Annotated in this window: 39 protein-coding genes, 4 tRNA genes and 1 riboswitch (1 of these 44 running past the window's edge); of the genes, 19 read left to right on the forward strand and 24 right to left on the reverse strand. The window is 37.3% G+C overall.

The window, feature by feature from the left end; genetic code table 11:
* The 5 genes from Q0940_RS04485 to Q0940_RS04505 form a co-directional block, all read right to left on the reverse strand.
* On the reverse strand, positions 1–559 hold the 5' end (the start) of the coding sequence (locus Q0940_RS04485; protein ID WP_299264603.1) for a magnesium transporter. 776 nt of this gene lie to the left of the window's left edge; the window shows 559 of its 1,335 coding nt (coding positions 1–559); the start codon lies at positions 557–559; its stop codon lies beyond the left edge, outside the window.
* Positions 560–576: 17 nt separating this feature from the next.
* Complete coding sequence (locus Q0940_RS04490; RefSeq protein ID WP_299264605.1) at positions 577–1,605, reverse strand: mechanosensitive ion channel domain-containing protein; 1,029 nt, start codon at positions 1,603–1,605, stop codon at positions 577–579.
* A gap of 12 nt (positions 1,606–1,617) precedes the next feature.
* The gene (locus tag Q0940_RS04495; protein WP_299264606.1) at positions 1,618–2,220 is read right to left on the reverse strand and encodes an ABC transporter substrate-binding protein; all 603 of its coding nucleotides are present in this window, start codon (positions 2,218–2,220) and stop codon (positions 1,618–1,620) included.
* Between the two features lie 225 nt (positions 2,221–2,445).
* A complete protein-coding gene (locus Q0940_RS04500; protein ID WP_299264608.1) occupies positions 2,446–2,718 on the reverse strand; it encodes a hypothetical protein in 273 nt (90 codons plus the stop codon).
* Between the two features lie 123 nt (positions 2,719–2,841).
* Positions 2,842–3,729, reverse strand: a complete 888-nt coding sequence (locus tag Q0940_RS04505) for a LysR family transcriptional regulator (RefSeq protein WP_105051815.1) — start codon at positions 3,727–3,729, stop codon at positions 2,842–2,844.
* A gap of 121 nt (positions 3,730–3,850) precedes the next feature.
* Between Q0940_RS04505 and maoP the strand changes: the two genes are divergently transcribed.
* The 5 genes from maoP (at position 3,851) to Q0940_RS04530 (ending at position 8,346) form a co-directional block, all read left to right on the forward strand.
* Positions 3,851–4,192: a DUF413 domain-containing protein gene (maoP, locus tag Q0940_RS04510; RefSeq protein ID WP_105051814.1), complete on the forward strand. Its 342-nt coding sequence runs from the start codon at positions 3,851–3,853 to the stop codon at positions 4,190–4,192.
* Between the two features lie 26 nt (positions 4,193–4,218).
* On the forward strand, positions 4,219–4,374 hold the full coding sequence (locus Q0940_RS04515) for a PA3496 family putative envelope integrity protein (RefSeq protein ID WP_299264622.1): 156 nt from the start codon (positions 4,219–4,221) through the stop codon (positions 4,372–4,374).
* Between the two features lie 319 nt (positions 4,375–4,693).
* Positions 4,694–6,709: a TonB-dependent receptor gene (locus Q0940_RS04520; RefSeq protein WP_299264625.1), complete on the forward strand. Its 2,016-nt coding sequence runs from the start codon at positions 4,694–4,696 to the stop codon at positions 6,707–6,709.
* A 208-nt stretch (positions 6,710–6,917) separates the two neighbouring features.
* Positions 6,918–7,448, forward strand: a complete 531-nt coding sequence (locus tag Q0940_RS04525) for an MgtC/SapB family protein (protein WP_299264628.1) — start codon at positions 6,918–6,920, stop codon at positions 7,446–7,448.
* A 109-nt stretch (positions 7,449–7,557) separates the two neighbouring features.
* Complete coding sequence (locus Q0940_RS04530) at positions 7,558–8,346, forward strand: hypothetical protein (protein ID WP_299264631.1); 789 nt, start codon at positions 7,558–7,560, stop codon at positions 8,344–8,346.
* A gap of 11 nt (positions 8,347–8,357) precedes the next feature.
* Here Q0940_RS04530 and Q0940_RS04535 read toward each other — a convergent pair whose 3' ends face one another.
* Positions 8,358–9,299, reverse strand: a complete 942-nt coding sequence (locus Q0940_RS04535) for a LysR family transcriptional regulator (RefSeq protein WP_299264634.1) — start codon at positions 9,297–9,299, stop codon at positions 8,358–8,360.
* Positions 9,300–9,430: 131 nt separating this feature from the next.
* On the opposite strand from Q0940_RS04535, the gene ppc reads away from it, so the two are divergent.
* Positions 9,431–11,998, forward strand: coding sequence for a phosphoenolpyruvate carboxylase (gene ppc, locus Q0940_RS04540; protein WP_299264636.1), 2,568 nt, complete (start codon positions 9,431–9,433; stop codon positions 11,996–11,998).
* Between the two features lie 135 nt (positions 11,999–12,133).
* Here ppc and Q0940_RS04545 read toward each other — a convergent pair whose 3' ends face one another.
* Complete coding sequence (locus Q0940_RS04545; protein ID WP_299264639.1) at positions 12,134–12,604, reverse strand: hypothetical protein; 471 nt, start codon at positions 12,602–12,604, stop codon at positions 12,134–12,136.
* Positions 12,604–13,770 carry a PepSY-associated TM helix domain-containing protein gene (locus Q0940_RS04550; protein WP_299264643.1) on the reverse strand — a complete coding sequence of 389 codons (1,167 nt, stop codon included), beginning with the start codon at positions 13,768–13,770 and terminating at the stop codon, positions 12,604–12,606. Before Q0940_RS04550 ends, Q0940_RS04545 begins: the two co-directional genes overlap by 1 nt.
* 227 nt (positions 13,771–13,997) lie before the next feature.
* Here Q0940_RS04550 and Q0940_RS04555 point away from each other — a divergent pair, with 227 nt between their 5' ends.
* Entirely contained in the window at positions 13,998–16,106 is a 2,109-nt protein-coding gene (locus Q0940_RS04555; protein ID WP_299264646.1) for a TonB-dependent siderophore receptor, read from the forward strand.
* Positions 16,107–16,242: 136 nt separating this feature from the next.
* Here the strand turns inward: Q0940_RS04555 and Q0940_RS04560 are convergent, their stop codons facing one another.
* Positions 16,243–17,199, reverse strand: a complete 957-nt coding sequence (locus Q0940_RS04560) for a PDC sensor domain-containing protein (RefSeq protein ID WP_299264649.1) — start codon at positions 17,197–17,199, stop codon at positions 16,243–16,245.
* A gap of 437 nt (positions 17,200–17,636) precedes the next feature.
* Here Q0940_RS04560 and Q0940_RS04565 point away from each other — a divergent pair, with 437 nt between their 5' ends.
* A complete protein-coding gene (locus tag Q0940_RS04565; protein WP_299264652.1) occupies positions 17,637–19,481 on the forward strand; it encodes a DUF885 domain-containing protein in 1,845 nt (614 codons plus the stop codon).
* 244 nt (positions 19,482–19,725) lie between these two features.
* Here Q0940_RS04565 and Q0940_RS04570 read toward each other — a convergent pair whose 3' ends face one another.
* The 6 genes from Q0940_RS04570 to Q0940_RS04595 all read right to left on the reverse strand — a co-directional run bounded on the left by Q0940_RS04570 (position 19,726) and on the right by Q0940_RS04595 (position 25,386).
* Entirely contained in the window at positions 19,726–20,331 is a 606-nt protein-coding gene (locus Q0940_RS04570) for a type II CAAX endopeptidase family protein (protein WP_299264656.1), read from the reverse strand.
* A gap of 71 nt (positions 20,332–20,402) precedes the next feature.
* Positions 20,403–21,215 (reverse strand): hypothetical protein, encoded by an 813-nt coding sequence (locus tag Q0940_RS04575; protein WP_299264659.1) that lies wholly within the window; start codon positions 21,213–21,215, stop codon positions 20,403–20,405.
* Position 21,216: 1 nt separating this feature from the next.
* Positions 21,217–21,447: a DUF350 domain-containing protein gene (locus Q0940_RS04580; RefSeq protein ID WP_299264662.1), complete on the reverse strand. Its 231-nt coding sequence runs from the start codon at positions 21,445–21,447 to the stop codon at positions 21,217–21,219.
* Between the two features lie 157 nt (positions 21,448–21,604).
* Positions 21,605–22,219, reverse strand: a complete 615-nt coding sequence (locus tag Q0940_RS04585) for a 1-acyl-sn-glycerol-3-phosphate acyltransferase (protein ID WP_299264665.1) — start codon at positions 22,217–22,219, stop codon at positions 21,605–21,607.
* A gap of 443 nt (positions 22,220–22,662) precedes the next feature.
* The gene (locus Q0940_RS04590) at positions 22,663–24,789 is read right to left on the reverse strand and encodes a peptidase domain-containing ABC transporter (protein WP_299264668.1); all 2,127 of its coding nucleotides are present in this window, start codon (positions 24,787–24,789) and stop codon (positions 22,663–22,665) included.
* A gap of 450 nt (positions 24,790–25,239) precedes the next feature.
* The gene (locus Q0940_RS04595; RefSeq protein ID WP_299264670.1) at positions 25,240–25,386 is read right to left on the reverse strand and encodes a hypothetical protein; all 147 of its coding nucleotides are present in this window, start codon (positions 25,384–25,386) and stop codon (positions 25,240–25,242) included.
* A 190-nt stretch (positions 25,387–25,576) separates the two neighbouring features.
* Here Q0940_RS04595 and Q0940_RS04600 point away from each other — a divergent pair, with 190 nt between their 5' ends.
* A complete protein-coding gene (locus Q0940_RS04600) occupies positions 25,577–25,771 on the forward strand; it encodes a hypothetical protein (RefSeq protein WP_299264672.1) in 195 nt (64 codons plus the stop codon).
* 100 nt (positions 25,772–25,871) lie between these two features.
* Here the strand turns inward: Q0940_RS04600 and Q0940_RS04605 are convergent, their stop codons facing one another.
* From Q0940_RS04605 to Q0940_RS04630, 6 genes are all read right to left on the reverse strand, one after another.
* Positions 25,872–26,117 (reverse strand): hypothetical protein, encoded by a 246-nt coding sequence (locus tag Q0940_RS04605; protein ID WP_299264674.1) that lies wholly within the window; start codon positions 26,115–26,117, stop codon positions 25,872–25,874.
* A gap of 117 nt (positions 26,118–26,234) precedes the next feature.
* On the reverse strand, positions 26,235–26,468 hold the full coding sequence (locus Q0940_RS04610; protein WP_299264676.1) for a Blp family class II bacteriocin: 234 nt from the start codon (positions 26,466–26,468) through the stop codon (positions 26,235–26,237).
* Between the two features lie 280 nt (positions 26,469–26,748).
* A complete protein-coding gene (locus Q0940_RS04615; protein ID WP_299264679.1) occupies positions 26,749–27,993 on the reverse strand; it encodes an HlyD family efflux transporter periplasmic adaptor subunit in 1,245 nt (414 codons plus the stop codon).
* Between the two features lie 1,016 nt (positions 27,994–29,009).
* A tRNA-Phe gene (locus Q0940_RS04620) sits at positions 29,010–29,085 on the reverse strand.
* 28 nt (positions 29,086–29,113) lie between these two features.
* Positions 29,114–29,189 (reverse strand) — tRNA-Thr (locus Q0940_RS04625).
* A 59-nt stretch (positions 29,190–29,248) separates the two neighbouring features.
* Positions 29,249–29,324 (reverse strand) — tRNA-Phe (locus Q0940_RS04630).
* Between the two features lie 204 nt (positions 29,325–29,528).
* Positions 29,529–29,641, forward strand: a riboswitch (TPP riboswitch).
* 121 nt (positions 29,642–29,762) lie between these two features.
* Here Q0940_RS04630 and thiC point away from each other — a divergent pair.
* From thiC to Q0940_RS04670, 8 genes are all read left to right on the forward strand, one after another.
* A complete protein-coding gene (gene thiC / locus Q0940_RS04635) occupies positions 29,763–31,763 on the forward strand; it encodes a phosphomethylpyrimidine synthase ThiC (RefSeq protein ID WP_299264681.1) in 2,001 nt (666 codons plus the stop codon).
* Positions 31,764–31,863: 100 nt separating this feature from the next.
* Positions 31,864–33,006, forward strand: a complete 1,143-nt coding sequence (locus Q0940_RS04640) for an FAD-dependent oxidoreductase (protein ID WP_299264683.1) — start codon at positions 31,864–31,866, stop codon at positions 33,004–33,006.
* A gap of 1 nt (position 33,007) precedes the next feature.
* Positions 33,008–33,250, forward strand: a complete 243-nt coding sequence (gene thiS / locus Q0940_RS04645) for a sulfur carrier protein ThiS (protein ID WP_299264686.1) — start codon at positions 33,008–33,010, stop codon at positions 33,248–33,250.
* 2 nt (positions 33,251–33,252) lie between these two features.
* Positions 33,253–34,047, forward strand: coding sequence for a thiazole synthase (locus Q0940_RS04650; protein WP_299264689.1), 795 nt, complete (start codon positions 33,253–33,255; stop codon positions 34,045–34,047).
* Positions 34,048–34,059: 12 nt separating this feature from the next.
* Positions 34,060–35,781 (forward strand): thiamine phosphate synthase, encoded by a 1,722-nt coding sequence (gene thiE / locus Q0940_RS04655; RefSeq protein ID WP_299264691.1) that lies wholly within the window; start codon positions 34,060–34,062, stop codon positions 35,779–35,781.
* A 1-nt stretch (position 35,782) separates the two neighbouring features.
* Positions 35,783–36,607, forward strand: a complete 825-nt coding sequence (locus Q0940_RS04660; protein WP_299264693.1) for a HesA/MoeB/ThiF family protein — start codon at positions 35,783–35,785, stop codon at positions 36,605–36,607.
* Positions 36,608–36,704: 97 nt separating this feature from the next.
* On the forward strand, positions 36,705–37,289 hold the full coding sequence (locus Q0940_RS04665; RefSeq protein ID WP_299264696.1) for a thioredoxin domain-containing protein: 585 nt from the start codon (positions 36,705–36,707) through the stop codon (positions 37,287–37,289).
* Positions 37,290–37,305: 16 nt separating this feature from the next.
* Positions 37,306–38,511: a bifunctional alpha/beta hydrolase/OsmC family protein gene (locus Q0940_RS04670; protein ID WP_299264701.1), complete on the forward strand. Its 1,206-nt coding sequence runs from the start codon at positions 37,306–37,308 to the stop codon at positions 38,509–38,511.
* Between the two features lie 140 nt (positions 38,512–38,651).
* Here Q0940_RS04670 and Q0940_RS04675 read toward each other — a convergent pair whose 3' ends face one another.
* Positions 38,652–39,899: a NupC/NupG family nucleoside CNT transporter gene (locus tag Q0940_RS04675; RefSeq protein WP_299264706.1), complete on the reverse strand. Its 1,248-nt coding sequence runs from the start codon at positions 39,897–39,899 to the stop codon at positions 38,652–38,654.
* Positions 39,900–40,189: 290 nt separating this feature from the next.
* Between Q0940_RS04675 and Q0940_RS04680 the strand changes: the two genes are divergently transcribed.
* A complete protein-coding gene (locus Q0940_RS04680; protein WP_299264710.1) occupies positions 40,190–41,110 on the forward strand; it encodes a LysR family transcriptional regulator in 921 nt (306 codons plus the stop codon).
* On the opposite strand, the gene Q0940_RS04685 is transcribed toward Q0940_RS04680, so the two are convergent.
* Positions 41,100–41,939 carry a phytanoyl-CoA dioxygenase family protein gene (locus Q0940_RS04685; RefSeq protein WP_299264713.1) on the reverse strand — a complete coding sequence of 280 codons (840 nt, stop codon included), beginning with the start codon at positions 41,937–41,939 and terminating at the stop codon, positions 41,100–41,102. The genes Q0940_RS04680 and Q0940_RS04685 overlap by 11 nt on opposite strands.
* A 191-nt stretch (positions 41,940–42,130) precedes the next feature.
* On the opposite strand from Q0940_RS04685, the gene Q0940_RS04690 reads away from it, so the two are divergent.
* Complete coding sequence (locus Q0940_RS04690; RefSeq protein ID WP_299264716.1) at positions 42,131–42,958, forward strand: TIM barrel protein; 828 nt, start codon at positions 42,131–42,133, stop codon at positions 42,956–42,958.
* Between the two features lie 250 nt (positions 42,959–43,208).
* On the opposite strand, the gene Q0940_RS04695 is transcribed toward Q0940_RS04690, so the two are convergent.
* Positions 43,209–43,284, reverse strand: a tRNA-Thr gene (locus Q0940_RS04695).
* Between the last annotated feature and the right edge of the window lie 2 nt (positions 43,285–43,286).

Below are 43,286 nucleotides of genomic sequence, written 5' to 3' on the forward strand. Positions count from 1 at the left end.
ACAAATCGTTTATTGAGACCTCACCTACGTAATGAAATTCGTCATCTAACACTATGTAGTTACCAGAATAATCTGTTAAATCACTTTGGCGTATTTCGTCTAATACATCTTCAATTGAGGTGTTATGTTTAACGGTATAAACGTCTGAATCAGCATAGCGACCAACTTGTTCCTCGTCATAACTTAGCGAAGATTCAACATTTGATTGCGATTGAGGTGATAGCTTGTTGATTAACTTGGCAACCAACTTTTGCGGTAACGCAGTTAAAATCTCCACCACTTCGTTGTCAGAGCTCGACTTAACGGCGTCTTCTAATTCTTCTGAGGTTAATACTGAAAGTAACTGTTGACGAGCGTCGTCACGCATTTCATATAAAATAGCGCCCTCTAACGACTGATCAATTAACGGCCACAATTTTAAACGCTGAGCATTGGTTAACCCTTCTAAGATCAATGCCCATTTATTAGGTGTGTAACTTTCAGTTTCAGCCGGTAGCACAACCAAATCGTCAGCTAAGATACTGACAAAGTCTAGTGATGGTATTGTTTGATGTTCCATGTGACTACCTTAAAAAATTACGTTTTGTTTTGCTCACTTTTAACTGCTGCCTTTGTTTTTACAACGGCTTTAGTTGTTGTTTTCGTACCGGTTGAGTCTGCCTTTGCGCTTGGCTTTGTACTTGGCTTAGCGCGTGGTTTCGCTCTCGGTTTCGCCGTTGCAGTACTGGCTGCTGTCTTATTCTCTAACGATTTACTTTCTGAACTCGTACCAGCTAACTGTTTTTTATCTAATTGTTTCTTTTCTTCAAGTAAAAAGAGCCTTATGCACTCTTCCAGCATTTGCTGCTCAATTAAAGTTGCTTGCTCTGTTGGACAAAAAATACTAAATACCACCTTAGTTTTACCTAACTCAGTGGACTCAAAAGAGACGGTTGGTTCAGGTCCGGTAATTTTTATGTCGAGTCTATTTTCAATCATAGAGCTATAACGTTCAGCAACGTCTTTAAATTCAGCGCAATACTTTTGGGCTTGTTTCATCAAAGTGCTTTTTAGCGCATACGGATTAATGGTCAAACTTTCTCTAATATAAAAGAAAGAGTGATTCACATAGCGTTTCATGTAATTTAAGTTAGTAATTGGTAAGTTAATTAATTGTAAATTGGGAATAAACACACTTTTCCCAGTATAAGAATAAGTAACTAAATCAACTTCCAACAAGGTGGTTTTCGCCATGTCTGTCGCAGTAACTTCACCGGCATGGTGTCCAACTTGGATCCAGTCACCAATTCTAAATGGTCTAGAACTAGAGATATAAACAAAGCCAATGAAACATTGAATTATTTCACGAGTTACTAAAATAATTGCCACTACAAAAGCCGCAATGGAAAATGCAAAACCTTGAATTTCTTCATGCCAAATGGCAAACAGTAAAACAACCACTAAAACGTTAATTAAGTTTTTTAAGTGATTGATCAAATAACGTTTATCGTCGCCTTTTTCTATGGCTCTTTTTTTGATCAGTTGAAAAATAAAGTATTTTAAAAACCACGACGTTAGGATCAACATTATGGTGATAGCTAAATGGCTTTGCATAAATGTAATCAATTGACTGCCTTATTATTTTTTAATTTTACTTTTAAGTAATTCAAGCGTGGCTTCAGGACCCGATGTGGCTAATACCTTAGCAAGTTCTTTTTGTTTTGACTGCAACAAACTAATACCCTCAATAACAAAATCGTACATTAACCACTTATCTTCCACATCAGAAAAGCGCCACTTGGTTGTCAGCTGGGTTGTTTTATTCTCCCCTACCAACTTCATAGTAATACTGGCACCTTTATTCGAATTGGTCATTATCGATGACGCTAAAACAATTTTTTCATTATTATAATTTACTAAACTACTGGCGTAATTGGCTACCAAAGTATCTTTTAATACACTGACAAATTCGGTTTTTTGCTCTGGCGTCAACTTAACCAAATGTTTACCTAACACTTTGTAAGCAAAAAACTTTTCGTCAATATTTACCAACAACTCTTTTTCAACAAGTTGTTTAGTAGATTGAACCGTTAAATTGTTTTGTTGTTTTAAACTAGTGAGTTCAACCTCAACGGTTTTAAACAACTGACCCGCTACTTTATCAACGGTTTCTGCCATAGCAGTTCCGGTTAATAACGCAGTTAAAGAGATAAAACAAATAACTGATTTAATAAATTTCATTGTTAATAATGCCTGTAATTTTCTTACTTGTGGGCTGACGATAAACATTTATCACTTTTGCCCAAGTACAAACTTCACGTTTGCGTTTGTTAACTTAACATTAGTAGCTAATGTATGTCGTTAACCTATTATTTTTTTTCTCAAAATAAAAAACCAATAACAAATGTTATTGGTTTTTTTGTTGCAAACCTAATGGTATTTTACCTTAGGTTTTAATACGTTCGATTACATTTCTTCTTCATCAACTACCGATGCAATGTACTCAATTATTTTCTCTACACTGGTAAATTTAGCGTATTCGTAATAATCCATTTCACTGTTTACACAAGCTAACAAGGTTTTTTTATCTATTGCTTCAGGATCTTGAATGTTGAGACAATATTCGTAAGTATCTCTAACGAACTCAGGATCCGGACTTTCAACTTCGTCGTTAGCAAAAACCAGATTGCTAAACACTAAGTTGCTAACTAACAAAGCTAAACCAATTACTTTTTTCATTATTTAATTCTCCAAAAAAGTTTGTTCTTAAAAACATTTTATTCACTAAAAGAAGTGCCGCTAAATTAGTGTTGTTTTTACGATTTGGAAAACTAATATTTTTTATCGAATTGACAATATTTTTTAGTCGTTGTTAGAAGCCATCTCAATAACTGCTGAACGTTCAGGTGAAGATTGATCAATTACTGTGACCACATTCTCTATTGTGTCGACCAATCTATTGTGTTTTTGATACACGGCATAGATAGAACGAGTTAACGAATGTTTACCTTTGACCTTAAATAATTCGCCACTTTCAATAAAGGGTTCTGCCAAAGCCGTCGGCAAATATGCAGTTCCACCCTCAGACAAAATAAAGTCCAGCGCGATTCGGCCTGTAGATGTAATTAGCTTAGGCACGTAACTTTTACCGTATTTGGCATCATGTTCAGACGCAAACTGAGTGCCCCAATCAACATAAACATAGTGTTCAGCCATAGCTTCGTCTGCTTTAATGTTGCCTTTGGTGGTTACCATCACCAAATTTACATTCGCAATTTGTTCACTAATTACTTCGTTTGATAGGAATGGATCAAAGGTTAAGGCTAAATTTAACGTGTTATCTAATATAGAGGAATGTAACTGCCTGATGCCTAACATCTCAGTTTTAAAGGTTAACTCTGGTAAACCTTTAGTGACTACCGTTAAATAGTTTTGAAAATACGCATCCCAAACATTAGGCGTAGCACCAATAGATAGTTGCACAAGTTGAGAGTCGGCCAACGATATGTCGGTTTTCACCTGCTGCATTGCCCTAACCATAGTGGTTGCATAAGGGATGAGTCTTTCACCTGCGGGCGTTAAACAAATATTATTTCTAATACGTTCAAATAGCGGAGCATCAACAAATTCCTCTAGCTGCTTAATTCTGGCGCTAACCGCAGCTTGAGTAATATAGAGTGTTTCCGCGGCTTTGCCGAAGTGCCTAGTGTTTGCAACCTCTAGGAAGGTTTTGAATACTTTTACGTCCATAACAGCAGGATAAATAGATTTTTCTATTTAACAAACATTTTTTTTGGATTCGATAAAAATATTTTGTTTTTCAAATGGTCAAACTAAGACTATTTTTAGAAAAATTGTTGAGGGTATTAAAATGAACACACAAATTAGAAAAGGTTCTAAATCGTTTTTTGATGATGTTAATTTCCCTAGAGGCTTTAGCCGCAGCGGAGAATTTACAGTACAAGAATCGAATTTATTAAATGATTATGGCTATTCTTTGCAACTGTTATCAAACGGCTCTTTGATGCCAGAGAATACAGAAGAAGTAAGATTCGCTGATGTATGCACAGGCCGAGAAATCGCGCAGACATTGGTAGAAAAAACATGGATGAAATACATTTCGTTAGCCGCACCAAGAAAATACGAAAATGTATATGGAATGGGACGCCCACAAAATAACTTTGAGTCTGGTGAATATTACCTAGAACTCTAATATTAATTTTTTATTGAGGTTTTTTTATGGATTACTTTGACGAAATCTATGAAATAGAAACTGTGTCTGAAAACACAAATAAAGGCGACCGTCGCAAACGTTTTGAAACACAACGACGAATTGAAGATTACAAAGAAACACAGCGTATGAACAAAGAGGTTAACTATTACGATGAATGGTAGGGTTGAATAAAGCCTATACATCAAGCAGTAACCGCGCGCATTTATCAAACTAAATGCCATATAAGTTCAAGTAACATGCAGTTCTGAACATTTAGATCTAAAACGTTAGATCCAAGCATTAAGTGTAAAAAAAGAGCGTCTATTCACACGAATGGCGCTCTTTAATCTTTCCAAGTAAATTTATTTACTAGCTAAACTTTTTAAAACAGTTGTGTGCCATCAATAATTTTCATCATTAAATTTTACCCATATATCTCAATTAGTTGCCACATAAATAACTCTATGTTTCAATGCCCACATTATTTAGGGGGGAATTAAATTGAAACATTCTATTTTACTGGCGGCTGGTCTTTTAAGCTATAATTATGCACTTGCAACTGAAGAAAAAATTACTGTATACGGACACAAAACAGGCTTAATTGGCGATGCTATTAGCGCATCTAGCGGCATTATTGGCCAAGGTGAAATTCAAGACCGACCAATGCTGAGAAGCGCTGAAATGCTTGAGTTGATTCCTGGTATGGCGGTAACGCAACACAGTGGTTCTGGTAAAGCGAATCAATATTTTATTCGTGGCTTTAATTTAGATCACGGAACTGATTTTGCAACTAACATAGATGGAATGCCAATCAATATGCGCAGCCATGGTCATGGCCAAGGCTACACAGATTTAAACTTTATTATCCCTGAAACCATTTCTACTATTAGCTACCAAAAAGGCAGCTATGATGCACACCAAGGCGATTTTTCTACCGCCGGCAGTGCTAACTTTCATCTGAGTAATAATTTACAACATCAGCAGTTGAGCCTAACGCTTGGCGAAGATAACTATTTACGCTCCGTTGCACTGGGTAGTACACAATTAAGCAAAGGTAATGTTACCGGTGCAGTAGAGTGGCAAACATATCAAGGCCCATGGCAAGACATTGATGAGGATGTAAACAAAAAGAATGCGTTAATACGGTACGCTGGTACAGCATTTAATGGTGATTTATCAATTACTGCAATGGCTTACGATAATAGCTGGAATTCTGCCGATCAAATTCCACAAAGAGCGGTAACTCAAGGTTTAATATCTGAATTAGGTTCACTTGATACAACCGTTGGTGGGGACTCAAGTCGTTATAGTTTGTCTGCTAATTGGAAAAGCCAAAACTGGAAAGTAAATGCGTATGTGATTGATTATGATCTTAACTTATTCTCTAACTTTTCTTATTATTTGAACGACCCAATAAATGGCGATCAATTTCAACAAAGTGATGCCCGCGTTATTTCTGGCTCAACTATTAGTTATCAATTTGAAACTGAAAACTCATGGCTACCAATGCAACACACGACAGGTGTAGAAATACGTAACGATGATATTAGTAAGGTTGGTTTATACAATACCAAAGCTCAGCAATATTTAACTACCGTTAGAGAAGATAGTGTAAACGAAACTAGTTACGCTGCATTTTGGCAATCCAAACTGTCATTATCAACTAATTTACAAGCCTCTTTAGGTTTACGTTACGATTACTTTAGTGCCGATGTAAACAGTAACAACAGCGCTAATACAGGTGACGCTGATGATGACTTGTTAGGTTTAAAAGCCAGCATCAATTACTTGTTCTCTGATAATCTTGCCGCTTATGCTAATTGGGGACAAAGTTTTCATTCCAATGACGCACGTGGTTCAACTATTACCTTAGATCCTGTAACGCTCGATGACGCTGAACAAGTTGATTTATTAGTCAAAAGTGAAGGCAGTGAAATTGGTTTTCGTTATTTTGATGAACAAAACTTTAATATTTCAGCGGCATTTTGGTGGTTAGAGCTCGATTCTGAATTGTTATTTGTTGGCGATGCTGGAAATACAGAGCCGAGTGATGCATCAAAACGATACGGCTTAGAAGTGAGTGCTTATTATTGGTTTAATCAGTCTCTAAGCCTAGACGCTGAAATATCATTAACTCACTCTCGTTTAGATATTGATGGGCCAAATAATAAGATTGAAGGCGCAGTTCCAGTTGTTGCTAGCTCAGGAATTAATTGGCACATTACAGAGCAATGGCATAGTTCATTACGAGTACGTCATATTGGTGAACGCATATTAACCGATGATGACTCACAACGCTCTGATCCACTTACTGTAGTAAATGGTTTAGTGAGTTATCAGCAAACGCACTGGAAAGTGTCTTTTGAGTTACTCAATATACTTGATAGTAACGATCATGATATTGATTATTATTATGCATCACGTCTTCAAGGTGAAGCTGAAGCGGGTGTTGAAGACAATCACTTTCACCCAATAGAGCCGCGTACTGCTCGCTTGAGTTTTAATTGGTTATTTTAAAATAAGTAATTACATCTAAATACATAAAAAAGCTGACTTTATTATTTATCATTTAACTTATTGCTTAACTTATTGAATGGAATTGCTTATATTTGTGCACATTGTTCACGAACGACAGTTATTACAATTAATCAACTTTCCTCGTTACTACTAATACCAATAACATTATCTGTTATCATAAAATTTAACAGTAATATTCAAGGACATAATGGAACTCATATTTAACATTGCACCATATAACTGGATGGGCATTTTTACGTCTTTATTATGTGGCACTATTATTGGTCTAGAGAGACAATTTAGAGGAAAACCTGTTGGTATTAGAACCTCTTCATTAATTGTAGTTGGCACGTATATATTTGTAGCCACTGCTAATTTTGTAGTTATTGATTCTAGTACTTACGACCCTTCAAGGATCATCGGCCAAGTTATCACAGGTGTTGGCTTTTTGGGTGCAGGTGTAATGTTAGCAAAAGATGGCGCTGTGGTTGGTGTAACGTCTGCGGCAACAATATGGGTATTGGCAGCTATTGGCGTATCTATTGCCAATAATAATTATTCTACTTCTATTATTTTGTCATTCGTTGTTGTGTTTATTTTAGTAGGCGTAGATATTTTAGAAAATACCTTTCAAGCATTATCAAAAGGTGTGCATACAAAATATACCAATTGGAAACAGCAACCGACTCCATTTAGGTTAAGAAAAGTATTTAATCCAAAAAATAAAGAAAAACAATAGTGATACTTCTTACTATACAAAACCTATTTAATTCTGCATATAATCTATGCGGAACCTTTTTAACAATATATTGTTTAACCTAACATAGATATCTAAGTAGAATTTTTACATGGAAAAATGGAGCTCTAAAAAACAGATGCCTAAATGGTTAACCCCAGTATTATTCTCTATTTTTATTCATGTCATTATTGTCGCTATTCTAGTGCAACAACATTTATCAGAACAAACTAGTCAACAAAAAACACAAGTTAAAAAACCTATCAAGGCAATAAAGTCTTACTTAATTGTGGCTAAGCCTAAAGTAAAAAAAGTAGCAGTAAAGAAAGTTGAACCGAAAAAAGCTCCGACAAAAATACTGCCAAAGCCAAAGAAAGTTGTAAAAGAAACCATCAAAAAAGAATCTAAGCCAACGCCTCCACCAGAGAAGAAAAAAGTAGCTAAAGCAACACCAGCTAAAACCAAAGAGCCCATTCAAAGTTCAAGTGTAGTAGAACAACCAAATCCACAAACGCCTCCACCAAGTTCTATGATGATAATAAAGAAAAAATCGTCTGGAATTTCTGCTGCACGTGATTATTTAAATCAGAACCAAAGTATTCCCCCAACTAGTTGGCAAGAGCACCAATTTGAACAAACAAAAAACAAGCTAAATGAACAAGTAGAAAATGAAAAAGCTAAAAAATACGATGGTAAATTTACACCTGATATTAGTGGGATGACAGATTTAGGGAAAACCGGTGATGGTAGCCAATTAATAAAATCTGGCGATGCATGTTATGTAATTCAAAAAAATTCGCTTGGTGATTCAGTCTGGTTAGGAACACCTTGCCCGTTATCGACCGATCCGCTTAGGCAAGCTTATAGAAAAAGCATGGATAAATACTTAAAGAAGAACTAACTTTCCATTAATCAATGGTTATTCTGTACTGCTGACTCTAAAATATGCACACCATTCTCTAACATAAACTGCTGAAATGCTTTGGCTAACAATGTTGGTTGGCGGGCGGAGTTTTGTACCAAACGCCATTTATTACGAATAGGAAAATGCTCTACTTCCAATATTTTCAATCCTGGCATAATACCAAAATCCAAACTGTGTTTACTCAATACTGACAAACCTAACCCCGCAGAAACCGCTTGTTTTATAGCTTCACCACTGGCTATGGTCATCTTCTCATTTAACTCAAAACCGTGCTGTTTAAATAACTCTATGGTGTTTTCCCTAGTGCCTGAGCCTGCTTCTCGTAAGATAAATGGATAATGGCTTAATCTGGCGAGGCTGATACTAGGTAATAATGTGAGTTCATGTCGTTCAGGTGCAATGACGACTAATTCATTATCTAAAAATGGAGTTTCTAGTACTTCAATATTTTGAGGAATTTGACCAAATAAATAAAAATCATCAAGCTTGTCGGCGAGTCTTGCATGAATTTTATCACGATTTCCAATCTCTAATTTAACATCTACTTGCGGATGCTCCTTGGCAAATGCCGCCAATAATAGAGGTAAAAAATATTGTGCGGTTGTGACCACGGAAATAGACAAGGTGCCAGTAACCACACCTTGTAAATTGTCTATATCAGTTTTCAGATTACCTAAGGTTTGAAATATCTGATTAGCACTGTTAAGCACCGCTTTGCCCGCATCAGTTAACTCAAGTTTACGACCTAACATTTGATAAATTGGCAAACCAATTAATTCACTTAAATTTTTAAGTTGAATGGAAACTGATGGTTGCGATATATGTAATTTATCTGCCACCACAGACAAACTTTTATAACGTGCCAATGCTTGTATTAGTTGTAATTGTCGTATTGTTGGCTGTCTGTTTGTTTCTAAACTCAAACTCATTATATAATTTTATCTATGATTGAAATTAATTATATATATTAGACTCTATTCAAAACTAATTCTAGGATGGAGTTATACCAATTCCGTATATGAATTAGACAATTCATTAATAATTATTTGAGAGCTAGATTATGTTAGAAACAATCTCACAAAATATCCGTTCGCTCGGCTCTGTACTTGGTAAAACCATTGCCAACGACAAAGATCAGCGTTGGTTAGACAATATTGAGCGAGTAAGACTGTTAGCCAAAGATGGTGTGGCTAATGAAGCTTACGCAATTGATGAACTTAAAACCTTATTTCAATCTTGTGATGAACAAGATCTATTAATTTATTCTCGTGCTTTTAGCCAATTTTTGAACTTAGCTAATATTGCAGAGCAACAGCATACAACTAGCGAACAAGGCTTAGCAGAGCTTGATTTACCGCACCCGTTAGAGTCTTTGCAAGAACAACTCATGTTAGATAAATGTCAACCAGATGAATTTTTGGCGGCTATAAAAAAATTGCATATTGAATTGGTATTAACGGCGCATCCTACCGAAGTAAATCGTCGTACGTTTATTCATAAATACCATGAAATTGCCGAGCAACTGGAAGTAACTGGCCCTGAATTAAATGGTCGTATTGAAGAATTAATTGAGCAAGCTTGGAATACCAATGAAATCCGCCCTCAACGCCCTACTCCATTAGATGAATCACGTTGGGGTTTGAATGCAATCCGTGACAGCTTATGGTTTGCAGTTCCTACTTTTGTAAGAGAATTGGACGAGCTATGTCAGCAAGTATCTGGACAACCATTACCACTTGATGCCACTCCAATCACCATGGCAAGTTGGATGGCTGGAGACCGAGATGGCAATCCATTTGTCACGGCAGAGTTAAGTAAAAAAGCGATTTTAAACGCTAGATTACTAGCAGCTGAATTGTATCTATTAGACTTCCAAAACTTATATTTAGAATTATCTATGCATAAAGCCAGTGACGCTTTAATTAAAGCTGATACTGATAACATTGGTCCGTATAGAAACTTAATAAAACAAACTATTGGCAAGCTAGAGCGCAGCATAGCTTTACTTAAAGGTGGTGAGACCAAAGATGTTATTGCAAGCCCAGAAGAATTATTACAACCACTGACCGCTTGTTATGAAAGTTTATTAGACGTTGGTTTATCTCGTGCTGCAAATTCACTTTTACTGGATGTGATCCGTAAAGTACATTGCTTTGGTATTTCATTGGTAAAGCTTGATGTACGCCAGCACAGTGAATTTCATGATCAAACCATTGCTGACATTGTCGAAAGTCTTGGTTTAGGTGATTACTTATCTTGGAGTGAAGAAAAACGTTGTGAGTTTTTACAACAGGAGATCAGCAACCCAAGACCATTATTACCGAATAAAAAGTGGAGCGCTCAAACACAAGAAATACTTGATACTTTTAAGTTTATCGCCGAACAACCAAAAGAAGTATTAGGTATCTACATTATTTCAATGGCAAGCCAACAAAGTGATGTGCTTACTGTTAACTTGTTAATGAAAGCCACTGGTTTAACTTGGGATATGCCAATAGCACCTTTGTTTGAAACATTAGACGACTTAAACAACGCATCAAAAGTAATGGACTTGTTGTTAAATAATGCCGAATACACCAAACGTACTCATGGCGCACAACATGTGATGATAGGTTACAGCGACTCGGCAAAAGACGCTGGCGTATTAGCAGCAGCTTGGGGACAGTATCAAGCACAAGAATCTTTGGTTGCAGTGGCTAAACGTAATAAGATCACACTGAAATTATTCCATGGTCGTGGTGGTACAATTGGCCGCGGCGGCGGTCCTGCACATGCGGCAATTGCATCACAACCTCCAGGAACACTTGAAGGTGGATTACGAGTAACAGAGCAAGGTGAAACTATACGTTTTAAGTTTGGTTTGCCTAACTTAGCAGTACGCAGTCTACATTTATACGCCAGTGCCATTTTAGCTAATTTAGTTAAACCGCAACCGGCACCAAAAGCTGCGTGGCGGAAAATAATGGATGAAATGTCTGAACGTAGCTGCGCGGTTTATCGTGATTATGTTTGTGAGCAAGAAGACTTTGTTAAGTACTTCCGACAAGCAACGCCAGAACAAGAGCTTTCTTCTTTGCCATTAGGTTCGCGTCCAAGTAAACGTAAATCAGACGGTGGCATTGAATCACTGCGTGCTATTCCATGGATATTTTCTTGGAGCCAAAACCGTTTAGTGGTGCCTAGTTGGTTAGGATCAGGACAAGCTATTTCTGAGTATAACCAAACTCAAGGTGATGTAATTAAAGACATGTTAGATAACTGGGCGTATTTTAGAGCGCGTATATCACTGACAGAAATGGTGTATTTAAAATCCGATACAAACATTTCAAAAATGTACGATGAAAGCTTAGTTGAGCCAGGGTTACAGCCTATGGGCGATGCATTACGAGCACAGCTAACTAAAGATAAGAGCTTTATTTTACAGTTGCTTGGGCAAACGGAAACGTTAGAAAGTGATCAATGGAATCTAACTTCGTTTAACTTACGCAGACCGTATTTATTACCGCTGCATTTAATGCAAATAGAAGCGTTAAAACGTTTGCGTAAACAACCAGAGCATCCTGTATGTGAGCAGTTACTTATGGTAACCATGACAGGTATTGCAACAGGTATGCGTAATACGGGTTAGTTTACGAGTTTAAGCAAACACAAAAACAAATCAAAACGTAAAAAGCTAAGAGATAACTCTTAGCTTTTTTACATGCCTATTTCAATGCAAGGCAAAATGCGTTTTATTCAAAATAAATTAATCTAGTTTATTAATTTAGCCTGGCAATAACTCTTTAACTAATTCCCAACTAGTCACAAAGGTTTCCCCTTCCCACGTTTCAATGGTTAGCCAAACTTTATGCTCAGGCTTTAACGTCTCAGGCGCAATTCCATGTACTTCTTGTCCATGCTGACTACCATGTAAAATACCTTCATCATGCTTTTCCAGTTCAGCTAATGGCAATGCTTGCTCACCAATATTAAGATAAGCTTGTCGAATATCGGCAACCTTACCTTTGCTAAATATTAAGAAGAAATCTTTGGTGTAGTGACCACCATGTAAATATGGTTGTTTTAAATTATACGGCATAGGGGCTATTTCAAATGAGCCAATAGTTTGTTTCTGCCAAACATCAGGAAAAACAGGATTTAACGACTGATAAAGAAAAATAAAAGGCAGGATTAAAACCAGCCCATTAATTTTATATTTGTTGCGAGCAAAAAAACTATTTTTAAATTGAGCCATTAGCTTAATTCCTGTTTGTTATCTAGCGTTTCATCATCACTACTTCTAGCGGCTCTGATTGTTCTACCGCCCCACATCATAAAACCAGTTATAGACATACTGGTTAATAACACGCCGAATAAAAACCAAATTATTTTGGTCCAAATACCGCCAATCGTTCCGTAATGAAGTGGATTAGCAATATGCGATAAGGTTTGTAATGTGCTCATTTGATCTGGTTCACGCACGCTTTCTATATTGCCAGTCCAAGGGTTAACAGTAACGCCATAAGCGTATTGATCATAAAAGATAAAGTCACCTTCACCATACAGTTTATAGGTATCACGGTAATGCTCAGCCGGTAAAATATAAGTACTTTTGAAATCTGGGAACTTTTGTTTGGTGATCGCCAATGCATCAAGTAGTGATATTGGAGCTGTTGGTAACTCAAGTTTTGTATCCAATGATCTGGCTGGTAATTCTGCCATTGCAACTAATGGAGGATGCTCTTCAATCGTATAATCTGCATGCCATAAAACAGCCTGAACCAAATACCATAAGCCAGTAAAACTCATAACAATTAAAAACCAAATAGACCAAACACCTGCAAGTCTGTGCATGTCGGCTAATACAGTTTTTTTGCCTTGCTTAAAACGAATTTTAGGCTGAGTAAACGCTCGCCAGAATTTCTTATAAATTAACAAACCGGTTACTAACGCACCTAACATGACAAAAGCCATTAGGTTCACCAAGTAATACCCAATGCTGTAATTACTTTCCCATGGAAATAACAACCAACCATGCAAAGAACGCATAAAGTTAATAAAGGTCATGCCTTGGTTTATTTGTTGTATCTCACCTGTGTATTGATTCACATAAGCAATGGCATAAGGCTTATCACTGTCAGTAAAAATAACCGCATTAACTAAGTAATCTTCATAACTCATTGCCGTACTAACTTTAGCTGTCGGATAAGCCTTTTCTACAATAGAGATAAGCTCCGGCATGGTTTTTTCTGGAAGGTTATCTGGATTTAACGCGCGAGCAGCTGGATTTGTTAACCAAGTTAATTCATGGCTTATTACCGCTATTGTGCCAGTTAAGCAAACAACACAAAAAATTAACCACACAGGTAGTGAAAACCAACCATGTAGTTGAAACCAAAAACGATTACTTACCTTCGCCATGAATTACCCAATCTATATAAATTAAAAATGCCTAGCTAGCAATCATATCTCGCCATATAGCACCTCATCAAGATAATTCTAAATAAAAATCATTCCCATTAACTATACCACCTAGTAATGGGAATAATTCTCATTTACATTTGTTTTATTTTTAAATATACTCCTGAAAAATTTCTATTATGACTCAAATCTTCAAGATAACGATCTTGATAAAGGTAAACGTAAACATGAAAAACAATCATAACTTTGCACTTACAGCCCTCGTTTTAGCTATGGGGTTCCATTCACAAACTCAAGCTGCAGAGCAAGAACAACAAGCAAAAGCGACAGACAATGAAGTTGAACAAATTCTCATTGTTGGCAAACGTACTGACCGAGACAGTAAAGGTGCAACTGGCTTAACAATGGAGATCAGCGAAACTCCACAATCTATTAGTATGGTGACATCTGAGTTACTTGAAAATTACGCAGCTAACAGTATTAACGACGCACTAAAACTTGCTACAGGTATTACTGTCGTTCAAGGTGAAACAAACCGTACTAGTTATACTTCACGCGGCTTTGATATTAAAAGTACGCAAATTGATGGCGTTGGTATGCCAAACAGCTGGGGCCTTGTAACGGGTGCTATGGAAAGTTATGGATATGAAGAGATTGAAGTTATTCGTGGTGCTAATGGCCAGCTAACAGGTGTAGGTAACTCTTCAGGTACCATAAACTACGTACGTAAACGTCCAACTAACAAAAACGAAGGTGAAGTTGGTATAACTCTTGGCTCTTACAATGAGAAACGCTTACAAGCTGATTACTCTATGTTGCTTACAGACAGCGGTAGTTGGGCAGCACGAGTTGTAGCAGTAGTCGAAGATTCAGAGTCATACCTTGATATATTAGAAGATGATCGCACTTATATCTCCGCAGTTATTGATGGTCAAATAACTGATAACTCAACATTAACTTTTGGTGCTTCACATCAAGATGCAAATACCGATGGTAATATGTGGGGTGGGTTAGTTCTTAATTATGCTGACGGTACGCAAGCTGAATGGGATGTTAGCACAAACCCTGCTCAAGATTGGACCTCTTGGGATACTACAAACACGCAAACGTTTATTGAATATGTTTATGCATTTGATAATGATTGGGAAATCAAAACAACATACAACTTCCGTGATTCAGCAAATCAAGGGAAATTACTTTATGTTTATGATGCATATGGAGTATTCGATAGTGAAACTAATCTAGGACTAGTTAGCTGGCCGGGTCGATACGACGGTGAATTCACAGCTCATTTATTTGATTTAACTGCCAGTGGCGAATTTGACCTTTTAGGTAAAACTCATGAATTGACAATGGGTGTTAGCAACGCTAGTAGTGAAAGTCTTTCATTTACTAACGGTTACGATTATGCAACGACGCCAGCTTATGGTTTCACTCCTGCATTTCCATATGCCTCAAACGTAATACCTGAACCTGTATGGGGTGAAAGAACTAAATATGCAGATATAGACGTTACTCTTACACGTGGCTTTGCCTCTACTAAGTTAAATATTACTGACGAGTTGTTTTTGGTTGCTGGTTTTAACGCAATTAACTATAAACGAAATGGTACAAGTTCAGGCGTTGAAATAGATAACGATGAAAGCGAAATAAGCCCTTATATCGCAGCAACCTACGCGATTACTGATGACATTAATGTTTATGCTGGTTATTCAGATATATATCAACCACAAGAACAATATAACTACGATGGTGAGTTTTTAGATCCAAGTAAAGGCGTAAACTATGAACTTGGTGTTAAAACCCAGTGGTTTGACGATAGCTTACTTGCCACTTTTGCTATCTTTTCAGCAGAGCAACAAAACATAGCGGCTTATGCAGGATTAAATGCAGATCTACAGTATTATTATAAAGGTACTAATGTCGACTCAAGCGGCTTTGAAATGGAAGTTAGTGGTAACATTACTGACAACCTAAACGTATTGTTCGCTTATACATTATTAGACATAGAAGATGCAGCTGGGGAAAGTACTAACCCATGGGTTGCCACTGATGTTATTAACTTTTCGTTAGGTTATACATTACCAAGCTTACCAGAAGTTAATGTTGGCTTTGGTGGTAAATGGCAATCAGAAACTGAAAATGCAATTAATGGGGTAACACAAGATGCGTATATGCTAGTAAACGCATTTGCTCGTTGGGAGTTATCTGAACAGCTTACTTTACAAGCTAATATAGACAATGTGACTGATGAAAAATACATAACATCATTAGAAAATGTTGGTTTCTATGGCGCTCCAGTAAACGGTAGTGTTAGCGTATCTTATAGCTTTTAATTTTGAGTTGTAAATAGTAAACAAAAACACGCTAAACCTTATTACTAAAGTTTAGCGTGTTTTTTAGTTGCATTGGTTAAAAAGTCGTCCTTCATAAAACTTTACTGATTAATAGTTTCCCTACTAATAACAAACATCATCCTTGTTTGTGTAGCATATTTCCTTTTAACAACACTTCCGCTTTTGCTCCTAAATACACATAAATACCTAAGCCAATTAATAAACCGGCTGATGCTGCCATCATAGCTACCGCATTCACCAAATACTGAGGTGAGCCTAATACAGACTTAAACATTAATAACAGCGCTTCTATCGAGATAGCGATTAAAATTGTTGCCATAAAACGGGTGATGGTTCTGCGCGTAGAACTGTGTCTAAATATGTCTTTTTGCATTAAAACTTCTTCTTCCATGGTCGTTTTACCTAGGTCGAATATCGCTAATGCAAGAGTTAAAAATATAATAATGCCAAAGGGTTTGGATTGCAGACCTTCAATGCTGGGATCGAGTAATAAACTCACAATCTCATTGCCAGCAGAGTATAAAAGAATCCCAACAATTAAGAAAAGACCAATCACAATACAAGAATAAACACTGATAAAAAATGGCTGAAAACGCTTACGCTTATTATCACCCATTAAAAATTCAATCGCATGAGCAAGATCAATATCAAGCACTAATATTCCCACAATATCACCTGTTGCATCCACATGTTTAAGAGCAACAGAAATGCATAAGTTGTGACTAGATGTTGATAAATAAGGCTCAGTGACAACAACACCATCGTTTTCACTTTCACACACTTTTACATAATAAGGCCGGTAGGAGCGGTCAACACCTTTACCTAGTCCAAAACTTTTATGGTTTATAGACTTGTTTGAAATATTAGGGCTTAACTGCACACCTTGATTATCTAGAGTAAACATAAGATCAACAAAAGGATAATTTTGCTTAAGCCATTTCATTGATGCTATTAGGCTATCCTCCTCAGTAAAAAATGTCTTATCAAATGCGCCAGCAATGATAGATGACATAAGCTCATGAATTGGCTCTTTATAATCTTGATATCTTTCAATAACGCTAATGTAATTCATAATGTTCCTTGTTATGTGGAGCTAGGAAAAATAATTAACTTTAAATATCAGTAATAACATTTACATAAGTCTATTTAATTACTTTATTTTCAACCTATTCAATAAATCATTGAGTAATTAATTGCGTTTAAAAACTCATCCATTTTGAAGTTTATGTTTTATTTATTATCAACAACTTAGGTAGACTTTAGATATTAAACAAACAAGTAAAGTGCAACTAATGAGTTAATAAATATCACTTTAATTAAATAAAATAATACTACCCGCTGAATGAGCCTGATAAATACAATTTCTTACACTTAATTTGTCTTGTTAACTATAGATTTCACCTCAGAATAATAATTTTCAATCCAACTATCCTGTTTAGTCGTGTTACATTAAACGTGTAAAAGCTTCAGATATAAACTATGAAAGCTTAACTATAAAAGGGAACATAAATGAAACTTAAAATAACAGCTCTTGCTATAGCCTTATCTTTGGGATTAAGTGCTTGTGGAAACAGTGAAACAGCAACCTCAAAAACTGAAACTGAAACTGAAACTCAAAGTGTTAGCACAGAAGCTCAATCAGAATCAGAAAAAGCAAATAAAATGTTTGATGATATATTTATGGAAGGCGTTATGCGCTCCCCTATTTATCAAACTTATATGGCGATAAAAAAAGATTACGGTAAATGGGATGACATCTCAGAAGCTCGAGAATTAGAAGATCTTGAATTTGCAAAAGCCAATCTTGAAAAGCTACAAACATTAGATGTGGAAGAATTAGACTCACAAACGGCATTAAGCTATAAATTGTTTGAACAACAATTAGAAGACGAGATTGCTGACTATAAATGGCGTAACCATAACTACCCAGTAAACCAAATGTTTGGCTTACACTCTATGGTGCCTTCTTTATTAATTAACCAACATTCAATCTCTTCAGAGTCTGACGCTCTTGCTTACATTAGCCGTTTAAATGGCGTTCAAGCATTATTAGCTGAATTAGAAAACGGACTAAACAAACGTGCGGAGCTTGGTATTTTAGCGCCTAAGTTTGTATATCCTTATGTTATATCTGACAGCGAAAATCTATTAAATGGTGCACCATTTACTAATGGTGATGACAGTACTTTATTAGCCGATTTCAAAGGTAAAGTTAATAAATTAGAATTAGATTCAGACAAAAAAGCACTATTACTTGCTAATGCAAAAAAAGCATTAATTAAGTCAGTTAAACCAGGTTACGAAAGCTTAATCGCTAATCTTAAAGAACTCGAAGCTAAAGCTGATGATCGTGACGGTGCATGGAAATTCCCAGAAGGTGAAGCGTTTTATAACAACGCACTTAAAAACACCACAACTACAAATATGACCGCGGATGAAATCCATAACGTTGGATTAAGTGAAGTTGCCAGAATTCATGATGAGATGCGCGCCATCATGAAGAAAGTTAAATTTGATGGTGACTTACAAGCATTCTTTGAATTTATGAGAACGGACAAACAGTTTTATTATCCAGACACTGAAGAAGGTAAAGCACGCTACCTGAGCGAAGCCGTTGCCTTAATTGAGAATATGAAGTCGCGTTTAGATGAACTATTTTTAGTAAAACCAAAAGCCGACTTAACTGTAAAAGCAGTTGAAGCATTCCGTGAAAAATCAGCTGGTAAAGCCTTTTATCAACAGCCTGCGCCAGACGGTTCACGTCCTGGTACTTATTACGCTAACTTATATCGTATGAGTGATATGCCAACATACCAAATGGAAGCACTTGCTTACCACGAAGGTATTCCTGGTCATCACATGCAAATTGCTATTGCGCAAGAGTTAGAAGGCATTCCAACATTCCGTAAATACGGCCGTTATACAGCATATGTTGAAGGTTGGGGCTTATACTCAGAAATGATCCCAAAAGAAATTGGCTTGTATGAAGACCCATATTCAGACTTTGGTCGTCTAGCAATGGAATTATGGCGCGCTTGTCGTTTAGTAGTTGATACTGGGATCCACGCTAAAAAATGGACTCGTCAACAAGGTATTGATTACTACGTAAACAACACACCAAACCCAGAAACAGATGCAATAAAAATGGTTGAACGTCACGTTGTAATGCCATCACAAGCAACTGCATATAAAGTAGGTATGTTAAAAATCGTAGAACTACGTGAAGCAGCAAAAGCGAAACTAGGCGACAAATTCAGCTTACCTGAGTTCCACGACGTGGTCCTAAAAGACGGCGCTGTACCACTTAGCGTACTAGAAGACTTAGTTAACGAGTGGGTTGCTTCTAAAGCATAAGCTTCTAGAAAACATTCTGAACGTTAAAACAAAAATGGAGTCTAATAAGACTCCATTTTTATTTTAGAAACCTAAACTGCAATAGAGTTTAAAGTGCCAGAGTTAAGTACATACACTTTTCTGCCCTACTAATTGTTTCTTATCTGTGTGACAACACTACTCTAATTATTATAGGTAAGTGTTAAATTTACTCGCTGTTTTTTTAGAGTATTGCATTGGCAATACCTTAAATTAACAAACTAAATTATTGAATTAGAATTAAAAGCAATAAAACTGCTGTTAAATTATGAGTTGCATGAGCAATAAAGCTTACTAAAAAATTATTTGTTTTAAGCTTTAAGTAGACGTAGATAAATACTCCAGGCAGCATTAAAGCTACAGACTCATACGTCGAGTTTATAGTAAAATTGTGTAAGTGAAGTGAAATAAATAAACTGGATGTTAGTAAAATTGCTACTTTATTCCCTAGAGCTCTTTTAACATCGTCAAAAAGAATACCTCTAAATAAAAACTCTTCTAAAAGCGGCATAAGTAATATAACTAATATCAAAGTTTCTATAAAACTTTTCATATCAGTGAATTCAGAGTTTTCTATAGCATGATCGAGAATGAAGTACTTTGTATAAAACTTGATACATCCATACATAAGGCCGAAAATAAACGCATAACTTATCCATTTATTTGTAACGTCACTAAAGTCTAATATTTTATGTCTTGATAAAAGTGTAACCAACACCCCTATTACGCATGAAAAAACCAAACTAACTAACTCAATTCCTTTTAAAAAAGGAATTTGAAGACAAATAGCAAAGCTAACCAAAACACTTAAAATAAAAGCAATACTTCTCATTATAAATCAGCCCTTTGACCTAGAAAATGAACCTAAAAAACTCAATTTAATTATTGAATCTTTACTTAAACTTAAATGCTCTTGCTAAACCTAGATAACTCTTGCCAACTACTGCTTTTATACTCGTTCGTATAACCTTCTAATGATTTCCACAAAGTATCACGATTAAACATATAACTTGCTTGATAACCTTTAGCTAGACTAGCCAGAGGATAATGAGACCACGATTTACCGACTCTTTTTGAGGTAGCCTCTAATAGAAAGGCTTGAGAGTTTTTGAACGCAACCACCCAAGCATGTCCTCCGCCTTCATACTTACCGATAGCAACACGTGCATCTACACCTTCGGAAATAAGCCAATCGGCTAATGCAATCGCATGATCTTCACAGTCACCACGTAAGCTTTTAAACGCCTGAGCTGAATTTTGCCATAACTCTGAAAAGCCATACTGTTTTTGGTCTAATTGATAGCTTTTACGTTGCGCAATAACGTACAAAGGAAGCCAATCATTTTCAGCTTCAAAAGGCCGAATACCAACCAGGTAACTATTTACAAAATGATGATACTGATCCAATCCAAATGTAGTCATGGTCGCATCATTACCAAATGAATCTTTCCATATTAAAGACTGGTTTACGTGATGTTGGAAACTAGTTTGTTGCCGGATAGCCTCCTGCATGTCATATTCTGATAAAGAGAATCCATCAGATAAATAGGTAACGACGCCTTGCTGATTGTTACTCGAAGCAAATGATAAAGGTATATTTTTTGCGGCAATTTCGGCTTGGAATAGCAGTTCAGTATCAAATTTTGATTTTGGTTTTTCTAAAAAAGATATAATCAGAAATGCCCCAAAAAATACAATGACACTGATATATTTCATGCTAAGACTTTAAGCCAAAACTAATTATAATAGCGACAAATATCAATATTGTAGAAGCAAAAATAGCAACAGCAATATTATTGTTTTTCAACTCTTGCTGAATATCGACATCTTTTAATAATTTCTTATCGATTAATACCAGCGCGAATACAGCGATGAATAACGATATAATTGTATAACTTAGATTAATGATCAAATTTACAAAACTTGCAGATATAAAACTAAATTCCATGTATCACTTCCTTTAAGGACTAAAATAAAAATCACATTAATTCAATACTTTACTAATTACAATTATTAACGCCCTGAATTCAAGCCTTAATGTTCTGTATGTTATATTCAAAAAATTAAACTATAAAACATGCGATATTGAAGAAATATAAGAAGGCTTAATTTGTTTTTTCTGGATGTTTTGCCACTATCTTTTGGTAATGAGCTCGTACAAACTCCATAGAATCGTCCAAGTTATCCACTTCAATACCTTGGCCAAAATGCATTTCTTTATTGCCATAATCCCAAGTCACTAAATACACAGGCACATTTGCTTCTTGCGCTATGCGTAAAAAACCATTTTTCCACTTGGGTACATAATTACGAGTGCCTTCTGGAGCAAGGGCAAAAACCATAGATTCAGAATTATCAAACTCATTTACTATTTGACCTACAAATCCACCAGCTTGTTTACGATTAATTGCGATACCTCCTAAACCAAGCAGTAATGGCTTAATCGGCCAAATAAATATTTGATGCTTTCCACCCCAATTCAACTTAACGTCCAGGGCTAACAAAGTGAACATGCCAATAAAGAAATCCCAATTGGAAGTGTGTGGCGCAATACAAATAACGCATTTTTTATCCGCCGGGAATTCACCGGTAATGTTCCAGCCTAATAAACCCAACATGCTACGACCAAACCAACGAGTAAATCGATTCCCCAACCTTGAATGATGAGGTTGTAACTCTGGAACTTTCATTTTGTCAGGTTTTACTTCTGTCGAATCCATTAACAAATATTTCACTTTTACAAATATAATCTTTTTATTCTACATAAGCTGACATAATCACGCTACACATATGAAACCCAAATTACTCATAAAAATCCATAGAAAAAAGATATAATAAACAATAGTAATATTATCTTTTCCCAAAACAATTCATCTTTTTTATAATTCATAAAATTTCCTTTTTTAATTAATAAATGGCTTATAAATAACGACATGTTAATAATTCCGATTAAAGGAACTAGGGGGTTATTGAATATAAATCACATTGCTAGAAACACAAGGAAGGTGTAAAGAAGGTTATGAAATATAGAACCACGTATTTAGAACATCAACTTATTTACAGTTGAGTTCAATTAACAATACAAATATTTAACTGATTTATAAAAGGTTAACTTAAGTATTTATTAAACCTAGACACTTCCTTCCAGTCTTTACCCATATATTCAATTTATTAATCGACCATCTTGTAATTGATAAACCTTATCAGCCATATTAATCGTTTCTTTCCTGTGGGCAATCATAATACGCGTCATTGATAAGTGCTGGATTTGCTCACTAATTTTAGCTTCATTATCTGTATCTAAATGACTTGTAGCTTCATCCATATATAAAATACTTGGTGATTGATAAAGTGCTCTTGCTAGTAATATACGCTGAAGTTGTCCACCAGAAAGGTTAGAACCCATATCACCCACTAAAGAGTTATATCCCATTGTCATTTTACCAATATCATCATGGATAGACGCTAACTGAGCGCATTGTTCTACTTTTGCAAAATCAGGCTGAGGATCAAAAAAGCTAATATTATCAGCAATAGAACCTGCTAATAACGTATCATCCTGCATAACGGCAGCAATCTGTTTACGGTAATTTTTTAAGCCAAGGTGAGTAATGTCTTTACCATCCAATAACACTTTGCCAGATGTTGGTTGTAATAAACCAAGCATGATCTTCATTAACGTTGTTTTACCCGCACCAGATGGGCCAGTAATAGCGATATAATCACCTGCGTTTAATGACAAATTAACATTCTGTAAAACCGCTGAATCTTCATCGCTGTAGGCAAAACATATATTTTCTAACGTTAACGCACCTTTGGAAGCACCATCTGTTATTTGTACAGATCCCTCCCTATTGGCTTCTTGATTAGTGAGCGCAATATCAGAAATACGGTCAAGGTGTAAACGCATCATTTTAAACTGAATAATTTGCTCTATTAAATTAGCAAACCGCTGCGTTAACTGCTGTTTATAAGCAATAAACGCCAACACCATACCCACAGTTAAACTGTTTCCCATCACCATGACTGCAGCAAAATAGATAACAAATACATTCTCTAAGCCAAAAAGAAGTTTGTTAAAGGACTCAAAACTTATGTTTAATCGGCCAAGTCTAATTTCAGCATTAATCACTTCCGCGTAGCGGTTTTGCCAAATACCTTGTCGCTGAGATTCATTACCAAATAGTTTTATGGTTTGCATACCACGGATATTTTCTAAAAAGCTAGACTGCTCTTTGGCTGAGCTTTGGATCATTTCCTCTGTTGCTTGATGTAATGGTCTGTATAAAACCAAACGCACAATCGTATATAAAGTTATTGCCCCTAAAACAATAGCGGTGAGTTTTAATGAATATAACGCCATCATGATTAATACTGTAATAGACATCACACCATCTACTAAGGTTTCCACAAAGCCTGTGGTTATCCGTTCACGAATTTGCGCAAGTGACCCAAAACGAGAAACAATGTCGCCCACATGACGTGACTCAAAATAATTCATTGGCAGTCGTAATAAATGCCTGAGTAAATTCACGCCCATTTGCATATTGAGCACGCTAGATAAACGCAAGATTAACCAACTACGTACCGCGTTAGTAATAGTGGAAATAATAACAATTAAACCAAAACCCATTGCTAACACAGTTAACAAAGGTTCATCAAAGCTGACTAAGACTTCATCCACCACCCACTGCATATAATACGGGGACATAAGGGCAAAAAGCTGTAATACCAAAGATAATGCCACCAGCTTAACCAGCCCAGACTTTAAGCCAGACATTGAACTCCACAATTGAGTGAACTTCATCCGTGCTTGTTCTTGTTTTACTTCAAATTTATTGGTGGGGGTTAACTCCAAACAGATACCAGTAAAGTGTTTACCAAATTCATCAGCACTTAAAGTACGTTTACCTACAGCGGGATCATTAATAGAAAAGGTAGATTTATCGCCTTTGCCAGAGACTTTAGTTAACACCACAAAGTGATTCATATCCCAGTGTAAAATACAGGGCGTCGCTAATTTATAGGCTTCATCTATTGGACACTGTAATGCACGACTGGCTAAACCAAGACTATCACCCACATCAATTAACTGTTGTAAGTTCATGCCTTTTAAGTTGGCAGAAAAGCGCTTACGCATAGCTGGCATATCAAGTTGATGACCATAAAAACTGGCCACCATCGCCATAGAAGCCAAACCACATTCTGCAATTTCGGCTTGCAAGATCAAAGGTACTGATTTCAAAGATGAGAAGTTTAAAATTGAGTTGTCGATAGTTGTACCCTCCATGCTCTTAATCCTTTAAGCCTTCTACTTAAAGGATTAAGATTACTACTTACGCCAGTGAATTAGTGAGATATTAATTTACCCTTTCCAAGCCAATATCTTCTTTTAAATTAACCTTAATGAGTCTTTCTAAGAGCACTCCAACTATAAATATGAAACGATCCATAAGCACAATCCTAAAATAGGCGGTAATACAAAATATTTAATTGATAATACCTTTTTACTTTCACGTAAATAATTATATATAAGAGGTCCTAGTAGTATTAATAAAAGTAAATTGAACAGCTCAATTTCGTAACCGTAAATGACACCTAAAAATGTTTGGCAAAGTAGGAATGTTAAACAAAAATTTAATACTACAGAGCCTACTTTCAAGTCTAATTGTTGCATAGGTTATTCTCCCAAATACGACACAGCAAAACTGTGTCGTTATTAGCTTAATAAAAGAAATGATTATTCCTCTTTCTTTTCATCTTTTTTATTATCTCTATTTGCTCTGTCACTTCCCCATTTATAACCTCCACCAACGAAGATAGGTAAAGTAATCCAGAACCAACCTCCTGAAACTAATTGTAATTCACCCAATGTTAATTCTTTCATAAGACCTCCTAAACTCTATTATTTTCATAACCAGCAACCGCAGCAGATCCAGCAGCAATTAGTAATGCAGCCATTTTTACTACGGGGTGAGGAGCTAACCTACAACAGTCTTTGCTATTTTTGTGATTTTTTTAACGGATCCTCCACCATTAACTTGCGTTGTTCCAGCATAATGTCAGCGTCGAATAACATGCCTTTTAAGTTGGCAGAAAATGCTTACGCATGGCGAGCATATCAAGTTGATGACCATAAAAACGCGACCATCGCCATAGAAGCCAAACCACATTCAGCAATTTCAGCTTGGAGGATCAAAGGAGCTGATTTTATGAATGAGAAATTAAGTTGCGGCTCTTGTGGTGACATAAAAACCTTTACTTATAAATAACAGCCATGCAAAAACGTTCAAACTGAATGAGATTAAAGTTTTTGTTCCTCAATTTCAATATTGAAAATACACGATTAAAATAAAGAAGCTTTCATATAAGTTAGTCTTTCTCATTGCCTTCCAATAAACTTAATAATTCGGCAAAACAATCTTTAATAAATAGATAATTTAATGAAAGTAATATAATTATAAATAAGTATGGTAATAGAGATGCCCCTGAATTAGTAAAAACAGAAATTATCAAGAAAAAAGAGATAACACTACAACCAATGACAGTGTAGAAAATAAAACTCTGTCTAATTTTTTTCATAAGCTTTTGTTCTTTATCGATATTAGCTTTATTCATGTATACAAACCTTTTATAACTTTGTGAGTAACTTGGAGGAATATATAATTATGCCCCCCAAGCTACATTAAAAAAATATAGTCACCTTAACAAGGCATAACCATTTTACAAATAAAGCTATTCTCTAGCACCTTCGCATTCATCTGAATTAACAAACGCATTGAAAGCACCAAATATTGCACCGACTAGAGAGGTAATACCACCACCTAAAGCACCTCCAATTGCACCTATTCCACCTTGCTCTACCATTTCATTGATACAACTTTGTCCACTATTTGGATTCGGGGTAGTCCACGGGTTATATGTACCACCATTAACTTCCTGAACTTCATTTACGTTTAATTCATGCATAATATATACTCCATGTTTCCGACATCACCTTTATATAAAGTTTGTCGGATTGTTAATTTGCTAACTTAATTATTTAAGTTAGCGGTTAATTTGGCTGGCTTTAGTTGTTTCGTTCAAAGTTGACTAAAGCTAGCCGCCCTATTTTCCATTAAAGGTCATAGTGATTAACGCTAGTCCCTTAGTTAGAAAATTCTTTTAAATTCTTTTATTTACATTTAATGATCTACAACCAATTACCCTCATTCATTTTTCACTGACTTTATTTTCACCTTGCTTAACTTTAACCAACGCGGCCTTTTAAGCTGTATATGGGTTCTAGTAACCATTCTATTAATGTGCGTTGTTCCAGCATGATGTCGGCGTCGAATAACATACCGCTTTTTAAATCAAACGCTTTGCCAAAGGCTTGGATTTGTTGTTGATTCAGCTTGGCTCTTAATCTATAAACAGGCTCTTGTAGTGCTATGGGCATTTGTCTTTCATTTGGCGTGATCAATGTTTGATCTATTTGTACAATTTGGCTTTTTACAAAACCAAAACGTTGATATGGGAAGGCATCAAAGCGTAAGCGTGTATTATTACCTTCCTCAATAAATCCAGCAGAGCGAGTGGGAAGTAATAGCTCAGCTATTAATTCTGAGTCTTCTGGCAAAATATGCAATATGGATTTAGCTTGAGTTAAGTTTTCACCTTCAAACACTTGAATGCCGGAGACAACACCACTTTGGCTCGCGGTAATCGTATATTTATGGCCGTTAGTGATTTGGGCTATCTGACTGGAAAATTCACTTTGTTGGCGTTTAAGATTATTGATTTTAAGAGCATATTGCTGAGGGGCATTTTTAATATTAAAGGTAACTTGGCTAAGTTCGTTTTGTTGTTGTATCAACAAACGATTGATATTTTGTTTCTCTTGTTTTGCAGCTAATAACTCTTGCTCTTGAGTGTCTTTTTCAAATTTAGACAAATGACCATTTTTACTTAAGGTATTTAAATGCTCTTGTTGTGCTAACAACAAGGTTAACTTTTCATCTGCCAAAGTTAACTGATTTGTTAATGCGCCTTGCTCATTTTTTAACGCTGAATAACGTTGTTTGAAATGGTTAACTTCTTGTTGTTGGAGTGTGTTGTGTTGGCTAATTTCGTCAAGGATCATTGACTGTTGATGTTCAACTTGTTCAATAAGTTGGTCACTTAAATCAATTCCTGTCGCATTTTTCTTTTGGATAATAATACTAACAAGCGGTTGGCCTTTTATTACTCTATCGCCCTCTTTTACCCAAAGCTTATCGACCACACCACCTTGTGTAGCGATGCTTTTAACCACACCTTTGCTTGGGACTAAAAAACCACGAACGGTTTCTTTACGGGAATATTCTGCGGTGAAAATAAATAACACAATTGCAGCAGCAATCGCGACTAGCGTGGCTACTGTTAGCTTAATTGATAATGGCTGTGCCAGAATAATCGCGCCAGTTAGACGTTCACTTTGTTGGGCTACAGCTTCCTTTCTGAATAGCGACATAACAAATTCCGATTAAAGGAACATTAGGTATTTTTAAATATAATCCAGATTTATATAAAAACAAGGAAGGTAATAAAGAATTTTATAAGCGTTTGGAATTAATAAAAAAATATATTAAATTAATTCCTAGTAGCAGCCATTTCAGCTTGAAGAATTAAAGGAGATATTTGGGTACAGTGATGTTCAGCTCTGTCATACTTAAAACAGACTATTAGCTACAAATCAACGCAATTACATGCTAAGTCACCATTGGTTCTATACCACTCATCATAATAAGCTTGTGTTAGTCTGCACTGTTTTTTTACTCTTTTACAATCAATAGAGCTATTCCCTCGTTGTCCAGCTTGAAATGTACAAGCACTCAAAAGGATAATACAGGTAACAACTATATATTTATTCATTCTCATTCCTATAGTTCAGATATATTTGACGATTAAGGAAGTCAAATACAAATATTAGTTCCTTAAATATTTATCTCACTTTTTATAAAGTTAACATATTGAATGGTATAACCATTAATATTTAACATTTAAAATCATACACTTGATATTTACTTTATTCAAACGCCCATAAATACATTTAAATTAACTCCTATTAACAGCAATTTTCCAGATACCCCCGAATTAACAAAATCCAAAAACCAGTGTTTGAATATTTAAGACAAAATAAACAAGCGTAACAACATGTACATGGACGTATTTCATAATCTAACCGAGCGCAGCGAACGTTCGATGTGTCGAGAATTTAAATGGTGCCTCGACCCGGAAAAATTTGTCTGGAACAAATTTTAACAGCCGCAGGCTGGCCGCAGGCTGGCCGCTTGCTGGCCGCTTGCTGGCCGCTTGCGGTGAAATACATGGACGTATTTCATAATCTAACCGAGCGCAGCGAGCGTTCGATGTGTCGAGAACTATCTTATTATTCCCCACGGCATATTGTGCGGACGATAGGTATACGAAAAATATTCAGAATATATAAGATTTGAATTTAATTATAAAACATGGGGAATATTAAGATGGTGCCTCGACCCGGAATCGAACCAGGGACACGAGGATTTTCAATCCTCTGCTCTACCGACTGAGCTATCGAGGCACATTAGATGTGCATGTTCTAAAAGAAATGGTGCCGACTGCCGGAGTCGAACTGGCGACCTACTGATTACAAGTCAGTTGCTCTACCAACTGAGCTAAGTCGGCACATGATCTTTTACAAGAACATCGTTAAATTTACACACTATTTACCGTTGGAAAGTAAATGGTGCCTCGACCCGGAATCGAACCAGGGACACGAGGATTTTCAATCCTCTGCTCTACCGACTGAGCTATCGAGGCAAATTTAACGGCTGCGAGGATAAATAATATCAAGGCAGATAGCAACTTAAATTTAACAAATAACCAACTTACTTTCACTGCTTGGTTGATAATCAAACAAACACCTTAAACCTAATTGTATTTTAACTTCTATTTCCATAATCCCGGTTATTTTAATATTTGCGTGAAGAGCTTGCGCTAAAAAATTCAATAGCATAATATCGCCTCGACTTGTCGGAGTGCCAACTACATTTTTGTAATGGCTGAGATCGCGAAAGCGGGATCCGTAGAACCTGATTCAGACTAATATCTGCGAAGGAAACAAGGGAATAAACACCAATCTTATTAAAGCTCGCACAGCGTAATCTTTAGTAGAATGGTCTTACAAACCTCCTGTATATCTACACTCCGTCTTTTGTGCTCAATTTTTTGAGCGAATTTACCAAAAGGCAGAAACCAATGACTAAACTTACTCGCCGCGAACGTCGCGCACAAGCCGAGCAATTTTTAACAAACTGTTCAAACCAACGTTTTCCAAATTCTAAAAAAGTATATATTGAAGGCAGCACTTACCCAATTAAAGTAGGTATGCGCGAAATTTCACTGGCCGACTCGTTTGTAGGCGGCACCCAAGAAAACCCAATACTAGAACCAAACCAACCTATTCGAGTTTACGACACGTCTGGACCTTATACCGACGAAGATACGCAAATTGACGTACACAAAGGCTTAGATAAGTTACGTGCTAGTTGGATTGAAGCCAGAGACGACACTGAAGTATTAGAAGGTGCAACCTCTGGTTACAGCCAACAGCGTTTGGCCGACGAAGGCTTAGATCATATTCGTTTTGAAAACCTACCTAAAGTACGCCGCGCTTTACCGGGCAAAAACGTTACTCAAATGCATTACGCTCGCAAAGGTATAATCACGCCAGAAATGGAATATATTGCCATTCGTGAAAACCTAAAGCTTCAACAACTGAATGACGAAATGTTAACGCAACAGCATGAAGGACAAAGCTTTGGTGCTAGCATACCGAAAGAAATCACCCCAGAGTTTGTGCGCGATGAAGTAGCCAGAGGCCGCGCTATTATTCCTTCTAATATTAATCACCCAGAAGCCGAGCCTATGATCATTGGCCGTAACTTTTTAATCAAAGTAAACGCCAACATAGGTAATTCAGCGGTATCTTCATCCATTGAAGAAGAAGTAGAAAAACTAGTTTGGTCTACCAAATGGGGCGCAGACACGGTAATGGATTTGTCTACCGGACGTTATATTCATGAAACCCGCGAATGGATTGTGCGTAACTCGCCAGTGCCAATTGGCACAGTGCCTATTTACCAAGCGTTAGAAAAAGTAAATGGCGTAGCCGAAGACTTAACTTGGGAGATATTCCGCGACACGTTAATAGAACAAGCCGAGCAAGGCGTTGATTACTTTACAATTCACGCTGGCGTATTACTCAGATATGTACCAATGACGGCAAAACGCGTTACGGGTATTGTCTCGCGTGGTGGTTCTATTATGGCGAAATGGTGTTTGTCGCACCACAAAGAAAACTTCCTTTACACGCACTTTGAAGACATTTGTGAGATTTGTAAAAAGTACGATGTGTCGTTTTCATTAGGTGATGGTTTAAGACCTGGTTCAGTAGCCGACGCCAACGACGAAGCCCAATTTAGTGAGTTGAGAACCTTAGGTGAATTAACCAAAATTGCGTGGCAACACGACGTACAAACCATTATTGAAGGGCCTGGTCATGTACCTTTACACATGATCAAAGAGAATATGGAGCAGCAATTAGAACATTGTGGCGAAGCGCCATTTTATACTTTAGGCCCATTAACCACCGACATAGCACCGGGTTACGATCATATAACTTCTGGTATTGGTGCCGCCAATATTGGTTGGTACGGTTGTGCCATGTTGTGTTACGTGACACCAAAAGAACATTTGGGTTTACCAAATAAAGAAGACGTTAAAGAAGGGTTGATCACCTACAAAATAGCGGCACATGCAGGCGATTTAGCCAAAGGCCATCCGGGGGCGCAAATCCGTGATAATGCTTTGTCTAAAGCGCGTTTTGAATTCCGCTGGCACGATCAATTTAACTTAAGTTTAGATCCTGAACGCGCACTTGAATATCACGACGAAACCCTACCGCAAGAGTCTGGCAAAGTAGCGCATTTTTGCTCTATGTGTGGCCCTAAATTCTGCTCTATGAAAATAAGCCAAGAAGTTAGAGATTACGCTGCTGACATGGAAGCTAATGGAGAGTCTATCTCTATTAAGCTGCTAGATGAAACCGTCAGTACCAATAAAGCTGAGTTAGAAAAGGCTGTGCAAAAAAAGGCAGAGCTAGAAAAAGCCGTGCTTGATGAAGCAAAAAAAGGTATGGCTGAAAAGTCCGCTGAATTTAAAGCCACTGGCAGTGAAATTTATCATCTAGCTAAATAACTATTGATTAGAACTTTAGGAAGTGAAGCTTTTATATAGCGTTTTATAAATAAGCGCGTTGTAAATAGCACTTAAAAATAGAGCTGGGGATAAAACGATTATGAAAATAGCCGTTGTTGGTGCAGGGTTAATGGGTCGCTTGAGCGCTTTGTCTTTAACAAGACAAGGCTATCAGGTGAGCCTGTTTGATAAAGACAGCAAACAAGCCAAGCAAAGTGCAGCTTATGCAGCCGGCGGGTTACTCACTCCGCTAGGTGAGTCTATGAGCTGCGAACCTAACATAGTTGCAATGGGCTTTAGCGCGCTTAAAAAGTGGCCTGAGTTATTAGCCTCGTTAGAATACAAAGTCTATTTTCAACAACAAGGCGCTATCATGGTGAGCCATGAGCAAGACAAAGGTGACTACCAAGGTTTTGCTCAACACCTAGGTAGGCATTATCCCCAACATGCCGCTCCATCATTAAACAGACAGCAACTGGCGGAGCTAGAGCCTGAACTTGCCCATAACTTTAAACAAGGTTTGTTTTTACCAGACGAAGGGCAAATTGATAACCGCATGTTATTAACAGCCCTACAAAAACAGCTAGAGCTTGAACAAGTAAACTGGTTTATCGGCGCTAAGGTTACTCAAATAGATAACCAGCCAAGTCATTGCCAGTTAACTGTAAATGAGCAAGTTCATACCTTTGATTTAGTGATTGATTGTCGAGGCGTTGGTGCCAGAACGGATCCGCCTCAGCACTCTAATCAGCACTTTACTGAGAAAAGCATGGCACTTACTGATTTACGAGCAGTAAGAGGTGAGTTGTTTCACTTGTTTGCACCTGAGGTTAATTTAACTCGGCCTGTCAGATTAATGCATCCAAGGTATCAGCTTTATATCGCTCCTAAACCCAATCATGTTTACGTGGTGGGCGCTACGGAAATAGAAAGTGACGACTTATCGCCAATGACAGTTCGCTCAGCAATGGAATTACTCAGTGCTGCTTACAGTGTTCATGCTGGTTTTGCAGAAGCTAATATTCGTGAGCACATTAGCCAATTAAGACCTGCGTTTAGTGATAACCAACCACAAGTTTTAGTTAACCAGCGCTTGATTCAGGTAAATGGTTTATATCGTCATGGTTTTTTAATTTCCCCCGTTGTACTGGAACAAGTGGAATTAGCTGTCTTAGCCCTAAGCAAAACGTCCGAGCTGAAGCTAAATGAAAAGACTGGAACAGCAACACAGAGTAGAAAGTAATATGAAAATACATATAAACGGTGAGCCGCTAAATCTAGAAAATGGCGGTAACATCGAAGAAAATGGCAAGGCAAAAGACACAAGCGTAGCCGATGCTTTGCAACAATATTTGTCACAAAAGCAGCAAGAAATGAGCTTTGCCGTTGCCCTTAACAGTGATTTTGTTAATAAAAGCCAATATGCATCTACCTTGCTAAAAGATGGTGATTCTATTGACGTTTTATTTCCAATTCACGGAGGTTAGTCATGAGCTTAAGCATTTACGGTGAAAAACTTAACAGCCGATTATTAATTGGTACGGCTTTATATCCGTCGCCAGATATTATGAAACAAGCCATTTTAGCCAGTGGTTCGCAAGTAGTAACTTTGTCGTTAAAACGCCAGAATCCACAAGAACAATCCGGCCAACAAATTTGGCAATACATTCAAGACATAGTGAAACAAACCAACGGATTTTTACTGCCGAATACCGCTGGCTGTAAAACCGCAAAAGAAGCCTTTACCTTGGCACAAATGAGTCGTGAATTATTTCAAACCTCATGGTTAAAGTTGGAAGTGATTGGCGATGATTACAATTTACAGCCCGACCCATTTGAGCTGTTAAAAGCCACCGAGATGTTAATAAAAGACGGCTTTAACGTATTACCTTATTGCACCGACGACTTAGTATTGTGCCAACGTTTATACGATTTAGGCTGCGAAGTAATTATGCCGTGGGCATCTCCCATTGGCACAGGCAAAGGGCTAATGAACCCTTATAACCTAGAAACTTTAAGACAACGATTACCAAAAGCCACGCTGATTTTAGATGCAGGCATCGGCAAGCCGTCTGATGCTTGTTTAGCAATGGAAATGGGTTACGACGGTATTTTGCTAAACAGTGCGGTGGCATTGGCTGACAATCCAGTGTTAATGGCAAGTGCATTTGCTAACGCCCTCACCTCTGGCGAACAAGCTTATCAAGCAGGTTTAATGCAGCAAAGACAAACCGCTCACCCAAGCACACCGACACTAGACACGCCTTTTTGGCATCAAAGTTAGCAGGAGCGGAGCATGAGTCAATTAACCAAATACAAAAATCACAAAGCCACTGTTTGGACGATTGCAGGAAGCGATTGCACCGGCGGTGCAGGCATTCAGGCTGACACTAAAACCATGCACAACCTAGGACTCTCTGTTAATGCATCTGGATACACAGCTTTAGGTATAGAAGTTTGCTCTGTGATCACCGCCGTTACCGCACAAAATAGTTTTGGTGTAGCACAAATTAATGCCATGTCCGAAGATGTGATCTTGTCGCAAATACACGCATTGGATCAAGAAAAGCCAGCAAGGGTTATAAAAATCGGTTTGTTAGCAAATAAGCAACAAGTAGAGTTAGTTGCCCAGCAGATAGCCAAATTTAAACGCAATTGGCCAATAAAACCCTTTATTGTTTACGACCCAGTTGCAGTGGCATCAAACGGCGGCGACCTAACCGAAGATGACATTCTGCCAACTATCAAAGAAAAGCTATTGCCTTTAGTTGATCTCCTTACGCCCAATGGCAAAGAAGTACAAAAACTCACGGGCGTGTTTGCCTTTTCTTGGGACTGCTTAACCACAGCGGCAGATAAAATATTAGCCTTAGGTGTTGGGGCAATCATTATCAAAGGTGGACATATTGAAATAGCCGAGAATAAAAGCATAGATTTTTGTACCGACGGCAAACAAGAATATTGGTTAAGCAGCGACAGAATAAATACGCAAAACAGTCACGGTACAGGCTGTACTTTTGCCTCTGCGTTAGCGGCATTATTGGCACTAGGTTATGCATTAAAAGATGTGTTTGTGATTGCCAAAGCCTATATCAATCAGGGCTTAAAAATATCCAAAGACCAGAGTGACGGTTCGGCTGCTATCTCCCAAGGCAATATCTATCAAGGTGCCATCTGCCAAGGTTCTATTACACAAGGGGCATGGCCAAACGACATAAACGATTATCCTGAAGTATTAGTTGCAGGCTCTGAGTTAGCCGAGTCGATAGCTTGGACTGGCTCTCAACAAGATCAGAAACAAGAACAGCTTTCTATAAAACAAGAAATATTTCCTACAAAACAAAAACAGCATCAAGGCTTTTGTTCAGACTTTGCGTCTGTGGAAACCGACAAGCTTGGCTTATATCCAGTGGTGGACTCTATTGCTTGGTTAGAAAGGCTATTAAAAACTGGCGTTAACACCATTCAATATCGTGAGAAAAAAATCACAGGTGATGAGCTAGAACTTGCGATTCAACAGGCCATAACACTTGGTAAACAATATAAAGCAAAACTATTTATTAATGACTATTGGCAGCTCGCCATTAAGCATAAAGCCTATGGCATACATTTAGGTCAAGAAGATATTCAAACCGCAGATCTCAGTGCCATTAAAAAAGCGGGTGTGCGATTAGGCATAAGTACACACGGGCATTATGAGTTATTAAAAATCAAGCAATACAGGCCCTCTTACCTTGCGGTTGGTGCAATATTTCCAACCAAAACCAAAGACATGACAGGGCAAATTCAAGGTCTTAATACACTAGCGCATTTGGTTAAGTTAAATCCGACCATTCCTATGGTTGCTATTGGTGGTATTACGCTAGAAAAAGCACCATGTGTGTTAGCGACCAATGTAGGCTCAATTGCTGTTGTAACTGCCATTACAGAAGCTGACAACCCTGAATATGCTGTGACTCAATTCCAGCAGATCCTTCAACAGCAACAGCTACTTCAACAACCAATAAGCAGAAATTGATATGGCAGGCTCTTTATCCGTGAACGAGCGATTAACAGACAGGCAATTCATGCGTTATAACCGTCATATTATGGCGGATAATATTGGTGAAGCTGGGCAACTAGCTATCACTAAAGCAAAGGTAGTGATCATTGGAATGGGTGGTTTAGGCTGTCCTGCCAGTCAATACTTAGCGGCATCTGGTGTTGGTCATATTACCTTAATTGATCATGACATTATTGAAACCAGTAACCTGCAAAGACAAGTGTTATTCACAGAGCAAGATATAGGTAAATATAAAGTAGATATTGCACGTCAGCGACTGAAAAGTTTAAATCCATTAATTGAAATTAAAGCTATCAAACAGTCTGTTTTCAACACCAACTTATCTGAGTTATTTGATAGTACTGACATTGTATTAGATTGCACTGACAGCGCTAAAACCCGACATTTCATTAATGCCGCAGCAGTGGAGAGTAAAATAAAATTAGTCTCAGCTTCTGCCATTCAAGGTCAAGGGCAGTTAGTCAGCTTTGACTTTACCTCACACTCTTCGGCAAAATCGCCGTCAACTACATCACCCTCATCACCTTCAGCCCCAAGCACTAATCCTTGTTACCAATGTTTATTTCCAGCAGGTGCAACGCAAAATTTAAATTGTTCAACTTCTGGTGTTTTCAGTCCAGTTTTAGGTGTGTTAGGTAGTTTGCAGGCAACTGAAGCCTTGCGCTTAATTTTAGGTAACACCAATAACTTGAATAAATTAATATTGTTTGATGCATGGGGAATGGAGTTTAAACGCTTTGCAATAAATAAAGATCCGCAATGCAAGTGTTGCTCACAATAAATACAAAAACTTAACTCAATGAATATAAAACAGTTTATATTCAACTATACTCATGTTTTGAGCTATTTTTTTACGTTATTTTGGAGAGCAGTTTTATATGGCTATACCTATTCCCCATCGCGTTAGTGGTTTTCTTCTTGGAGATCCTGCAGCCGTCGTCACTATAGATGCTTTTATTGATATTCAATGCCCTCACTCACTGGCTATCTGGCCGACATTACTTGAAGTATCAAAGCACTATCAAAATCAATCGGTAAGCTTACGATGCCACTTAATTACACTAAGCAACCATAGACAAGCTTGGGATATGAGTTTAGGGTTGTTTGCGTTAGCACAGAATGATGCCAACAAATTTTATGACTTTGCATCCTTTGTATATGACCGCCAAACACAATTTTATAACGGCGTCTTTTTAAACAAAACTCACAACGATCTAATTCAGTTAGTTGCTGATTTTGCTCAAGAGCATGCCAACGTAGACCGCGAAGCCTTTATTAAACGAATGCAAGATAACGATATATACATTAAAGCGCGCACGCCAATTCGTTATGCTGCAACCAAAGCAGTTTGGGCAACACCGACTTTGTTTATTAACAATGCAGATGATGTGGCAGTTGATCATAAGTCAGACTTAGCTCAATGGCAGTCGCTGATAGACCCGTTACTACAAGGCTATTATTAAAAACCAAGGAATAATAATGAGAACAAAAGTAGAATTCCCTAGCCAAGGCCAAAACCTTGCAGGTTTACTTGAAACACCAGATCAAAAAGTACGAGCTTATGTGTTATTTGCCCATTGTTTTACCTGTGGTAAAGATGTTGCAGCCGCCTCCCGCATAAGCCGTTTTTTAGTTCAGCATGGCTTTGCTGTTTTCCGTTTTGATTTCACCGGCCTTGGCAATAGTGACGGTGACTTTGCCAATACTAATTTTTCGTCTAACACTGAAGACTTACTTGCCGCTGCTAATTTTCTTGAACAAAATTATGAAGCTCCACAATTACTAATTGGCCATAGCCTTGGCGGAGCTGCGGTTTTAGCTATGGCTGCACAATTACCAAAAGTAAAAGCCGTTGTTACTATTGGCGCGCCGTATGAAGCAAGTCATGTTATACATAATTTCCATGCTCATTTAGACACAATAGAAAGTGACGGGCATGCAAAAGTTAACTTAGGTACTCGTGAATTCACCATTAAAAAACAATTTTTAGATGATTTACGCAGTCAAACAACTGAGCATATAAAGCATCTAAACAAAGCGTTGTTGGTTATGCATTCCCCTGTTGATTTAACAGTAGAGGTTTCTGACGCTGAGAAAATTTATAAAGCGGCTAAGCATCCAAAAAGCTTTGTTAGTTTAGATACGGCGGATCACCTTTTATCAAAATCAGCCGACAGTGAATACGTAGCGCAAATGATTTCAGGTTGGGCTAGCCGGTATATTCCAGCACCTAAAGTAGAAAGTCCTAGTGTGAGTAAAGGGCATGTAATGGTGGCTGAACTTGACCATAAATTTCAACAGCAAGTATTTACCGACAATCATCATTGGTATGCCGACGAGCCTACCGCACTTGGCGGACAAAACTCAGGGCCTGATCCTTACGAGCATTTATTAGCGGGTTTAGGCGCTTGTACAGCCATGACAATTAGGATGTACGCCAGCCATAAAAAGCTCCCACTTGAACATGTAGAAGTGTCTTTATCGCACGAACGTGATTATATCCAAGATGCTGGTAACACTGATGGGCATGAACAAAAAATGGAGTCGTTAATTCGTAAAATTCAATTGATTGGTGATTTAACCGACGAGCAAAGAACTCGAATCATGGAAATTGCAGATAAATGCCCAGTGCATAAAACGCTGACTAACAATCCACAAATTGTAACTATTGCCGTTGATAGCTAAACGGCTGAAACATTGTTTCAAGATGGTGTAGTGTAGATATTTGGCTTTATGTTGTTGCTGTTTATTACAAACAAAACATATAAGCCAAATAGTTTAATCAGCAGCTTGGGTTAATACTCTAAATCAATAATCTAGCCAGACTAAAGAGCTAAGCTAATAAAAATCCCAGCTAATGTGGCACTCATCAAGTTAGATAACGAACCCGCAATTACCGCTTTAAAACCTAATCTAGCTATGTCGTGTCGTCTACTAGGCGCAAGCGCACCTAAACCACCAACCAATATGGCAATAGAAGCTAAGTTAGCAAAACCACATAACGCAAAGGTGATAATGACTTGCGTATGTTGTGACATGGTATCTTTGATTTCAACAAAATTAATGTAAGCAACAAATTCATTAACCATTAACTTTTGGCCAATAAAACTCCCAGCTTGTAACGCTTCTTCAAATGGCACGCCAATAAGAAAAGCAATTGGTGAGAAAATATAACCCAATAAAATCTCTATGGTTACGCCCTCAAAACCTAAAAGGTTAGACAAACCTAATACAACGCCGTTTAATAAAGCAATTAAACCTAAAAACGCCAGCAACATTCCGCCCACATTTATCGCGAGCTTGGTACCAACTGCAGCACCACTTGCTGCCGCGTCAATTACATTAATTGGTTGGTCTTCCTCAAGCTCGTCTTCAGGGTGAATAGTTTCAACCGGAGTTCCCTGCTCTGGCATAATTAACTTTGCCATTAACAAACCGCCTGGAGCAGCCATAAAACTAGCAGCAACAAGATATTTAAGCTCAATACCTAACGAGGAATAACCAACTAAAACCGAACCGGCTACCGACGCTGTTCCGCCAACCATAACCGCAAACAATTGCGAGTCAGTCATGCGAGCAATAAACGGGCGAACAACAAGTGGCGCTTCTGTTAAGCCAACAAAAATATTTGCGGTTGCCGACATAGCTTCAGGACGGCTTATTTTAAGTAACTTCTGCAAGCCTCCACCAATAACAGTGATAACTTTTTGCATTATGCCTAGGTAATATAAAACAGCGATAAGCGATGAGAAAAACACAATAACGGGCAATACTTTTAACGCAAAAATAAACGCACTATTACCAAGAAGTTCCGTCATTCTTTCGCTGGCTAAACCACCAAATAAAAAGCTAATCCCGCTGTTACTGCAATCAATAACCCATTGCACACCGTTTGCCATACTCAACAGAATTTTTTGCCCAAATGGTAAATACAAAACAAATGCGCCAAAGCAAGCTTGGAGAACAAATGCCAATATCACAGTTCTTTTATTTATAGCGCGCCAATTGTTGGATAATAAAATGGCAAAGGCCAATAAAGATACTATTCCAACTAAACCCATAATTACGTTCATATTAACTCTTTGTTTATTATTGCTTTTATTAACATCATCAATTAAATAGGCCGCTAATAAATGTCCCAATCGTTATTGCCGTAAGTTTGGCATACTCAATTGGGTTTCCCAATACTTATATCGCGTTGGACGAGTGAATAAATTTAAACTTACTTGTGGAAAAAATCTGGATAAACCAATTAGTTTTGATTTAACTTTTTACTGTTCACAAAAGGAATAGTATGTAAAATTCACTTTCTAAATTTGAATATCAAACACTAGCTAACCACAAAGATAAGTGAATTAAAGCAATGGAAATCTCACAACTTACACGCATTAACATTAACTTATTGGTTACCCTGCAAGTATTATTACAAGAACGTAATGCGTCTTCTTCTGCTGTTCGGCTTAATTTAAGTCAGTCTACTATTAGTAAAAACTTATCTCAGCTTAGACATGTTTTTGCCGATCCTTTGTTTCATCGAGTTTCTCACGGTTTAATGCCAACGCCCTTAGCACAAGAGTTAGAGCCTAAGCTAAACATTGCGATCAATGCGATTAACGAGATATTTTCACCGTCCACGTTTGAGCTTAAAAAGTTTCAAGGCTGCTTTAAAATATCCATGCAAGAAAGCGCGTTTGAATTTGTATTGTCCAAAGTGATGCAACGTGTATTGGATGAAGCGCCAAATATGCAAATTGATACTTATTTTAAAGACAGCATAAGTATTGAACAGCTAAATCAAGGGCGGTTAGATTTTGTGATCATTCCACACGATATTGGACAAAAACCCAATTTAAGCAATCAGCTACATAGTGAAGAATTATACCGAGATGAATTGGTCTGTTTAGTCAGAGATTCCAACCCAGTTCTACAAAAAACATGGAACCAACAAACCTATTTAGACAGTAAGCACATTCACGTAAAAGACAATGAACTTGGTATTCCTATGTTTGATCAGTCTCTATCAAAGTTGGGGTTTCAGCGTGAAGTTATAGTACAGGCTCCTGACTTTAATGCTGCTACTAGTTTATGTAAGCACTCAGATTTAATATTTACCACAACTTCAACGTGGGCAGATTCGGTAGTAAACACTAACAAACTAATAAAACTGACGATGCCTTGTCAGTCTGATCCCGTTGTTTATTCTCTTATTTGGCACCAACGCAGTGAAAGCAACCACGCTCACACATGGTTACGACAGCAACTGCTAAGCGTTTTTAGCGATTAAAGCCACGTAATGGTAACGTTTTAGCTTGTAACCAATTTTCTGCTGCATATTCACATTCACCGTCGGTAACATGTAGCGTAAATGCTTGACGAGACTTAGACGAACGATTAGGTGCGCTGTAATGTGGCAATGAACCTTGGAATACAACTAAACTTCCTGCTTTCACTTCCACTGACTTGCCGCTATCTTCCGTTGGCCATGGCATTTTGTTTAACTCAACCATAGTGGTTTGGTTACCCGCTAAGTTAAAACGTTCTCTAAGTGGCCCCAAATGCCCTGCTGGCTCAACCCATAAACAACCGTTTTCTAACGTGGCGTCTTCAATAGCAAACCATAAAGTGATCACACTTTGTGGTGTAGTAAAAAAGAAACTCGCGTCTTGATGCCAATTAACAATACCACCAATTTTAGGTTGTTTGAAAATGTACATAGACTGACGAATTTGTGGTGTTTGCATACCAAGATCAGACATAAGCTCGCCAAGTAACTTTTGATGACTAAACTTACTAAACACTGGGTCTAATTCATGTAATGCATGACCAATTTTATTAATACATAAAGAGCGTTCTTGAACTAGCTCACCTTTGTCATTAAAAGCTTCTTCTTCAAAAAAACAACGTATTTTTTCTGCTGAGTCTAAAAAGTAAGAGTCATCACTGCGGTCATTATCGTTGGTGGTAAAAACATGTTCTGGACTGTCTTCCGCCCACTGTTCCACTAATAAATTAGCTTGCTTTTTTACCGCCTCAATCTCAGCTAGAGGAAACACTTGGTCTAATACAATGTAACCTTGTTCGTTGTAATGGGAGATTTGATCTGGTGATAACATTGTTATGTTCCTAAGTGATGAGTTTAAATTTAGAGGTATTATTTACTCTTAGTTAATGACTATAGCCCGAACCAATATTTTCTAATATTGAATAAATGGAATATACAACTTTCCAAATAGGAATATTAATTTAGCGAATAGCTAAGGTACTCTGCGTTTATATTTTAAAGTGCCCGCAGTAGAGAATAAAAATGAAGTTAAATTTTCATAAATCCCTTTGGGAAGTGCAATGTACAAACCCGAGTGAATTAACCCATTACTTGAACGTAATTAAAAATGAAGGTTACCAAGGAACTGAGTTGTTCTTACCTTTTTACTCTATAGATGTGGATACCACATTAAAAGCTCACGCGGAATTTGGCTTAGATATAATAACGGGTATTGCGACTGACGGCACAGATATAAAACAACACTTAACCAGCCTGACCAAACAAGTAGAGCAAGCGTTAGAATTTTCTCCCACTTTAATCAATTGCCACACTGGCCGAGATATTTTTAGTTTAAAAGATAATCTTATGCTATTTGAAGCAGCTCTGAAATTAGAGCAAAAGCATAACATAACTATCACCCATGAAACCCACAGATTTAGACCAACATTTAGTACTTTTGGCACTGAACAAATTATAAATGAATTACCTGAGTTAAAACTTAATTTAGATATTAGTCATTGGATGGTAGTACACGAGTCTGATTTATCTGATCAAATTGAGCGATTAAAAAAACTATTTAAGTCTGTGTATCACATACATGGCAGAGTTGGTTTTGAAGAAGGCCCGCAAGTTACCAATCCAGAAGATGAACGTTGGCAAGCACACTTAATAAATCATACCCAGTTATGGCAAAAAGTTGTTGATAACGCAGCAGCTCGTCAAGATAACAGTTTCACTATTACACCTGAATTTGGCCCATTTCCATACGCACATATTCTTCCAGCAACGGGCGAACACTTAGCGGATATATGGCGCGCAAATAGATTTATGAAGCAACATTTATCTGAGCAATTAACTACTCCCAAATAAGTAACAAAAATAGCTAACAACCATAAATAACAAATAGTGCCTGATTAATATCGGGCGCTGTTTAATACCAATTGTATTAATGAATTGTTCAGTTCAGAGCTATGTTAGCAGAGCGTTATTAAAATTTTATCTTGGTTAAAAATTTAAGCTTGGGAAGTATTTGTTGGTTTGGTTTGGTTTGGTTTGGTTTATAGAGCTTGATTTTGCTTTATTGGGTTTTATATTACTGAGGAAAGCTTTGATATAGAAATGGTGCCGACTGCCGGAGTCGAACTGGCGACCTACTGATTACAAGTCAGTTGCTCTACCAACTGAGCTAAGTCGGCAC

Origin of the sequence: uncultured Psychrosphaera sp. (assembly GCF_947500655.1) — a bacterium.
In the GTDB taxonomy this organism is placed as follows: Bacteria; Pseudomonadota; Gammaproteobacteria; order Enterobacterales; family Alteromonadaceae; genus Psychrosphaera.

What these genes read in the sequence shown, in the direction of transcription:
- Q0940_RS04495 (WP_299264606.1), bottom strand. Translation starts at nt 2,220, where the DNA reads ATGAAATTTATTAAATCAGTTATTTGTTTTATCTCTTTAACTGCGTTA.
- Q0940_RS04500 (WP_299264608.1), bottom strand. Translation starts at nt 2,718, where the DNA reads ATGAAAAAAGTAATTGGTTTAGCTTTGTTAGTTAGCAACTTAGTGTTT.
- Q0940_RS04505 (WP_105051815.1), bottom strand. Translation starts at nt 3,729, where the DNA reads ATGGACGTAAAAGTATTCAAAACCTTCCTAGAGGTTGCAAACACTAGG.
- maoP (WP_105051814.1), top strand. Translation starts at nt 3,851, where the DNA reads ATGAACACACAAATTAGAAAAGGTTCTAAATCGTTTTTTGATGATGTT.
- Q0940_RS04515 (WP_299264622.1), top strand. Translation starts at nt 4,219, where the DNA reads ATGGATTACTTTGACGAAATCTATGAAATAGAAACTGTGTCTGAAAAC.
- Q0940_RS04525 (WP_299264628.1), top strand. Translation starts at nt 6,918, where the DNA reads ATGGAACTCATATTTAACATTGCACCATATAACTGGATGGGCATTTTT.
- Q0940_RS04530 (WP_299264631.1), top strand. Translation starts at nt 7,558, where the DNA reads ATGGAAAAATGGAGCTCTAAAAAACAGATGCCTAAATGGTTAACCCCA.
- Q0940_RS04535 (WP_299264634.1), bottom strand. Translation starts at nt 9,299, where the DNA reads ATGAGTTTGAGTTTAGAAACAAACAGACAGCCAACAATACGACAATTA.
- ppc (WP_299264636.1), top strand. Translation starts at nt 9,431, where the DNA reads ATGTTAGAAACAATCTCACAAAATATCCGTTCGCTCGGCTCTGTACTT.
- Q0940_RS04545 (WP_299264639.1), bottom strand. Translation starts at nt 12,604, where the DNA reads ATGGCTCAATTTAAAAATAGTTTTTTTGCTCGCAACAAATATAAAATT.
- Q0940_RS04550 (WP_299264643.1), bottom strand. Translation starts at nt 13,770, where the DNA reads ATGGCGAAGGTAAGTAATCGTTTTTGGTTTCAACTACATGGTTGGTTT.
- Q0940_RS04555 (WP_299264646.1), top strand. Translation starts at nt 13,998, where the DNA reads ATGAAAAACAATCATAACTTTGCACTTACAGCCCTCGTTTTAGCTATG.
- Q0940_RS04560 (WP_299264649.1), bottom strand. Translation starts at nt 17,199, where the DNA reads ATGAATTACATTAGCGTTATTGAAAGATATCAAGATTATAAAGAGCCA.
- Q0940_RS04565 (WP_299264652.1), top strand. Translation starts at nt 17,637, where the DNA reads ATGAAACTTAAAATAACAGCTCTTGCTATAGCCTTATCTTTGGGATTA.
- Q0940_RS04570 (WP_299264656.1), bottom strand. Translation starts at nt 20,331, where the DNA reads ATGAGAAGTATTGCTTTTATTTTAAGTGTTTTGGTTAGCTTTGCTATT.
- Q0940_RS04575 (WP_299264659.1), bottom strand. Translation starts at nt 21,215, where the DNA reads ATGAAATATATCAGTGTCATTGTATTTTTTGGGGCATTTCTGATTATA.
- Q0940_RS04580 (WP_299264662.1), bottom strand. Translation starts at nt 21,447, where the DNA reads ATGGAATTTAGTTTTATATCTGCAAGTTTTGTAAATTTGATCATTAAT.
- Q0940_RS04585 (WP_299264665.1), bottom strand. Translation starts at nt 22,219, where the DNA reads ATGGATTCGACAGAAGTAAAACCTGACAAAATGAAAGTTCCAGAGTTA.
- Q0940_RS04590 (WP_299264668.1), bottom strand. Translation starts at nt 24,789, where the DNA reads ATGGAGGGTACAACTATCGACAACTCAATTTTAAACTTCTCATCTTTG.
- Q0940_RS04595 (WP_299264670.1), bottom strand. Translation starts at nt 25,386, where the DNA reads ATGAAAGAATTAACATTGGGTGAATTACAATTAGTTTCAGGAGGTTGG.
- Q0940_RS04600 (WP_299264672.1), top strand. Translation starts at nt 25,577, where the DNA reads ATGCCTTTTAAGTTGGCAGAAAATGCTTACGCATGGCGAGCATATCAA.
- Q0940_RS04605 (WP_299264674.1), bottom strand. Translation starts at nt 26,117, where the DNA reads ATGAATAAAGCTAATATCGATAAAGAACAAAAGCTTATGAAAAAAATT.
- Q0940_RS04610 (WP_299264676.1), bottom strand. Translation starts at nt 26,468, where the DNA reads ATGCATGAATTAAACGTAAATGAAGTTCAGGAAGTTAATGGTGGTACA.
- Q0940_RS04615 (WP_299264679.1), bottom strand. Translation starts at nt 27,993, where the DNA reads ATGTCGCTATTCAGAAAGGAAGCTGTAGCCCAACAAAGTGAACGTCTA.
- thiC (WP_299264681.1), top strand. Translation starts at nt 29,763, where the DNA reads ATGACTAAACTTACTCGCCGCGAACGTCGCGCACAAGCCGAGCAATTT.
- Q0940_RS04640 (WP_299264683.1), top strand. Translation starts at nt 31,864, where the DNA reads ATGAAAATAGCCGTTGTTGGTGCAGGGTTAATGGGTCGCTTGAGCGCT.
- thiS (WP_299264686.1), top strand. Translation starts at nt 33,008, where the DNA reads ATGAAAATACATATAAACGGTGAGCCGCTAAATCTAGAAAATGGCGGT.
- Q0940_RS04650 (WP_299264689.1), top strand. Translation starts at nt 33,253, where the DNA reads ATGAGCTTAAGCATTTACGGTGAAAAACTTAACAGCCGATTATTAATT.
- thiE (WP_299264691.1), top strand. Translation starts at nt 34,060, where the DNA reads ATGAGTCAATTAACCAAATACAAAAATCACAAAGCCACTGTTTGGACG.
- Q0940_RS04660 (WP_299264693.1), top strand. Translation starts at nt 35,783, where the DNA reads ATGGCAGGCTCTTTATCCGTGAACGAGCGATTAACAGACAGGCAATTC.
- Q0940_RS04665 (WP_299264696.1), top strand. Translation starts at nt 36,705, where the DNA reads ATGGCTATACCTATTCCCCATCGCGTTAGTGGTTTTCTTCTTGGAGAT.
- Q0940_RS04670 (WP_299264701.1), top strand. Translation starts at nt 37,306, where the DNA reads ATGAGAACAAAAGTAGAATTCCCTAGCCAAGGCCAAAACCTTGCAGGT.
- Q0940_RS04675 (WP_299264706.1), bottom strand. Translation starts at nt 39,899, where the DNA reads ATGAACGTAATTATGGGTTTAGTTGGAATAGTATCTTTATTGGCCTTT.
- Q0940_RS04680 (WP_299264710.1), top strand. Translation starts at nt 40,190, where the DNA reads ATGGAAATCTCACAACTTACACGCATTAACATTAACTTATTGGTTACC.
- Q0940_RS04685 (WP_299264713.1), bottom strand. Translation starts at nt 41,939, where the DNA reads ATGTTATCACCAGATCAAATCTCCCATTACAACGAACAAGGTTACATT.
- Q0940_RS04690 (WP_299264716.1), top strand. Translation starts at nt 42,131, where the DNA reads ATGAAGTTAAATTTTCATAAATCCCTTTGGGAAGTGCAATGTACAAAC.